This window comes from Pseudoalteromonas sp. K222D (assembly GCF_017653575.1).
GTDB lineage: Bacteria > Pseudomonadota > Gammaproteobacteria > Enterobacterales > Alteromonadaceae > Pseudoalteromonas > Pseudoalteromonas nigrifaciens.
Genome location: NZ_JAGGDL010000009.1, coordinates 1 through 57,671, shown reverse-complemented (window position 1 = coordinate 57,671; position 57,671 = coordinate 1). Strand labels below are relative to the sequence as shown.

Annotated in this window: 60 protein-coding genes and 1 riboswitch (1 of these 61 running past the window's edge); of the genes, 17 read left to right on the top strand and 43 right to left on the bottom strand. The window is 39.0% G+C overall.

The genetic code is table 11. From position 1 onward, the window contains the following. The 3 genes from J5X91_RS06895 to J5X91_RS06885 all read right to left on the bottom strand — a co-directional run. Positions 1 to 429: the beginning of a DUF1566 domain-containing protein gene (locus J5X91_RS06895; protein ID WP_197108659.1), read on the bottom strand. The gene continues 1,233 nt to the left of window position 1, outside the view; only the first 429 of its 1,662 coding nucleotides appear in the window; the start codon lies at positions 427 to 429; its stop codon lies off the left edge, out of view. A 67-nt stretch (positions 430 to 496) separates the two neighbouring features. Continuing rightward, on the bottom strand, positions 497 to 829 hold the full coding sequence (locus J5X91_RS06890; RefSeq protein ID WP_208834309.1) for a hypothetical protein: 333 nt from the start codon (positions 827 to 829) through the stop codon (positions 497 to 499). Positions 830 to 850: 21 nt separating this feature from the next. Next, positions 851 to 1,558, bottom strand: coding sequence for a DUF2982 domain-containing protein (locus tag J5X91_RS06885; protein WP_193038612.1), 708 nt, complete (start codon positions 1,556 to 1,558; stop codon positions 851 to 853). Positions 1,559 to 1,802: 244 nt separating this feature from the next. On the opposite strand from J5X91_RS06885, the gene J5X91_RS06880 reads away from it, so the two are divergent. The 3 genes from J5X91_RS06880 to msrA all read left to right on the top strand — a co-directional run bounded on the left by J5X91_RS06880 (position 1,803) and on the right by msrA (position 6,581). Continuing rightward, positions 1,803 to 2,855, top strand: a complete 1,053-nt coding sequence (locus tag J5X91_RS06880) for an efflux RND transporter periplasmic adaptor subunit (RefSeq protein ID WP_208834308.1) — start codon at positions 1,803 to 1,805, stop codon at positions 2,853 to 2,855. 3 nt (positions 2,856 to 2,858) lie between these two features. After that, the gene (locus J5X91_RS06875; RefSeq protein WP_182684343.1) at positions 2,859 to 5,957 is read left to right on the top strand and encodes an efflux RND transporter permease subunit; all 3,099 of its coding nucleotides are present in this window, start codon (positions 2,859 to 2,861) and stop codon (positions 5,955 to 5,957) included. Positions 5,958 to 6,044: 87 nt separating this feature from the next. Continuing rightward, on the top strand, positions 6,045 to 6,581 hold the full coding sequence (gene msrA, locus J5X91_RS06870) for a peptide-methionine (S)-S-oxide reductase MsrA (protein WP_208834307.1): 537 nt from the start codon (positions 6,045 to 6,047) through the stop codon (positions 6,579 to 6,581). Between the two features lie 69 nt (positions 6,582 to 6,650). Here the strand turns inward: msrA and J5X91_RS06865 are convergent, their stop codons facing one another. Further along, the gene (locus J5X91_RS06865) at positions 6,651 to 8,489 is read right to left on the bottom strand and encodes a TonB-dependent receptor (protein ID WP_208834306.1); all 1,839 of its coding nucleotides are present in this window, start codon (positions 8,487 to 8,489) and stop codon (positions 6,651 to 6,653) included. A gap of 36 nt (positions 8,490 to 8,525) precedes the next feature. Continuing rightward, positions 8,526 to 8,691: riboswitch (cobalamin riboswitch) on the bottom strand. Between the two features lie 250 nt (positions 8,692 to 8,941). Then, positions 8,942 to 9,424, bottom strand: a complete 483-nt coding sequence (locus J5X91_RS06860; protein ID WP_208834305.1) for a YajQ family cyclic di-GMP-binding protein — start codon at positions 9,422 to 9,424, stop codon at positions 8,942 to 8,944. Positions 9,425 to 9,587: 163 nt separating this feature from the next. On the opposite strand from J5X91_RS06860, the gene J5X91_RS06855 reads away from it, so the two are divergent. Then, a complete protein-coding gene (locus J5X91_RS06855; RefSeq protein ID WP_011328935.1) occupies positions 9,588 to 9,938 on the top strand; it encodes a VanZ family protein in 351 nt (116 codons plus the stop codon). Next, the gene (locus J5X91_RS06850) at positions 9,931 to 10,833 is read left to right on the top strand and encodes a 2-dehydropantoate 2-reductase (protein WP_086993957.1); all 903 of its coding nucleotides are present in this window, start codon (positions 9,931 to 9,933) and stop codon (positions 10,831 to 10,833) included. The genes J5X91_RS06855 and J5X91_RS06850 overlap by 8 nt, the downstream gene beginning before the upstream one ends. Before the next feature lie 25 nt (positions 10,834 to 10,858). On the opposite strand, the gene thiI is transcribed toward J5X91_RS06850, so the two are convergent. Further along, a complete protein-coding gene (gene thiI, locus J5X91_RS06845; protein WP_089368656.1) occupies positions 10,859 to 12,316 on the bottom strand; it encodes a tRNA uracil 4-sulfurtransferase ThiI in 1,458 nt (485 codons plus the stop codon). A 72-nt stretch (positions 12,317 to 12,388) separates the two neighbouring features. Continuing rightward, entirely contained in the window at positions 12,389 to 13,057 is a 669-nt protein-coding gene (locus J5X91_RS06840) for a TetR/AcrR family transcriptional regulator (RefSeq protein ID WP_011328938.1), read from the bottom strand. Positions 13,058 to 13,243: 186 nt separating this feature from the next. On the opposite strand from J5X91_RS06840, the gene coaD reads away from it, so the two are divergent. Beyond that, positions 13,244 to 13,738 (top strand): pantetheine-phosphate adenylyltransferase, encoded by a 495-nt coding sequence (gene coaD, locus J5X91_RS06835; RefSeq protein WP_011328939.1) that lies wholly within the window; start codon positions 13,244 to 13,246, stop codon positions 13,736 to 13,738. Between the two features lie 13 nt (positions 13,739 to 13,751). Here the strand turns inward: coaD and J5X91_RS06830 are convergent, their stop codons facing one another. From J5X91_RS06830 to argC, 9 genes are all read right to left on the bottom strand, one after another. Beyond that, on the bottom strand, positions 13,752 to 14,276 hold the full coding sequence (locus J5X91_RS06830; protein WP_182677846.1) for a hypothetical protein: 525 nt from the start codon (positions 14,274 to 14,276) through the stop codon (positions 13,752 to 13,754). After that, positions 14,269 to 14,739: a hypothetical protein gene (locus tag J5X91_RS06825; protein WP_226898020.1), complete on the bottom strand. Its 471-nt coding sequence runs from the start codon at positions 14,737 to 14,739 to the stop codon at positions 14,269 to 14,271. The genes J5X91_RS06830 and J5X91_RS06825 overlap by 8 nt, the downstream gene beginning before the upstream one ends. A 66-nt stretch (positions 14,740 to 14,805) precedes the next feature. Further along, positions 14,806 to 15,339, bottom strand: coding sequence for a hypothetical protein (locus J5X91_RS06820; protein WP_208834304.1), 534 nt, complete (start codon positions 15,337 to 15,339; stop codon positions 14,806 to 14,808). 12 nt (positions 15,340 to 15,351) lie between these two features. After that, positions 15,352 to 15,552 carry a hypothetical protein gene (locus tag J5X91_RS06815; RefSeq protein ID WP_208834303.1) on the bottom strand — a complete coding sequence of 67 codons (201 nt, stop codon included), beginning with the start codon at positions 15,550 to 15,552 and terminating at the stop codon, positions 15,352 to 15,354. Between the two features lie 273 nt (positions 15,553 to 15,825). After that, positions 15,826 to 17,691: an argininosuccinate lyase gene (argH, locus tag J5X91_RS06810; RefSeq protein WP_011328944.1), complete on the bottom strand. Its 1,866-nt coding sequence runs from the start codon at positions 17,689 to 17,691 to the stop codon at positions 15,826 to 15,828. 49 nt (positions 17,692 to 17,740) lie between these two features. Beyond that, positions 17,741 to 18,943, bottom strand: a complete 1,203-nt coding sequence (locus J5X91_RS06805; protein ID WP_011328945.1) for an argininosuccinate synthase — start codon at positions 18,941 to 18,943, stop codon at positions 17,741 to 17,743. Further along, the gene (locus J5X91_RS06800) at positions 18,940 to 19,872 is read right to left on the bottom strand and encodes an ornithine carbamoyltransferase (RefSeq protein WP_179807581.1); all 933 of its coding nucleotides are present in this window, start codon (positions 19,870 to 19,872) and stop codon (positions 18,940 to 18,942) included. The genes J5X91_RS06805 and J5X91_RS06800 overlap by 4 nt, the downstream gene beginning before the upstream one ends. Before the next feature lie 7 nt (positions 19,873 to 19,879). After that, positions 19,880 to 20,647, bottom strand: coding sequence for an acetylglutamate kinase (argB, locus tag J5X91_RS06795; protein WP_011328947.1), 768 nt, complete (start codon positions 20,645 to 20,647; stop codon positions 19,880 to 19,882). Then, positions 20,648 to 21,658, bottom strand: a complete 1,011-nt coding sequence (argC, locus tag J5X91_RS06790) for an N-acetyl-gamma-glutamyl-phosphate reductase (RefSeq protein ID WP_208834302.1) — start codon at positions 21,656 to 21,658, stop codon at positions 20,648 to 20,650. Between the two features lie 223 nt (positions 21,659 to 21,881). Here argC and argE point away from each other — a divergent pair, with 223 nt between their 5' ends. After that, a complete protein-coding gene (argE, locus tag J5X91_RS06785; RefSeq protein ID WP_208834301.1) occupies positions 21,882 to 23,036 on the top strand; it encodes an acetylornithine deacetylase in 1,155 nt (384 codons plus the stop codon). A gap of 63 nt (positions 23,037 to 23,099) precedes the next feature. Here the strand turns inward: argE and panP are convergent, their stop codons facing one another. Continuing rightward, positions 23,100 to 24,725, bottom strand: a complete 1,626-nt coding sequence (gene panP, locus J5X91_RS06780) for a pyridoxal-dependent aspartate 1-decarboxylase PanP (protein WP_086993978.1) — start codon at positions 24,723 to 24,725, stop codon at positions 23,100 to 23,102. A 268-nt stretch (positions 24,726 to 24,993) separates the two neighbouring features. Here panP and J5X91_RS06775 point away from each other — a divergent pair, with 268 nt between their 5' ends. Then, positions 24,994 to 26,859: a GGDEF domain-containing protein gene (locus J5X91_RS06775; protein WP_208834300.1), complete on the top strand. Its 1,866-nt coding sequence runs from the start codon at positions 24,994 to 24,996 to the stop codon at positions 26,857 to 26,859. A 9-nt stretch (positions 26,860 to 26,868) separates the two neighbouring features. Here the strand turns inward: J5X91_RS06775 and J5X91_RS06770 are convergent, their stop codons facing one another. From J5X91_RS06770 to folB, 8 genes are all read right to left on the bottom strand, one after another. Beyond that, complete coding sequence (locus tag J5X91_RS06770) at positions 26,869 to 27,543, bottom strand: SAM-dependent methyltransferase (protein WP_208834299.1); 675 nt, start codon at positions 27,541 to 27,543, stop codon at positions 26,869 to 26,871. Continuing rightward, positions 27,543 to 28,310: an ABC transporter permease gene (locus J5X91_RS06765; protein WP_208834298.1), complete on the bottom strand. Its 768-nt coding sequence runs from the start codon at positions 28,308 to 28,310 to the stop codon at positions 27,543 to 27,545. The genes J5X91_RS06770 and J5X91_RS06765 overlap by 1 nt, the downstream gene beginning before the upstream one ends. Next, positions 28,311 to 29,240, bottom strand: a complete 930-nt coding sequence (locus tag J5X91_RS06760) for an ABC transporter ATP-binding protein (RefSeq protein WP_208834297.1) — start codon at positions 29,238 to 29,240, stop codon at positions 28,311 to 28,313. Further along, positions 29,237 to 29,860: a flavin prenyltransferase UbiX gene (locus J5X91_RS06755; RefSeq protein ID WP_208834296.1), complete on the bottom strand. Its 624-nt coding sequence runs from the start codon at positions 29,858 to 29,860 to the stop codon at positions 29,237 to 29,239. Before J5X91_RS06755 ends, J5X91_RS06760 begins: the two co-directional genes overlap by 4 nt. Position 29,861: 1 nt before the next feature. Continuing rightward, the gene (mpl, locus tag J5X91_RS06750; protein ID WP_208834295.1) at positions 29,862 to 31,217 is read right to left on the bottom strand and encodes a UDP-N-acetylmuramate:L-alanyl-gamma-D-glutamyl-meso-diaminopimelate ligase; all 1,356 of its coding nucleotides are present in this window, start codon (positions 31,215 to 31,217) and stop codon (positions 29,862 to 29,864) included. 228 nt (positions 31,218 to 31,445) lie between these two features. Continuing rightward, on the bottom strand, positions 31,446 to 32,246 hold the full coding sequence (locus J5X91_RS06745; RefSeq protein ID WP_182677864.1) for an undecaprenyl-diphosphate phosphatase: 801 nt from the start codon (positions 32,244 to 32,246) through the stop codon (positions 31,446 to 31,448). After that, on the bottom strand, positions 32,243 to 32,731 hold the full coding sequence (gene folK / locus J5X91_RS06740) for a 2-amino-4-hydroxy-6-hydroxymethyldihydropteridine diphosphokinase (RefSeq protein WP_182677866.1): 489 nt from the start codon (positions 32,729 to 32,731) through the stop codon (positions 32,243 to 32,245). Before folK ends, J5X91_RS06745 begins: the two co-directional genes overlap by 4 nt. Beyond that, complete coding sequence (folB, locus tag J5X91_RS06735; RefSeq protein ID WP_011328959.1) at positions 32,732 to 33,091, bottom strand: dihydroneopterin aldolase; 360 nt, start codon at positions 33,089 to 33,091, stop codon at positions 32,732 to 32,734. A gap of 208 nt (positions 33,092 to 33,299) precedes the next feature. Here folB and plsY point away from each other — a divergent pair, with 208 nt between their 5' ends. Continuing rightward, positions 33,300 to 33,911 (top strand): glycerol-3-phosphate 1-O-acyltransferase PlsY, encoded by a 612-nt coding sequence (gene plsY, locus J5X91_RS06730; protein ID WP_058373966.1) that lies wholly within the window; start codon positions 33,300 to 33,302, stop codon positions 33,909 to 33,911. A gap of 6 nt (positions 33,912 to 33,917) precedes the next feature. Here plsY and tsaD read toward each other — a convergent pair whose 3' ends face one another. The 3 genes from tsaD to J5X91_RS06715 are packed head-to-tail and all read right to left on the bottom strand — an operon-like array spanning position 33,918 to position 35,921. After that, entirely contained in the window at positions 33,918 to 34,931 is a 1,014-nt protein-coding gene (gene tsaD, locus J5X91_RS06725; RefSeq protein WP_011328961.1) for a tRNA (adenosine(37)-N6)-threonylcarbamoyltransferase complex transferase subunit TsaD, read from the bottom strand. A gap of 53 nt (positions 34,932 to 34,984) precedes the next feature. Beyond that, complete coding sequence (locus J5X91_RS06720; protein WP_011328962.1) at positions 34,985 to 35,575, bottom strand: YjaG family protein; 591 nt, start codon at positions 35,573 to 35,575, stop codon at positions 34,985 to 34,987. Then, a complete protein-coding gene (locus J5X91_RS06715) occupies positions 35,559 to 35,921 on the bottom strand; it encodes a DUF2007 domain-containing protein (protein WP_208834294.1) in 363 nt (120 codons plus the stop codon). Before J5X91_RS06715 ends, J5X91_RS06720 begins: the two co-directional genes overlap by 17 nt. Before the next feature lie 80 nt (positions 35,922 to 36,001). On the opposite strand from J5X91_RS06715, the gene J5X91_RS06710 reads away from it, so the two are divergent. From J5X91_RS06710 to J5X91_RS06700, 3 genes are all read left to right on the top strand, one after another. Next, positions 36,002 to 36,424 (top strand): DUF2721 domain-containing protein, encoded by a 423-nt coding sequence (locus tag J5X91_RS06710; protein WP_208834293.1) that lies wholly within the window; start codon positions 36,002 to 36,004, stop codon positions 36,422 to 36,424. A gap of 304 nt (positions 36,425 to 36,728) precedes the next feature. Continuing rightward, on the top strand, positions 36,729 to 37,613 hold the full coding sequence (locus J5X91_RS06705; protein WP_208834292.1) for a LysR family transcriptional regulator: 885 nt from the start codon (positions 36,729 to 36,731) through the stop codon (positions 37,611 to 37,613). Positions 37,614 to 37,705: 92 nt separating this feature from the next. Further along, positions 37,706 to 38,326, top strand: a complete 621-nt coding sequence (locus J5X91_RS06700) for a 2OG-Fe(II) oxygenase (protein WP_041454529.1) — start codon at positions 37,706 to 37,708, stop codon at positions 38,324 to 38,326. 18 nt (positions 38,327 to 38,344) lie between these two features. Here the strand turns inward: J5X91_RS06700 and ubiA are convergent, their stop codons facing one another. Both ubiA and J5X91_RS06690 read right to left on the bottom strand, forming a co-directional pair. After that, positions 38,345 to 39,223 carry a 4-hydroxybenzoate octaprenyltransferase gene (ubiA, locus tag J5X91_RS06695; RefSeq protein ID WP_086994012.1) on the bottom strand — a complete coding sequence of 293 codons (879 nt, stop codon included), beginning with the start codon at positions 39,221 to 39,223 and terminating at the stop codon, positions 38,345 to 38,347. Next, on the bottom strand, positions 39,220 to 39,765 hold the full coding sequence (locus J5X91_RS06690) for a chorismate lyase (RefSeq protein ID WP_011328968.1): 546 nt from the start codon (positions 39,763 to 39,765) through the stop codon (positions 39,220 to 39,222). Before J5X91_RS06690 ends, ubiA begins: the two co-directional genes overlap by 4 nt. 155 nt (positions 39,766 to 39,920) lie before the next feature. Between J5X91_RS06690 and J5X91_RS06685 the strand changes: the two genes are divergently transcribed. Beyond that, positions 39,921 to 40,319, top strand: coding sequence for a flagellar basal body-associated protein FliL (locus J5X91_RS06685; RefSeq protein ID WP_208834291.1), 399 nt, complete (start codon positions 39,921 to 39,923; stop codon positions 40,317 to 40,319). On the opposite strand, the gene glpG is transcribed toward J5X91_RS06685, so the two are convergent. The 6 genes from glpG to J5X91_RS06655 all read right to left on the bottom strand — a co-directional run bounded on the left by glpG (position 40,316) and on the right by J5X91_RS06655 (position 45,604). Beyond that, a complete protein-coding gene (gene glpG, locus J5X91_RS06680) occupies positions 40,316 to 41,140 on the bottom strand; it encodes a rhomboid family intramembrane serine protease GlpG (RefSeq protein ID WP_208834290.1) in 825 nt (274 codons plus the stop codon). The genes J5X91_RS06685 and glpG overlap by 4 nt on opposite strands. Beyond that, entirely contained in the window at positions 41,137 to 41,454 is a 318-nt protein-coding gene (gene glpE, locus J5X91_RS06675; RefSeq protein WP_011328971.1) for a thiosulfate sulfurtransferase GlpE, read from the bottom strand. The genes glpG and glpE overlap by 4 nt, the downstream gene beginning before the upstream one ends. A gap of 88 nt (positions 41,455 to 41,542) precedes the next feature. Next, the gene (tdh, locus tag J5X91_RS06670; RefSeq protein ID WP_011328972.1) at positions 41,543 to 42,568 is read right to left on the bottom strand and encodes an L-threonine 3-dehydrogenase; all 1,026 of its coding nucleotides are present in this window, start codon (positions 42,566 to 42,568) and stop codon (positions 41,543 to 41,545) included. A 50-nt stretch (positions 42,569 to 42,618) separates the two neighbouring features. Next, a complete protein-coding gene (locus J5X91_RS06665) occupies positions 42,619 to 43,812 on the bottom strand; it encodes a glycine C-acetyltransferase (RefSeq protein ID WP_208834289.1) in 1,194 nt (397 codons plus the stop codon). A 176-nt stretch (positions 43,813 to 43,988) separates the two neighbouring features. Beyond that, the gene (gene gmhB, locus J5X91_RS06660) at positions 43,989 to 44,546 is read right to left on the bottom strand and encodes a D-glycero-beta-D-manno-heptose 1,7-bisphosphate 7-phosphatase (protein ID WP_011328974.1); all 558 of its coding nucleotides are present in this window, start codon (positions 44,544 to 44,546) and stop codon (positions 43,989 to 43,991) included. After that, the gene (locus J5X91_RS06655) at positions 44,546 to 45,604 is read right to left on the bottom strand and encodes a glycosyltransferase family 9 protein (protein WP_208834288.1); all 1,059 of its coding nucleotides are present in this window, start codon (positions 45,602 to 45,604) and stop codon (positions 44,546 to 44,548) included. The genes gmhB and J5X91_RS06655 overlap by 1 nt, the downstream gene beginning before the upstream one ends. A gap of 123 nt (positions 45,605 to 45,727) precedes the next feature. On the opposite strand from J5X91_RS06655, the gene J5X91_RS06650 reads away from it, so the two are divergent. Then, the gene (locus J5X91_RS06650) at positions 45,728 to 46,447 is read left to right on the top strand and encodes a 3-deoxy-D-manno-octulosonic acid kinase (protein WP_208834287.1); all 720 of its coding nucleotides are present in this window, start codon (positions 45,728 to 45,730) and stop codon (positions 46,445 to 46,447) included. A gap of 13 nt (positions 46,448 to 46,460) precedes the next feature. Here the strand turns inward: J5X91_RS06650 and J5X91_RS06645 are convergent, their stop codons facing one another. Together J5X91_RS06645 and J5X91_RS06640 are read right to left on the bottom strand one after the other, a co-directional pair. Continuing rightward, on the bottom strand, positions 46,461 to 47,546 hold the full coding sequence (locus J5X91_RS06645; protein ID WP_208834286.1) for a glycosyltransferase: 1,086 nt from the start codon (positions 47,544 to 47,546) through the stop codon (positions 46,461 to 46,463). Next, positions 47,546 to 48,616 (bottom strand): glycosyltransferase family 1 protein, encoded by a 1,071-nt coding sequence (locus tag J5X91_RS06640; protein ID WP_208834285.1) that lies wholly within the window; start codon positions 48,614 to 48,616, stop codon positions 47,546 to 47,548. Before J5X91_RS06640 ends, J5X91_RS06645 begins: the two co-directional genes overlap by 1 nt. 210 nt (positions 48,617 to 48,826) lie before the next feature. Here J5X91_RS06640 and J5X91_RS06635 point away from each other — a divergent pair, with 210 nt between their 5' ends. After that, on the top strand, positions 48,827 to 50,332 hold the full coding sequence (locus J5X91_RS06635; RefSeq protein WP_080516829.1) for a capsule assembly Wzi family protein: 1,506 nt from the start codon (positions 48,827 to 48,829) through the stop codon (positions 50,330 to 50,332). Between the two features lie 103 nt (positions 50,333 to 50,435). On the opposite strand, the gene hldE is transcribed toward J5X91_RS06635, so the two are convergent. Together hldE and J5X91_RS06625 are read right to left on the bottom strand one after the other, a co-directional pair. Beyond that, complete coding sequence (gene hldE / locus J5X91_RS06630; protein WP_208834284.1) at positions 50,436 to 51,875, bottom strand: bifunctional D-glycero-beta-D-manno-heptose-7-phosphate kinase/D-glycero-beta-D-manno-heptose 1-phosphate adenylyltransferase HldE; 1,440 nt, start codon at positions 51,873 to 51,875, stop codon at positions 50,436 to 50,438. After that, positions 51,875 to 52,465: an SIS domain-containing protein gene (locus tag J5X91_RS06625; RefSeq protein ID WP_011328981.1), complete on the bottom strand. Its 591-nt coding sequence runs from the start codon at positions 52,463 to 52,465 to the stop codon at positions 51,875 to 51,877. The genes hldE and J5X91_RS06625 overlap by 1 nt, the downstream gene beginning before the upstream one ends. Before the next feature lie 238 nt (positions 52,466 to 52,703). Between J5X91_RS06625 and waaA the strand changes: the two genes are divergently transcribed. Then, positions 52,704 to 53,987 (top strand): lipid IV(A) 3-deoxy-D-manno-octulosonic acid transferase, encoded by a 1,284-nt coding sequence (gene waaA, locus J5X91_RS06620; RefSeq protein WP_208834283.1) that lies wholly within the window; start codon positions 52,704 to 52,706, stop codon positions 53,985 to 53,987. Next, positions 53,984 to 54,532, top strand: a complete 549-nt coding sequence (locus J5X91_RS06615) for a DUF1415 domain-containing protein (RefSeq protein WP_208834282.1) — start codon at positions 53,984 to 53,986, stop codon at positions 54,530 to 54,532. The genes waaA and J5X91_RS06615 overlap by 4 nt, the downstream gene beginning before the upstream one ends. Positions 54,533 to 54,565: 33 nt before the next feature. Here the strand turns inward: J5X91_RS06615 and J5X91_RS06610 are convergent, their stop codons facing one another. Genes J5X91_RS06610 through J5X91_RS06600 form a run of 3 tightly spaced genes read right to left on the bottom strand, consistent with a single transcriptional unit; the run spans position 54,566 to position 57,575 of the window. After that, positions 54,566 to 54,895: a YdbL family protein gene (locus tag J5X91_RS06610; RefSeq protein WP_011328984.1), complete on the bottom strand. Its 330-nt coding sequence runs from the start codon at positions 54,893 to 54,895 to the stop codon at positions 54,566 to 54,568. Between the two features lie 11 nt (positions 54,896 to 54,906). Then, positions 54,907 to 55,104, bottom strand: coding sequence for a YnbE family lipoprotein (locus tag J5X91_RS06605; RefSeq protein WP_011328985.1), 198 nt, complete (start codon positions 55,102 to 55,104; stop codon positions 54,907 to 54,909). 2 nt (positions 55,105 to 55,106) lie between these two features. Next, a complete protein-coding gene (locus tag J5X91_RS06600) occupies positions 55,107 to 57,575 on the bottom strand; it encodes a YdbH domain-containing protein (RefSeq protein WP_208834281.1) in 2,469 nt (822 codons plus the stop codon). Positions 57,576 to 57,671: the final 96 nt, after the last annotated feature.

Here is a 57,671-nt window from a genome sequence, read left to right as displayed (position 1 = left end):
TACGGTATCGTTATAAACCGATGGCAATACTTGCGGTGCTGTTTGAGTAATTACAGCTTGGGGTAATTGATTGTTTGAAGTAATAAAAATACTAATATCGTCATGTACTAAACCACCACCGGTTGTTTGATAGCTTACTCTGAGCACCAGTTCACTGTCTGCCTTTACATCTGGCGCGGTAATAGTTTGCACTGCACCATCGAGCGGAAATCCATCAACAATGGGGCCGCTTACGCGCTGCCAAGTAAACGTACCCTCGGTAGGTGAGCCTTTTGCAGTAATAGTAAAATCGGTTTTTTCAATAATTTGCAAATCGTTACCTGCAAATACTGAAGCTTGAGTGTTATCACCATCATCAGAGCTCCCCCCACCTCCGCATGCAACCAATAGCCCACACGACAATAACGGGATTAACGCAATTGCTCTCATACTAAGCACCTTTTTATATCAAAAAATAATTAATAATTATTTAAAGCAATAAAAGTGCCACTAAGTACTATAAATAACTATCTTGATGAATACGTACAAATAACTTAGTACCTATTTTACTGTAATCAACCTTGTATTCCCGCCCATCAAGGGCTTGAATAAATAACAATCGTTTTTCTTCGCCAAACACATCGGCGCTACCAACATAAACAACTTCTAAGTAACGCTCTTTTGCGTCACGGCGGTTTTTTGGCAGCTCTTCTTTAAATGGCTCTAAGCCATTTTGGGTCACTTTAATTCGAGGGTGGATCTCAGAATTAACAATGACTAAATCAAGTTTTTTGTCTTTATGTATTATGGTATTACGACCACTTTTTAAAAAAGCTCTTTCTTCGCTCATTATTATTCCTACTGCCGCGTTTTAATTACTTACTTGCGACGCTATAAATTTAAGGGGTTCGCGCTGCCATGCATTTAAGTTAGCACTAAATTCCCAAATATTTCTATCTAATACACTCGCTGGTAATAATAGCTCATAGCCTGTTAGTAACTGCAAATGCTTAGCCCTGTTGGCAAACATTGCTATTAACCCATTATAGCTAATTCCATTTTTAGATCTATATTGTGTATCCTCTACCAGCCATTCTGATGGGCAATCGCCATTTTTGCAATTCTTTTGAATTAGTTGCATAAATAAATGACGCTGCTCTATCAATAATTTCCCTGCGATTCTTGGGGCTAAACCCGTTAAAAACTCATCCATATCGTTTACCTTAATTCCCACCACGTTAAGCTCTAAGTACTCAAGCCCTACTGCTATTTTGGGTATTCCGCTTGATTTAAAATTACTATGAGCTAAATGCCAAACACCATATTTGTGCTGATAAGTTAACTGCTCAGTGGTTAACACTAAGCTATAAAATGGCTCTTGGGTTTTAAAAAAACCAATTGTTATTGCTGCAATACACAAACTAACTAAAAAAATTTCTAGAATGCTAATTTCACCAGGGCGTAATAAATTAAACAGCATAATGAATAACAAACCAATCGCACCAACAATTAATACTTCTATGCCATGCTTAGCTCCCTGCGCACGATACTTAATTTGCATAGCGTTAAACTCATCCATATTGATAATAAACACTGTAAAAAATGAACATAATAATGCCCCACAATGCTATTTTTCTGAGCATTAAACATTTTTTGCACGACGTATTTAACTTCATAAAATACCTTTTAAAGCTCAAGCATGAGTTTATTTAATTAATTATTATAACTTTTACGCTTAATTCACAAATTAATGGGACATAATACCGCCTTTTCTCGGTGTTATTTCGTACAATAGTTATAATTTATTTTTTGGTATTAAAGCAATGTACTCAAGACAATCAGGTAGAGCTCTTTTTCCATTTATTATTACGCTACTCGTAATATTTAGCGTTTATTTATATTTACCCGCTAGCCAAGGTGAACAAACAGATTTTTCACAAATGGCCACGCAAGTGTCTGCTCACACTGTTACCTCGCAAGAAAATGCAGTAATGATTGAAGCTATTGGTAGCGCTCGCGCTAACCAAGCTGTATATATTACCAGCGCACAAAGTGATTACGTGACTAATATTTTCTTTGAAGATGGCGACCTAGTTAGCAAAGGCCAAAAGCTAGTACAACTGCAAAGCCAACAAGAACAAATTGCTGTAAAAGAGCTAAATATTAATTTACGCGAAGAAAAACGCCAACTCGATAGACTTACCGAACTTTCACGTTCTCAGTCAACAGCAAAATCGTTACTTGAAGAGCAATTATCACGAGTTGATGCCACCCAAGCACAATTAGAAAGTGCTAAAACCAAGCTAGCTGAAATGACCATTACCGCGCCATTTTCTGGCATGTTGGGCAAGCGTGAAATATCGATTGGTGCCTATGTAAATAACAGTTCAATTATTACCACGCTCGATGACATAAGTATCATTAAGGTAGACTTTAAAGTACCTGAAAAATATTTAGCGCAATTAGCTACCGGCATGAAAGTGCTCACTCAAAATGATGCTTATCCAGATCAAACCTTTATCGGTAAAGTAACGCATATTAGTTCGCGTATTGACTCGGTAACGCGTAGCGTAGAAGTAACCGCCAGCTTTGCAAATAATTCAGGTTTGCTTCGCCCTGGTATGCTACTTAAAACAGCGTTAGAGCTAAGTAGTAACCAAGCATTAATGGTTCCAGAAAAAGCAATTATTCCGCTACAAGACAAACATTACGTATTTCAAATTTTGGACGGTGTTGCTAATCGTGTTGAAGTGCATATTGCGGGCAGAAATAACGGCTGGGTTGCTGTTGATGAAGGCTTAACCGATGGTGAGCAAATTATAACTGAGGGGCTAATAAAAATTCGCTCTGGCAGTAAAGTTAGCGTGAAGGGATAACCCGTGAAAATTACCGATATTAGCGTTAAACGCCCTGTTTTTGCGATTGTAATAAATCTACTTTTACTCACCTTTGGGCTCGTTGCTTTTAGCATGCTGCCACTGCGTGAGTACCCTGACATTGAAACGCCTATTGTTAATATTAGTACCGAATATACTGGTGCTTCTGCAGAGATTATAGAAACCAAAATAACCCAAGTCATCGAAAATCGTATATCGGGTATTGAAGGCATTAAAAGTATTAACTCATCGAGCCGTAATGGTCGCTCAAATATTACGATTGAGTTTGATATTAAGCGCGATATAGATGCTGCATCTAACGATGTGCGTGAACGTGTTGCCCGCGCCGCAGATAGCCTACCTGAACAAGTTCGCCCGCCTGAGGTGTCTAAGTCTAACAGCGATGAAAGCCCTATTGTATGGTTTGTGCTAAACAGCGAAACCATGAACTCAATGCAATTATCTGATTACGCACAGCGTTTTATTGTTGATCGCCTAGCCGTAGTTGATGGTGTGTCTAACGTACGCATTGGTGGTGAGCGAAAATACGCCATGAAAATTTGGCTAAACCGCCAAGCAATGGCTGCTCGCGGTATTACTGCGAGCGATATAGAACAAACACTACGCACCGAAAACGTAGAGTTACCCGCTGGCGAAATTGAATCGGTTGACCGTGACTTTACTGTACGTACAGCCCGCAGTTATAAAGATCAGCGCGACTTTCAAAACCTAGTAATAAAACGCGGTGATGACGGTTATCTAGTACGCTTAAGTGAAGTGGCTGATGTACAACTAGAAGCCGCCGATGACGAGAGTTTATTTCGGGGTAATGGCCGCAATATGATTGGTTTAGGCATTGTAAAGCAAGCTAAAGCCAACACCTTAACTGTGGTTGATAACGCCCGCGCCGAACTTGAAAAAATAAAACGTAACCTACCCGAAGGAACCACTATAGAGGATAGTTACGACTCATCTATTTTTATAAAAGAATCGATTAATGAGGTATACAGCACCCTTGCTATTTCTATGGGCTTAGTTGTATTAATTATTTTTATATTTTTAGGTAATATTCGTGCCACCTTAATCCCTGCAGTTACTGTGCCGGTGGCGTTAGTGGGTAGTTTTATGTTTTTACTCGCTATGGGTTATTCCATTAACTTACTTACTTTACTTGCACTGGTACTAGCAATCGGCTTAGTGGTTGATGATGCCATTGTTATGTTAGAAAACATTCATCGCCGCATAGAGCTTGGCGAGCCTCCTTTATTGGCCGCTTATAGAGGCGCGCGCGAAGTGGGCTTTGCAATTATTGCCACCACTTTAGTGCTTATTTCGGTATTTGTACCCTTAGTATTTATGGATGGCCGTATTGGTGCTTTATTTACTGAATTTGCTATGGCGGTAAGTGCCGCAGTGTTTTTCTCAAGTATTACAGCACTTACTCTTTCACCTGCGTTATGCTCTAAAGTATTAAAAGCCTCTGAAAAAGAAAGTAAATTTAGCCAGTCGATGAACCGCTTTTTTGCTAAGGTAGAGCTTAGTTATCGTAACTCACTTGCCTCTAACATGACCCGCAAATGGGGCTTAATGATCAGCTTATTATTAGCTGGCTTTGTAAGTTATTCATTATTTACTCAAATACCCTCTGAGCTAACACCTAAAGAAGACCGTGGTACCTTTTTTGTTATGATGAGTGGCCCTGAAGGCGCCAGTTATGAGAACAATGCCGCTAACATGAGTAAAATTGAAGATCGCTTAATGCCTTACTCTGAATCTGGTGAGCTAAGCCGCGTACTTGTGCGCGTACCAGGCTGGGGCGGCAGTGGCGGTGTAGCAATTGTAGGTATGGCCGATTGGGACAAACGCCAACGTTCTACCTGGGAAATAATGGACGAAATAAGCACTAAACTGCAGGAAGTTACCGACGTGCGAGCCTTTGCTATTATGCGCCGAGGCATTGGCGGCGGTGGTTCATCACGCCCAATCGAGTTTGTACTACAAGGTAACGATTACGCACAACTAGCCGATTGGCGCGACCGTATTATAGAGCGCGCTGAGAAAAATCCAGGACTGGTTAGAATCGATCATGATTACAAAGAAACATTCCCACAGTTTTTAGTCAGCATAGATAAAAACAAAGCGGCCGATTTAGGTATTTCTGTATCTGATGTAGGGCGTACACTCGAAACCATGCTAGGTCAGCGTCGTGTTACTACTTTTATAGATCGCGGCGAAGAGTACGACGTTATTTTAAAAGGCACTAAAGAAGACTTTGCCAACCCTACTGATATATCAAACATTTATCTTAAATCACGCAGTGGCGAGCTAGTCCCGCTTGATAGTTTAATTAGCTTAAAAGAAGAAGCTACCGCATCGCGCTTAAACCGCTACAACCGTATGCGTGCAATTACCTTAAGCGCCAACTTAGCCGATGGTTATACACTTGAGCAAGCACTTAACTTTTTAAACAAAGTGGCCATGGAAGAAAACGACATAGATGGCGCGATTGACTACAAAGGCGAATCGCAGTTGTTTTATGAAGGTGCTTCGGCCATGACCTACGTGTTTATTTTAGCACTTACGGTTACCTTTTTAGTACTAGCGGCACAGTTTGAAAGCTTTATGCACCCTTTTGTAATAATGCTTACCGTACCCCTTGGCTTAATGGGTGCTATGTTTGGCTTGTGGGCCACAGGACTTACGCTCAATATTTACAGCCAAATAGGTATTGTGATGCTCATAGGGTTAAGTGCTAAAAACGGCATATTAATTGTTGAGTTTACTAACCAACTACGCGACAAAGGCGTAGAGTTTAGCGAAGCTATTTTACAAGCCGCTACGCAGCGCCTACGCCCTATTATTATGACCTCATTAACCACTGTAATGAGTGCGGTACCTCTGGTTTTAGCCTCGGGCCCGGGTGCTGAAAGCCGTATGGTAATTGGTGTTGTAGTGTTTACCGGTGTTGTTGTATCAACCCTACTGACTCTGTTTGTAGTACCTGCTGCTTACTATGCACTTGCGCGCAATACACAGTCACCTGAGTTTTTGCAGCAAAAACTTGATAAACAAGCCGCTAAAAAGCCATTCGAAGAGATCTAACCTCCTAATAGCGTCGTAACCTTGTTGTTACGACGCTTTAGACTTATGCTCTGCATAATCTAAACTTACAGCTATTTTGGAGTATTTATGAGTTCAACAACGCAAGTCGCTACCTTTGGTGGCGGCTGTTTTTGGTGTATAGACGCCGCATTTAGACGAGTGAACGGCGTATTAAATGTAAGCTCGGGTTACACTGGTGGCAACACAGACACTCCTACCTATAAATCAGTATGCTCAGGCACTAGCGGCCATGCAGAAGTAGTGCAAATTGAATTTGACGACACAATTATTAGTTTTGAAGTATTACTAGCAATGTTTTTCACTTTGCACGATGCCACCCAGCTCAACCGCCAAGGTAACGATATAGGCACACAATACCGCAGTGTTGTGTATTATCACAACCAAACACAGCTAACACTTACTAACGCGGTGATCGCTCAATTACAAAACCAGGTAAGCGAGCCTATAGTGACTGAGGTTAGCCCTGCCACCACGTATTATCCAGCAGAGCATTACCACCAAGACTATTACAACGAAAACCCAAACCAAGGCTATTGCAGTATTTTAATTGCCCCTAAATTGCATAAATTCGAAACCGAATTTAAAGAGTTTCTAGCTGAGTAAATCTATTTTTAACGCACTTAAAAGCTCGCTAATTTAGCGAGCTTTTAAGTTTAAGCTACGTAGCGCATATTAAAACTGGTATGCAGCACCAATAAATAAGCGTCGATCAGCGGTGTTATAGTAATAAAATTCATCATTTATATAATCACCATCTAAATCAATACCATAGGCATCAACTTCATCGTACTGCTTATCAAACAGGTTTTCGACCCGTAAAGAAAAGCTTAACTGCTCAGTTGCTTGATAGTTACCGACTAAGTTCCATAATGTATATGAAGATAAATCTGTTAATTTACCTTTCCTATCGCCACGATACTGCAAATCGATACCCGCATCAAAATCTCCCCACCCTTTATTTAAAGACCAGTTAAAGGTATTTTTTGATACATAAGCTAACTCTTGGCCCGTTTCTAAATCTTCTGCAGATAAGTAAGTGAAGTTAAATGCATGCTCAAAACCCATTAGTTGTTGCGAAAAGCTAAACTCAATGCCTTCATGGCGCGCTTCATTTATATTTGTTGGCTGCCAAGGGCCTGCAGGTGTTGGTGCCCACGCTATTTTATTGTCAAAATCATTACGAAAAATAGACACTTCTAAAGCAATATCTTGATAACTTAACAACAAACCTAATTCTTTATTCTCAGACGTTTCTGGTTTTAGGTCTGGGTTACCTGAACCTGGAAAATAAATATCATTAAAGGTAGGCGATTTAAAGCCCGTGCTTTGACTTGCTCTAAACGTAGCAAACTTATTTAAATGATAACCTACCGCTGCTGTATACGTGGTTTTATCACCAAATTGTTGGTCATGATCTTGGCGAACTGCGATATTAGCTAAAACCGTATTATCATCGTAATACGCACCTAAAAAGCCAGCAAAAACCTCACGGCTATCTTTATCATAATTACCTGCGTTGGTTTCGATTTTATCTTTGTACCAGTTCAAGCCACCATTAATATTAAGCTCATCTGAGACAATATACTGCCCAGTATAATCAATTTGATTTCGCTTAGTTTCGTACATACTAACCACACCTTCACTGGTGTTATCTTGGCTATCGCTAGAAAATGCGAATGCTATATGGTGTATTTGATTTTCGTAGCTTTTATTCCACCCTAATGATACTTGGTAGTTTTCAAAATCATTACTTTCATCACTGCTGTCTGCTGCACTGTACTGATTATCATAACGAGCATAACCTTCATTATACTGAGTTTGTACGGTTAGCTTGCCTAAATAGTCATCGTTATAAGCGATATTGAAGCCAATATTTTTGTTCTCATAAGCGTCTTCATCTGGTGCATGGTTTTGCAGTACATCAAAACCATCGGTTTTTTCAATTCCAGCGTTAAATGATGCACTTAAATCATTTATATTTGCTCCACCCGCCATTTGGTAGCTTTGATAAGCATTGCTGCCAAAAGTAGCATCTAAGCGAATATTATCGGCTTTACGAGTAATAATATTAATCACCCCAGCTAAGGCATCTGAGCCATAAACAGCAGCGCGAGAACCTTTAACAACTTCAATACGCTCAATAGTATTAAGGGCAATATTACTAATACCTTTATAGCCAAGAGTAGCCGAGCCGACTCTAACACCATCAATTAAAATAAGGGTATGGCGTGAACCTGAACCGCGTAGCGAAACACCTGAATTTTGGCCAAAGCCACCATTTGAGTTAATTTGAAAACCAGCTTGAGAAGCCAACAAACTAGGTAAGTCTCGCACATTACTTTTTTCAATATCAGCACGGTCAATTACGCTAACACTGGCCAGCACATTACTAATAGGTTGTTCGAATTTATTAGCTGTAACGGTTATTTTTTCGATTGGTTGCACTGTTGCAGATACTGAAAATGAAAGTGCAGCCGAAATTGCCACACCTAGAGCGGTTTTATTTAACATGATGTCCCCTACCTTTGCCCACCGCAAAGATGTTAATAAGTAAGATTACTTCAAGGCCGGTCTCCGGACTCAGTCAACACTATAATAGCTGCTAATACTTTACCGTTGCGGGGGCAGTGTTGGGGTTGTTATCGTCTTGAAAACGCACCAACTTCCCGATTATCTTGCTGTTAATTTCAATACTTTGAAACGTATACAAAGGTATTAAGCAAGCACCTTGAAAATAGGTCGCTATTGTGAGTATTTTGTTTACAAATGTCAATAGACGTCTATATAGCCAAAGTTTGATTTTTAACGATATAAACCCTCAACAATCACTTTAAAAGAGTTAGATTACATATCAAGCTACTAATAGCAAAAAAGCCAAACTTCATTGCTGTAGCTTGGCTTTTTTAACACAAATTTTTTAAAAATTAGTCTCCTAATCTCTATAATATCTGTAATCTGTTTTATTAATCGCGGAAGTTTTTAAACTGAAATGGCTGGCCTAAATCGGCGCTACGTACTGCTTGCATAGCTTCTTGAAGATCATCTCGCTTTTTACCTGTTACGCGTACTTCTTCACCTTGAATGGCGGCTTGTACTTTAACTTTTGAATCTTTAATGGCTTTAACTATTTTTTTAGCCATCTCTTTTTCAATACCTTGCTTTAAACCAACGTTACGAAAAACATTTTTACCCGCTCGGCTAATATCTTGCAATTCAAGGCTTGATACATCCATACCACGCTTAGAAATTTTACTCGCTAAAATATCAAATAATTGTATAACCTGAGAGTCAGCTTCGGCTTTAAGCTTAATTACTTTATCATTTAGCTCAATCGATGCATCAACTCCTCTAAAGTCAAAGCGAGTTTCTAGTTCACGGTTTGCATTATCAACTGCGTTTTTAGCTTCGTTCATTTCTACTTCAGATACAATATCAAATGAAGGCATTGATTTCTCCTAACTATTTTATCTTAATTTTATACTTAATTTATTAAAGCGATTATAACGCTAAAACTATAAATCTTTACACTTTTATGCATCTTGTTCAGGTGCGATACTAAATTAGTTTGATATACTACGGTTTCTTTTTTAAGCGATTTTAGGATTTGTTGTGACAAGGCGTGTTTATCAAGCAATTTTTTTAATTAGTATTGTGGTGTTTACCTTTTTATTTGCGAAAGAAATAAAAGGGGTTGGCAACCTGTTTCCTCATGTTGATAAAGTAGCCCACTTTGGGATATTTTTCATCCTTGCCATAATAATGGATAAAGCGTTTAAACTCCCTTTATACGCACAAATACTTTTATTAGCCGGTTACGGTGCTGCAATAGAAATAATGCAAGACGCACTTCCATATAGGCAAGCATCAATCGCAGATTTTATTGCAGATTTTGCCGGCGCAGCAAGCTACTTTATAATCAAAGCAATTTTAACCCCACGTAAAAAGAACTCTCATGGCTAAAATTCTTATTATTGGCGACGGCGCAATAGGCTTATTATTAGCCCACTTTTTAAGTGCGCAGCATAGTGTAAGCGTGTTAACCCGAAAAAGTACGAGTAACACTCGCTTTTACAGTAGTGACAACAGTGCTTCACAAAAAATAAATGCCTCTTTTATTTCATTAAATGAGCTTAATAGTTTACCTAAATTTGATGTGTTTTTATTTACGGTAAAAGCCTTTCAAGTGCAAAGCGCATTTGCACAAGTAAAACAGTTTTTGCCTCAGCATTGCTCTGTTGTGCTTTCGCATAACGGTATGGGTAATGTAGAGCAGTTAAAATGTGAGCTCAATGAACACCAAGCGCTTTATTTTTTAACAACGAGTATGGCTGGGTTTAAATCAAACCAATATATAGTACAGCACACTGGTAATGGGCAAAGTATAATTGGCGGATGTAACAACTTAGGTGTTAAAAATAGCAAAATTATGGCGGATCAATTAACCGCGATCCCCCTTTTAAATGCGTCTATGAATATTGAGCAGCTACGTTTTAATAAGTTATTAGTTAACATAGCAATAAATCCGCTAAGTGCGCTACATAACATTAAAAATGGTCAGTTGCGCGAGCCTCAATATTGCTCAATTATAATTAACCTGCTAACCGAAGCATGTAATATTGCTAAGGCAAAAAACCTTGATGTAACGTTAATCAATGCACTGAGCAGTGCGTATGATGTGATGGCACGTACCGCAGAGAACTTCTCATCTATGCAACAAGATGTTGCTCACAATAGAGCAACTGAAATAATGGCAATTTGTGGGTACATTAGCGAGCAAGGCAAGCTTTATAATATAAAAACCCCTTTTAACGATGAACTTTTAGCTAAAATTGCAGCAAAAAAAAGCGCGGTATAAACCACGCTTTTTAAATAGTTAACTTCTACGGGCGATATACCTTTACCGTAGTAAAGCCTTGTTCGTGTAGAATAAGCGCTTGTAACTGGCTCATTACACCTCTATCGCAATACAAGTAATAGTCTTGATCTTTTGGTAAATCACCAAACTTAGTTGCTAAGCGAAAAAACGGCAAATGCACCACTTCTATAGAATCAATTTCCAGTGGTGCTGCTTCTTCTTCCTCTGGAGAGCGAATATCAACCACCACTGCACCAGCTGGTAAATCGGCAACCGACTCAGCTTCTTTTAGTTCCTGCTTAGCTTCTACATCAATATCGCGCACATCCATTACTCGTGCGTTTTCTATTACGGTATTAAGAATATCAAAGTCGAACTTCTCTTCTTCTGCTTTTATTACTTCTATTTTAGCTTTAACAGTTGGCTTTTTAGAAATAACACCACAGTATTCCGGCATCGTTTCGGCCATTTCGGCCGTACCAATTTGACGTGCAATATTAATAATTTCTTGTTTATCGTGTTGAATTAACGGGCGTAAAATAAGGGTTTCGGTTACGCGGTCAATGACACTTAAATTTGCTAATGTTTGGCTAGAAACCTGACCAATACTTTCACCGGTTACCAAGGCTTGAATATTTAATTTTTCGGCCACTTTACTGCCTGCGCGCATCATCATGCGTTTAAGCACCACACCCATTTGGCTGTTTTCAATATTCTCTAATATTTCTGCTACTACTGGTTCAAAATCAACGGTAATAAATTTAACTTTATGAGTTGAGCTGTATTTATTCCATAAGTAGTAGCTCGCTTGTTTAACACCAATTTCGTGCGCCGCACCCCCTAAATTGAAAAACAAAAAGTGCGTACGAGCGCCTTTGCGGATCATTTGATAACTGGCTACACCCGAATCAAAACCGCCAGACATAAGCGATAGTACATCTTCTTGTGTTGGCAGCGGGAAGCCTGCCATGCCAAGGTGAGTATGCGATACTATGTAAGCTTTCTCGTCTTTTATTTCAAGGCGTATCGTTACTTCTGGGTGGCTTAGCTTTACGCTTGCACCGGCAACATGCTGATTTAGTCCACCGCCCACATAACGCTCTAACTCCGTTGAAGTAAAGTCATGCTTACCAATACGTTTAGCGCGTACACAAAACGTTTTACCTTCAATGGTGTGACCAACTAATTCAATGGTTTTTTTATAAATATCGTCAAGCGTTTCAAAGCTCGTTTCGGTTACTTCTATAAACTGCACAATACCCGGAATTCGCGCTAGGCTATCAATAAAAGTGGCACGTGTTTGCTCACCTTCAAGTAGGGTAACTACTGAGATATTGTCCCAGTTGTTTCTAACTTGTACTTTTTCGTCAATACGGCGCAGTACAATCTTAATGTTATTTTCTAACACTTTGGTAAAGCGTTTACGAACCGAGCGGCTTTTGATGGCAATTTCAGGATGTAGTTTGACGATAAATTTAAGCATAGTTCACTCTTAGACTGCGGGAATTCGCGCTCCCAGGCATTGGGCGCGCGATTATAGCAAAAAAATTAACGCCTAGGAACTAAGAGCAGCCGGAATACTTGGGGCTGAGTGAGCAAGTTGCGTGTATTTTTCGCGTAACTGGTTCATTTTATCGCTACTTTTATCTGTGCTGTAGGCTCTAAATAAAGTTAATACTTTTAAAATACCATGATAAATATCTTGCTCGGCAAGTGCGCCACTGAGCCTGCGGGCTTTAATATAAGGGGTCCAAAAACTAACTGTTAATTTAAGCGTATGTGCAAGTTCGAGCGCATCTTGCTCATTAATCGCAATCATTTCACTATCACGTAAACCAAGTATTATTTTACGCACCTGCTCTAACAGCTCTAGTTGAAAATTAATATAAGCCTGCTTAAGCTGCGTATCTCGCGCCAAAATATCGCCTAAATTGTCGTAAAAAAAGTGGTAGCGCCACATCAGTTCAAATAGCGAATCTAGATATACCGTTAACTGACTAAATGCATCATCATTTTTGTTTATAGGTTTAAAGTGAGTGCTCAAGTGCTCACTATACAGCGCAAAAATATGGCGAATAATGTCTTCTTTATTTTTAAAATGGTAGTAAAGATTACCCGGGCTCATGTTTAAATGCGAGGCTATATGATTAGTTGATATCGCTCGCTCACCATGCTCATTAAACAATGAAATACTGGTGTGTATTATTTTATCCTTGGTATTCATATACTAACACTCTATTTTATTCAACAAGTTACAATTCGTACAATAAGTTGTCTAGTATAAACAAAAACAGCATAATTAAACACTCTGTGTAATAGCTTAGTCGTGACAATTAAAGCCACTTACTAGGCTGATTTGTATAAAAAACACTGTTACACTAATGCTAAAAATAATACATAGCGATACTTTATGAAAATCACTGCAATTTATCCAGGTACTTTTGATCCGCTAACTAACGGACACACAGATCTAATTCAACGTGCCTCAAAAATGTTTGATACTGTTATCGTTGCTATTGCTCATAACCCCAGTAAACAGCCTTGCTTTAGCCTTGATGAGCGTGTAGCTCTAGCTAATACTCTTTTAACTCATATAGATAATGTAAAAGTGATAGGATTTTCAGGTTTACTTGCTGATTTGGCACGCGATCACAATGCTAATGTATTAATTAGAGGCATAAGAGCGGTTTCTGATTTTGATTATGAATTTCAGCTAGCGAATATGAATCGACGCCTAAACCCAGATTTAGAAAGTGTATTTTTAACCCCGTCAGAGCGAAATTCGTTTATTTCGTCAACCTTAGTAAAAGAAGTGGCACGCCATAATGGTGATGTAAGCGAATTTGTAGACCCTATTGTAATGGCTGCACTTAATAAAAAGCTAGGTTGCAGCTACAGCAAATAAGCTAACGAGCGCATTACTTAAGTGCGCTATTCAAACTATTAACTCGCATTTTTGTTTTATTATATATCCAGGCTAACCCTAATAAATCTTTATTAATAATCAGCACCAAAGCCATTAGTAAGTCAATCGAGATAGTACCTATAACGTATACAGCCCAAAACCACCAATAATCAATATTACCAATAATAACAGTGTCATAATGCATACCTAAAAATAGCATCGCATTAATGCTCATTCCTGTGATTAAATATATAAGTGCCGTAGGGATCGTATACTTTGTTTTAATACCCCAAATTATTACTATTAATATGGTAACAATATCAAACATAAAATAATCTAAATAGGTAACTGTTTTTAAGCTTAGTACTGCACTAGAAAAGTAAGAAACCATCATAATAAGCGATAGCTGTACTCTACTTTTATCAGGTTTATTAATACTCGACGATAAATTAAATAAAAAGGCGATTAGAAATAGCCAAGTTACAAAGGCGCTTATGTTTTCACCTAAATCAACAATAAACCTTAAAAAATCAATCATTCGAGTTTATACCCACACAGCTATTATCATCTTTGCCTATAAACCTCAGAATACATGATTTTAGCTTTATCAGTCCCAAAAAGTCTTTATTTATAAAAAGCACTGTAATCATGAGTAAATCGATAACGTTAACGCCAATTGAATAAACACTCCAAAGCCACCATTCGTCAATGTTATTTAATACATACAAGTCGTAATAAATAGCGATTGTTAGGCAGGCATTAACAAATAATCCAAGAATAATATAATTACTGGCTGTAGAAGTTAATACATAAGAAGTGAATATAGCGGCTATTAATAGTGTAATTGTTAGTAAGTCGTAGAGAATCCAATCTAAGTAGATATTATTTAATATAAGCAGTAAATCACTAAAAATGTAGGAGCACATCATTATAGCGGCTATATAAATTAAAGACTTATCGGCCTTATTAATACCTGACACTAGCGAATATAAAAAGGCCATTAAAAAGCCCCATTGTATAAATGCGCTTACGTAATCAGCTAAAAGTAAGTCAAGTAGATACATTAATTATTGATTGTATTTTAATTTAGGTTTTTTAAAAAGAGATAGTACTTTGCTTTTTAGCTTATGTAAGCCGAGGAAATCTCGATCAACAATCAGAGCTATTACCATGATTAGGTCTATTAAATTTACAGAATATATATATACATCCCAAAAAAGCCAATACTCTTGATTGTTCAATACATACATATCTACATACATACATATAAAAAGTAATGAATTAATTGTTAAGCCTATAATTAAATAGAAAAAGGATGGGGTTGTTTTTTTTATTATAAAGTAGATAGCAGTAAGGGCTAAGATAGTTGCTATATCATAAATAGCCCAATCTAAGAAAACTCTAACTTTAATTGATAACCATGTAAAAAAATAATCTGATACTGTATACGAAACCATCATGATAAATGAACTGAGTAATAAAGTTGTATTTCTTTTAACATCTAGCGAATAAACGAAAATGTTAAAAAAAAACGCCATCAAAAAGCCCCACATTATAAAAGCCGATAACGAAAAAAAACCAAAAAACTCAGTTAAAAACATTTATTGCCTTATTTATTTAGGTTTAACTGGTGGGATCATACCACCACCACGTTGAAGCTCTACGCCACCAGCGGCTGCTAACCCCTCTTGAGAGAAGCTTACTGTATCAGATTGCAGGGTTTTAGGGCTAGCAGTTTGTTCCATTGCTGGCTTTAATTGTTGCGTTTTATTGTATGCTTGCATTTGTAGTTGGCTGTTAGCTGAAACTTGCATGTGATTATTCCTTGTAAGTGTTTTTGTATTGTTGGCGAAATCTTGTATTACACCTTTTAAAGAGGGTAATTAAATTTACCTTATATTTAGCAGCAACGTTTTTATCTAAGCTGTTACTGCATTTTACACTTATAACAAAAGCAACCACTGTGCCAACTTTTAATTAATACCTTGAAATAATCATAAAACTTTATATTTATAACTTAAATTAGTGTTTTTCACCCATAAAAAAACGCACGAGGGTAACCCGTACGTTTTTTACATCTAGGGAGTTTAAGCCACGAATTTACACGGGATCTCCGCTTTATTACTTAGCTTTAAAATATATTCCATTGCGACTTCATCGCAGTTTTCTTTACGTAAACAAAGCTCACAATCTTTCATTACTTTTTCTGGCAAGCTTTCTTTGGTACAAAAGCTAAAACGCTGTTTTTCAAAAAAATCTGGGACTCGGGTTAGCACTATTACTCTATTTAACGCCAATTTTTTGGCTTTCGCTAATAAATGTTCAACTAACTGCCGCCCTTGTCCTGACACTGCGCTTTGTGGGTCTATACCCAAAGAACGTATTTCCGCCAAACCTGTGTCGTAAATGTACAGTGAGGCACACCCCGATACTTTGCCGTTAATTTCGGTTACAGCAAATTCGTTAATCGAGTGCACCATATCACTTTTAGCCCGTGGTAGGTTTTCGCCTACCGTAGCCCAATGCTGAACTAGCTTAGCAATCGATTCAACATCGTCTAAATTGGCATCACGAACCGTTATTTGCTGTTTTTTTTTCGCAGCTTTAATAGCGCTGGTTACTTGCTCAATTGATGTTCCGCCAAGTGCTTGACGCGCTTTAATGCAGGCGTCAATTTCTAGTACCGGATAAACATCATCTGCAAATACGTCACTTACCGATTTATATTGCTCAAGCGATAAGTCTTCAAGCGTTTTACCTTCACTAATGGCCAATTGTACCAGTACACCCACAATATGGTGCCCTTCTCTAAAAGGTACGCCCTTAGCTACCAAGTAGTCTGCAAGCTCAGTTGCATTTGCATGGCCACCTTTTGCCGCTGCAAGTGTACGTTCGCCTTTTACTTTAATACCTTTAATACACGCTTGTGCCATATGAATACAGGCAAGCCACGTTGGCATAGCGTCAAATATGCCTTCTTTGTCTTCTTGCATATCTTTATTATAAGCAAGTGGCAGTGCTTTTAGGGTCATCATCATGGCGCTAAATGCACCAAAAACGCGTCCGGTTTTACCACGAATTAGTTCCAGTGCATCAGGGTTCTTTTTTTGTGGCATCAGCGATGAGCCCGATGTCACATTATCCGCAAGCTCTATAAATCCGGCTTCGCCTGAGTTATAAAAAATAAGATCTTCTGACATACGCGATAAGTGAATCATCGAAATAGACGCACAACTTAATAGCTCTACTACAAAATCACGATCAGATACGCCATCAAGGCTATTTTTAGTCGCTCCTGTAAAGCCTAAACCCTGTGCTAATGCTTGACGATCAATTGGATAAGCCGTACCCGCTAATGCGCCACTGCCCAGTGGGCAAAAGTTCATCCGCGCTTTAGCATCTTGCAGGCGGCTTTCATCACGCTCTAGCATTTCTACGTAAGCCATACACCAGTGACTAAACAATACCGGTTGTGCACGTTGTAAATGCGTATAACCTGGTAAAATAGTCCCAAGCTCACGCTCTGCTAATGCAACAAACTCACCCTTTAACTGGGCAATGGCTTTTAAAATATGATCAGCAGTATCGCGACACCACAATCTAAAATCGGTGGCTACTTGGTCATTACGGCTGCGCCCTGTATGTAATTTTTTAGCTAAATCACCTACTTTTTCGATTAACGCAGCTTCAACATGAGAATGAATATCTTCTGCGCCTGAAGTTGCTACCGCTTGTGGATCTGCTTTTACTTCTTCAAGCAATTGGTACAATGCTGCAACTAACTCTTGGTGCTCGTCACTTGATAACACATTAACTTGCTCAAGTGCACCAGCCCATGCAACAGAGCCTATTATATCTTGCTCTGCTAATTGATAATCGAAAGGAAGAGAGTCGTTAAATTGCTTAAACGCCTCGTCTGGACCCGTAGAAAAACGCCCGCCCCATAATGCCATGAAATCTCTCCAAACCCGATATTGCCCCTTTTAACAAGGGGCGTAAAAATTACTTTTTAGCTAATGCTTTTATTCTGCTTGAAAGCGAGAATAAACGAATAAAGCCTTCTGCGTGTGATTGGTCGTACACATCATCTTCACCAAAGGTAGCAAACGCTTCGCTGTATAAACTGTGTGGCGACTGCTTTTGCACTGCTGTAACTTGGCCTTTATATAGCTTAAGCACAACTTCACCTGTTGCATCTTTAGAAAGTGCTTCAGCACCAGCTAAAATAGAGTCTTTAAGTGGTGTAAACCAACGACCGTCATACACTAAATGTGCAAATTCGCCGCCTAGTACTTCTTTCCACTTACGGCTTGCTTTATCAAGCACCAGTTCGTCAATAGCTTGCAGTGCCGCCATCATTACGGTGCCACCTGGGGTTTCGTAACAACCGCGCGATTTCATACCCACTAAACGGTTTTCTACAATATCAACACGACCAACACCATGAGGCGATGCAATATCGTTTAATTTAACTAAACAATCATAAGGTTTAAGCTGCTCACCATTTACTGCAACAACTTCACCTTCAACTACATTTAGTGTTACTAGTTCAGCTTTATCTGGCGCTTGCTCTGGAGAGTTTGTCCAGGTCCACACTTTTTCACTTGGTTGGCACCATGGATCTTCAAGTTCGCCGCCTTCGTGCGAAATATGCCATGCGTTTGCATCACGGCTATAAATTTTTGTAGCCGATGCCGAGCATGGAATATCGCGCTCAGCTAAGTAATCTAGCAATGACTCACGGCTTGATAAATCCCATTCACGCCATGGCGCAATTACTTGTAAATCAGGCGCAAGCGCTGCAAAACACGATTCAAAACGTACTTGGTCGTTACCTTTACCTGTACAACCATGAGAAAGTGCATCGGCACCCACTTTACGCGCAATTTCTACCTGTGCTTTAGCAATAATTGGGCGCGCCATAGACGTACCTAATAAATAAGTACCTTCGTAAATTGAGCCTGTTTTAAGCGTAGGGTAAATGTAATCACTTACCATTTCGTCTTTTAAGTCAACTACATAACACTCAGAAGCACCCGATGCGATAGCTTTAGCTTCTACGCCTTCAAGTTCCTCTGCACCTTGGCCAACATCGGCCACAAAGGCAATAACTTCACAGCCGTAATTCTCTTTTAACCATGGCACAATGGCCGACGTATCAAGTCCACCTGAATAGGCTAAAACGACTTTTTTAAATGAACTCATAGGTGTTCCTTAACAAAATTTGGATTTAATAATGTAACTAGCAGAGCGTTTTGCGCATGCATACGATTCTCGGCTTGTTGTATAATTTTTGACGCTGGACCGTCCATTACCTCAGAGGTAATTTCGAACTCACGGTGTGCCGGTTGGCAATGTAACACTGTTGTTGCACCGGTTTGCTCTAATAATGCTTTATTTAATTGATAAGGCATGTATTTTTCTTTTACTAACTCAAGTGGTGTGGTGTCGCCCATTGATACCCAAGTGTCGGCGTATACTGCGTTTGCACCAACAGCAGCTTCTACTCTGTCGCTCACCATTACTGATGCACCATTCATTGCTGCTATTTGTTCCGCTTTTTTCAGAATTTGTGAATCTGGAGAACATCCTTTAGGCGTAACGGCAACAAAGTCTGTACCTAATGTTGCAGCAAGCAACATTAATGAATGCGTTACGTTGTTGCCCTCACCTAAATAAGCTAACTTTAATTGACTCACATCGCCATGCACTTCTTGTAGTGTTAAAAAATCAGCAAGTGCTTGGCAAGGATGATATAAATCACACAAGCTATTAACTACTGGCACCGATGAATACTGCGCTAATGTGGTTAATGTACTGTGCTGATTTACGCGCGCTACAATACCATCTGCCCAGGTAGAAATATTAAGAGCAAAATCTTTTACTGACTCACGTGCACCCATCGCGCCATTTTGTTGATCTAAATACACGGCATGGCCGCCTAAGCGATTTATACCAATATCAAACGATAAACGTGTACGTAAGCTTTGTTTTTCAAATAAAGTAACCACTGACTTACCAGCTAATACTTGGCTGTATTTTTTAGGGTTTGCTTTAATATCTTGCGCTAGCTTTAATAAGTTAAGTGCGCCTTGTTGGTCTAATTCTAAACCCGTTAAAAAATTCTCAAACATAATAAACCTATGGTGTAATTTTAGTTCCGACATGCTTGCCTTGCAGCAAAGCTGTTAAGTTTTCTGGCTTTTGCCAGCTGGAAATATACACACCGCGTCGTAAGTGTTGGGCAGCGTGAAGACTGGTCTTAACTTTGACCTCCATCCCGCCCACAATTACTCCTTCATTTATTAAAGTATCAATGTGTTTTGTATCTAGTTGATGTAAAGGCTGCTTATTTGCATCAAGCACTGCTTCAACATCGGTCATAAATATTAGTTCTGCGTTTAAGTTGTTGGCAATTGCAGCGGCGGCTTCGTCAGCATTAACGTTGTACCAAAGCCCTTGCAAGTCAAAACCAATTGAGCTGACAATTGGCATACGGCCAATTTTTAGTAAATCGTTAATAATCGAATCATCGTTACTGGTGCATTTACCCACTAAACATAATGCTTTTAGCTTTTGCGTAGCAGTAACACCGGCTTCGTACAAACTTAAACCAACTGGTTTATGGCCAGCATTAATTGCCGCACTCATTAATTGTTTATTAGCACAACCTGCAAGCGCGCCAACTATGTAAGGCATTTGCTCTTTAGGGCTAATACGTAAACCTTGATGCTTTGCGCTAGCAAAACCAGCGTCTTTAAGCCAAGTGTCTACAAGCGCGCCTCCGCCATGCACAATGACAAACTGCGCGTTGTGCTGCTCATTAAGTACTGAAAATAATGCTTTAGCCGCGTTTTCGGTATTAAGTACAGCGCCACCAAGTTTAATTACCCAGGTTTTTTTACTCATTTAAAACGATCCTTTTAAGCCTGTGGTATGCGCCAATCCCATTGATAAATTAATACACTGCAAAGCTTGCCCTGCAGCACCTTTTAATAAATTATCAATGGCAGCTATAACAATTAACTGTGTGCCTTGTTGCTGCCAGCCAATATCTACATATGGCTGTTTAGCTACGCCTTTAATTGAGGGGATTTTATCGCCCAGCAAACGAATTAACGGCTCATCGGCAAGTACTTGGTACGCTTGTGTTACTTGCTCAATGGTGACATTAGGTTTTAATTGCACATAAATAGTTTCTAAAATACCACGTGGGAAGTTACCTAAATGCGGTGTAAATAAAACATCGTGACCAAGGTGTTGCTCTATTTCAGGGCCATGACGATGATTAAATAAACCATAAGGGGCAAGCGATACTTCGCAAAAATGAGTACCAATGCTAGCTTTACGCCCTGCGCCGGTTACACCCGATACCGCATTAATTATAATTGTTTGCTCAGTTAATAAGTCGGCCTGCTGCAAAGGCTTAAGCGCATTAAGCGCAGCCGTAGGGTAACAACCAGCTACAGCTACTAATTGCGCCGCGGCAATAGCATCGCTATTCCACTCAGCCAAACCATAAGCAGCTTGATCTAATAACTCTGGATGTTGATGCTCAAAGCCATAATAAGTAACGTAGTCGTCATTGCTCGCAAGGCGATACCCACCAGATAAATCAAATACCTTTTTACCCATGGCTAAAAAACGCGGCGCTAAATCTACGCTTACTTTATGATCGGTACATAAGCACACGTAATCGGCACTGTTTTCAATATCGCTAAAAGCAGATTCACTAAGAGGTAGTAAAGGCTGATCGAGTAGCCCTAAGTGTTCGGGGTATAAATCACTCAGCAGTTTATTTTTATCTAAGCTACCTTGAGATACATAACAGCCAGTTAAAATTAGTTTAGGGTGCTTAGCAACTAAACTTGCTAGTTCTGCGCCGCTATAACCGCTTGCGCCAATAATCACTACATTCATTGTTTACTCGTTATTTAAAATTATTACTACTTATCCATGTTGTTCGCTTAAACTAGCTCTGAGGCTAATTAAGACTTTAATTTATTAATGAATGTTGATTATCGTCGTATTATTTTCATGGCGCTACTTTTAAAATATTTATGCTTAAAAAGTGAATTGATATTCATCATAAATACTTTTATATTGTTATGCAATTAAATTGATTACTTATTTTGGATTTTTTATGTCTTTGCCTTCATTTATTTCTATGTACCAACAATTAATTGCAGCACCTTCTATTAGTGCCATTGAAGATAGCCTGTGTATGAGTAATAAAAATGTTATTGAATTACTGGCACAATGGTGTGAAAGCTTAGGTTTTAGCTGTGAAATAATTGAATTAGAAGGCGGCAAAGGTCGCTATAATTTATTAGCTAAACGCGGTAAAGGCGATGGTGGATTAATGCTCGCTGGCCATACCGATACAGTGCCATTTGACGATAGCCGCTGGAATCATAATCCATTTAAATTGACCGAGCACAACAACAAACTATATGGCTTAGGTAGTATTGATATGAAAGGCTTTTTTGCTTTTGTACTGCAAGCTATTAGTGAACTTGATGAAAAACAGCAAACTCAGCCTATTTTGATCTTAGCCACCGCCGATGAAGAAACAACAATGGCCGGTGCTCAGCAAATTTGTAAACATCCAAATTTAAAACCGGATCGCTGTATAATTGGCGAACCCACTGATATGACTCCGGTATTTACACATAAAGGGCATATGAGTACCGCAATTAGAGTAGTCGGACGCTCAGGCCATAGCTCAGATCCCGAACGTGGTGTTAACGCCATCGAAGTAATGTACAAAGTGATTACAAAACTACTGATCTTAAAAGAACAGTTAAAGCATAAATATTCAATAGAACACTTTGAAATACCCTATCCAACCTTAAATTTTGGTAATATTCATGGTGGCGACAACGCCAACCGAATTTGTGGTTGCTGCGAAATGCATATAGATATGCGCCCATTACCGGGCTTAAGCGTGCAAGAACTGCAAATGTTAGTACTTGATGCAACTCACGAAATAAACCAGCAATACCCAAATGCCGTAAGCGTAATTGATTTACACGAACCAATCCCGGCATTTACTGGTAGCACCAATAGCGCTTTGGTTAAACTAGCCGAAAAAATAGCGGGGCAAAAAGCGGTGGCGGTAAACTACTGTACTGAAGCGCCATTTATTCAACAGCTTGGTTGTGAAACCATAGTAATGGGCCCCGGCTCTATAAACCAAGCGCACCAACCTGATGAGTTTTTAGCAATGGAAAAAATTAAGCCTTCACAGCAAATTATCACTAATATAATTAAAGCGAGTTGCTTTAGCTTTTCTTAATTGCCATTGTAAAACTAAAAAAGACGCTATTAAGCGTCTTTTTTATTTAAGCTAATATTTTAATTACATATACTTGCTTAAGTACTTTTTAAATACCGGATCTGTTTTAGCCAACTCTTTTTGTTCTGCTAAAATTTCTTTTAAAATAACGCCTGATGTAAGTGGGTTAGCAAGTACTACCCTAAATACCACTGTGGGCTGATTATCGTATTGAGTAGGCGTTAAACGCGTACGTGATACAAATGATCGTCCTGATTCACGTTGCCGTTTTTGCATACTTGCAGTAAAGCGATTAAGTGAGGCAAAAATATCAATCCGTGTTTGCGGATCAGCATCTGCAATTGCCTGCTTTATTTGTTTAGGCACATAACGATACGTTAATAAGCACAGCTCTGGCTCTGAAATCAGCTCAAAATCTTCATCTGCTTTAATTAAATTAGCAAAGTAATGGGCTTTTTTAATACTACGATCGATTAGCATTTCGTAGCCTTTACGGCCAATTACACGTAAGCAAGCATGTACTAACATTGCCATACCCGGGCGACTTCCCTCAAGTGTATGGCTACCTAAATCTTTTGAGCCTTTACGTAAAATATACTCTGCATGATGTTCAATTGCATCGGTAGCGGTTGGATCTTTAAACAACACCAGCCCAGCTCCCATAGGAACATACATTTGTTTGTGTGCATCAATGGTAATTGAGTCTGCGCGCTCAACACCTTTGAGTAAATGGCGATGGGTATTAGATAACAAAGTTGCCCCGCCCCATGCAGCGTCAACATGAAAGTGGCAATTAATGTCTTGTGCTAAATCTGCCATCGCTTCAAGGGGATCGATATTACCAGTTTCTGTGGTACCCGCTACTCCAATAATGGCCATTACTTTAATACCTTGCGCTTCAAGCTCTAAGGCTTTTTCGCGCATGGCATTAACATCAACTTTATTGTTTTCGCATGTTTTAATACCCACTAAGTTTTCACGACCAATTCCTAATAAATCAGCCGCTTTACCTAACGAATAATGGCCTCGCTCAGAAATTAAAATAGCTAAGCCTTTATAGCCGTAATGCAGCATACCAGCAATTAAGCCTTGTGCGCCTATCCCCCTAAAATCGCCATCAGGTTTTAATAAGCGATTTCGCGCAATCCATAACGCCGTAATATTGGCTACAGTACCGCCTGAGCAAAATGCACCTAATGATGTTTTTGCACTGTGCATCCATTTAGCATAAAACTCGTGTTGTTGGCCGTACGCTAAATGGTGCATCATTCCAAGCACTTGGCGCTCAAGTGGGGTAAAAGCTTTAGAGGTTTCTATTTTTACTAGGTTTTGATTTAGCCCTACCATTAGCTTTGACAGTGGTAGTAAAAAATGAGGTAAAGCTGAAGTCATATGGCCAATAAAGCTAGGCGCTGCGGTATGCACAGAGTGTGCAACCAGCTGCTCCATTATATCTTGCGCATAAGCAGATACAAACGTTGGATCCTCTGGGATCATCGCCGACTGAAAGTCTTTTTCAATTTCGTGTAATGGTTTTTCAATTGCCGCAATGTTTTCGTTTAAAAAACCTGCTAAATTACTCGATATTTCAAGCTCTATTTTGCTTAAAGTTGAGTCTGGCGCTTCAGGTACAGTAAATATACGCTTAAGGCTTTCTTTAGAGGCGACGGCAAAACGCTTTTGATCCATCTTAATACCTAGTGTGTGGCTAAAACGCCTGTTACTCTATTAAACACACTAAATTAAGGTGCTATTTTAGTAACAGGGTTTTTAATAATTGCGCTAACTTTACTGCAATATTAAGAAAATGTCTCGCTTAAAGCCATAAAAACGCTAAATGACATGACAAATAATACTAATTTTGGCTGTTTTTTATCTTTTTAATTCAAAATCAATTAAGTCATTGGGCATTTGTTTTTTTTGCGTATAATTAATTTAACAATAAAAAGGGAATTATATGCTACAAGGAAAACTAAGAATAAATGGATTAATAAGCGCTTTTATGCTGTTTTTAATCAGTTTAATTATCTGTGTTTATTATACTTATAGCACCATTCGCAGTGATGTAATTAACACTCTCGATAATCGTCTTATTAATGCAGCCACCAGCGTTAAATATATTTTGGGCGATGACTATCACAGTAAAATAAATAAAACCCAAACTATTAGCTTTGCAACTTACGAAAGTAAAAGTAAGCAGCTTTCTGAGCTTGCACAAGCACTCGATATTGCTTACGTGTATTCTATGGTGTTAATTAATGGCAAGGTTCATTTTAGCGCCTCTAGCTACACCCAAGAGGATCAAAATAGTGGCAAGGTAACCCAGTTTTTAGATTTATACCCAGAGGCAACTAAAACTAATATTGGTGCCTTTTTATCTACTGAGCCTGTTTTTGAAATATCGAGTGATCAATGGGGCGACTTTAAAACTATTTTTATCCCGCATATTGATAAAAATGGCATTACATATTTAACTGCTGCCGATATAAGCCTTAAAACTATTAATAATAAGTTAGCGAAAAGCGCCTCAACATCGGCTGTTTTAGGCGGCTTTTTTTTAGTTATTATTATATTGTTGCTGATTATGTATAACTACGCGACTAAACGCGCTGCCATGAGAGACTCTGGTAGTGGTTTTGCTAATCATATTGCGCTTGAAAAATATTTTTTAAATACCCCTGTTCACCATATGCAAATGGCCATAATTTGGGTGAACGAAATTGAAAATATAAACCGCTTTTACGGTACTAAAGTGGGTGACAAAGTAATGAAAAAATTACTAATACACTTTAAAAAGCACAGCAATGTAAATTATCGTATTTATCGTGTAGCAACCAATAAACTGGTGTTACTAACCCCCAAAGAAACCCCATACGAAGAGCTAAGTAATTTAATCCAATCATATAATTTTAATACGCCATTTTTAACCAATCCCTTTATTTACATTACGTTATGTTCAGGTATTGCCCGAGGAAACAAGTCGTTACTGCTAAAAAATGCCCATATTGCGGCTTTACAGGCAAAACAAGGTAACCTTAGTGTTGTTAATTACTCTGAGGCTATAAATGACTCAAAGTCGCTGTATTTATATAATTTAGAAATAGCAAAAGAAGTACGTGAAGCGTTTGAGCAAAAGCGCGTTGTGCCCTATTTTCAGGCTGTTATTGATATAGAGTCTAAACAAACACTACACTACGAGTGCACGCCACGAATAGTGACTTCACAGGGCGAAATTTTAAAACCCGATGCATTTTCAAATACCGTAATACGCTTGCGTATGGATGGCTTATTAACCCGTACATTATTTTCACAGTGTCTTAGCCGCTTTCGTAAAACACAAATTAGCTGGAGTTTAAATATTACTATTGAAGATATATTAGACCCTAGCATAAATGAATACATTGCTTACGAGTTACAGCGCTATCCGTACCCTGCAAATATCACTTTAGTTTTATTTGAACCACAAGTTATCGCCAATTATTCAAGCGTAAGGGCATTTATAACTATGGTTAAAAGTAAGGGGATCAAGGTGATGATTAACAGTTTTGGCAATGACTTTGCAAATACACTCAATATTTTAAAATTGGAAATTGACGTAATAAAGTTAGATGGCATGCTAATAAAGCAAATAGTTAATGATGAGAACACGGCGCTATTTGTTGATTACACAGCCAATTTTGCAAAGCAGCAAAATATTCAACTAATTGCTTCTATGGTAGAAAACAAAGCTATTGCTACGGCACTCAAAAAAGTAAATGTGACGCTAATGCAGGGTAGTTACATTGCCCACCCAGCGCCACATGTTAATCCATTATTTGAGTAGTAAAGTTAATCAACCCTGAGTTAAATTAATAACTAAGCGGTGGCTTTGTTGGCCACTGGCCCAGTATTTCCGCTCAAATGGGGTGATTGCTTCATCTGCCCCATAAGCAGAAACCTGACAAGCATTACCGGTTAGTTCAAGTGCTCTGGCAAACTCTTTAACGTAAATATCCCAGTTACTGCGAACCTCTAATTTACCGCCTAACTTTACAATAAACGGAAAAATAGCCGCGCCGTGCCAACGCCTACGAATATGTTTAGATTTAGGCCACGGATTGGGGTAAAGCAAATAATGGTGACTAGGTTGCCAGTTTGCAGCCACGGCTAAACGCCAAAAGTCGTTTAAATCTGCTTGCACCAAAATATATTGCCCACTGTCGGTTTGTTTATACTCTACATCGTGCTTATCTAACCGGTGCGACGATTTATCAATACCAATTACCAGCGCATCGAGATGGCGCTTAGCTAAATTAGCGGTACTTTCTCCTACACCACAACACGAATCTAAAATAAGTGGGCCATTAAACGCCTGTACTTTAGCATTCACCTCATCAAACGCTGTTTGTGTATGCGCTGCTATTGGCTTTTTAAACTCTGCGTTTAAATGCTTGCTAACTATGTCATCCAGCTTTTCGTGAATACCCGCTTGATTAGATACAATACTACGCGAATTTGCATCAGTCATTAGTGTCTTAGCCCCACACCTTTTTTAATTAATGTCAGCGCTAAGGTAAATAACGCGATAATAAATACTAAAATAACACCAAGTGCCAAGCTTAAATCAACATCCGACACGCCTAAAAACCCATACCTAAACGCGTTAACCATATAAATAATAGGATTTACTTGTGATACGTTTTGCCAAAACTCTGGCAGTAAGGTAATTGAATAAAACACCCCACCTAAATAAGTTAGCGGCGTTAAAATAAAGGTAGGAATAATACTAATATCGTCAAAGCTATTTGCATATATAGCATTTATTAAGCCACCGAGTGCAAATACTGCAGAGGTTAAAATAACGGTAGCCATAATGATAAAAATATTATGAATTTGAATATCAACAAATAATAACGATACGCAGGTAACAATAAAGCCCACCATTATTCCGCGCGTCATACCACCGCCCATATAGCCAAGCACAATAATATAGTTTGGCACTGGGGCTACAAGTAGCTCTTCAATACTTTTTTGAAATTTAGTCGAGTAAAAACTTGAGGCTACATTAGAATAAGAGTTAGTAATAACCGACATCATTATCAGCCCAGGTACTATAAACTCCATATAACTAAAGCCGCCCATATCACCAATACGTGAGCCTATTAAGTTACCAAAAATAACAAAATATAAACTCATGGTAATTGCTGGAGGTACTAAGGTTTGCACCCAAATACGTAAAAAACGAATACACTCTTTAATCCAAATACTTTTTAAGGCTACGTCATATTTAAACATTTACTTGCCTCGACCTTGTTCTAATAATCCAACAAATAACTCTTCTAATCTATTTGCTTTGTTACGCATACTCAATACGGTATTACCTTGCTCAGTTAGCGCACTAAATACAGCGTTTAAGCCTTGCGATTTAGCCACTTCAACTTCAATAGTATGCTCGTCGTCCATAGTAAATTTATAACCCTCAAGCGTAACTGGCTTAGCCGGTGTTTTTAAATCTAAAATAAAGGTTTCTTTATCAAGCTTAGATAACAGTGCTTTAATTGTGGTGTTTTCAACAATCAAGCCATTGTCTATTATGGCTATGTTTTTACACAATAACTCTGCTTCTTCTAAGTAATGAGTGGTTAAAATAATGGTGACGCCCTGCTCATTAATTTGGCGTAAAAAATCCCACATTGAACGACGCAGCTCTATATCAACACCAGCCGTTGGCTCATCTAAAATCAGTAATTTAGGCTCATGCATAAGTGCGCGAGCAATCATTAAACGGCGTTTCATGCCACCTGAAAGCGTACGCGCTTGTTTATCTTTTTTATCCAGCAGCCCCAATTGGGTTAAATACTTTTCGGCGCGTTTATGTGCTTCGCCGCGTGGTACACCATAATAACCCGCTTGAGTTACTAATATTTGAGTTAGGGTTTCAAATTGGCTAAAGTTAAACTCTTGCGGCACTAAGCCTAAATGCGTTTTAGCGGCCTCTAAGTCGGTGTCTATGTCGCAACCAAACACCTCAACCTTACCTTTTGTTTTATTTACCAGTGATGAAATAACACCAATTGTGGTCGACTTACCCGCTCCATTAGGGCCAAGTAAGGCAAAAAAATCACCCTCTCGCACTTGTAAATCAATACCCTTTACAGCTTCAACCCCATTAGTATAAACCTTGGTAAGGCCTGCTATATTTAAAGCAATTTGTTGCTTACTCATGACTTGCCCTCACCATAACCCCAACGCTTTGTTAGGTTATGTTCAATGTTTAAATGATCTAAAATTCGCGCCACCATAAAATCAACTAAGTCGGCAATACTTTGCGGCTGATGATAAAAACCCGGCGACGCAGGCATAATAGTGACCCCTAAGCGTGAAAGCTTAAGCATGTTTTCCAGATGAATTTGATTAAATGGTGTTTCGCGTGGCACTAAAATAAGATGGCCACGCTCTTTAATTACCACATCAGCGGCGCGCTCTAGTAAGTTGTCAGATGCACCTACAGCAATAGCCGAAACCGTGCCCGCGCTACAAGGGCACACTATCATTTTTTTAGGGGCAGCTGATCCTGAGGCTACCGGGCTAAACCAGTTGTCTTTACCATATACTTTTAGCTGTTCTGGCTTGGCGTTATATAGCGCACTTAATAGCTCACTGGCTTTGGTTTCATTACCTGAGAGCTTAATACCAGATTCAATATCAAATACCACTCGCGCTGCACTTGAAATAAGCACATACACCTGAAATTGCTGCTCTATTAATACCTCTAATAATCTCAAGCCATAAGGCGCACCCGACGCGCCACTAAATGCTAAGGTAATTGTGTCTTTAAATTGCAAATTATTCTCCGCTGTATTTATTAGCCAGTGCATCGACTAGTTGCTGATGCAGGCCATTAAAACTACCATTGCTCATTATTAAAATATGTTGATTAGCTGCTATATTATCAAGTACGGTATCAATAATTACCTGGGTACTGGTAAAACACTGCATACCGGCTGTAGCCGCTTGTTCGCTCAGCGACCAGCTTAGGTTTTCTGGCTCAAAAAGCAGTACCTCATCAGCATCACTCAACGAGGCAAGCAATGTATGTTGATGCACGCCCATTTTCATGGTGTTTGATCGCGGTTCTAAAATAGCAATTATTTTATCACTGCCTACTTTAGCGCGCAGCCCTGCTAATGTGGTTTGAATAGCCGTTGGATGATGTGCAAAATCGTCATACACTTTTATATTATTAATATCGGCTTTGAGCTCCATGCGTCGTTTAGGGCTAATAAACTCGCCAAGTGCCGCTATACTATGCTCAACGGCAATGCCCACATGGCGCGCAGCTGCGATTGCCATAATAGCATTTTTAACGTTGTGCTCACCCATTGCCTGCCAATTAACGGTGCCTTGTTTTTCATTATTTAAAAACACTTTAAACTCACTGCCATCGGCTTTTATTAGTTCATAATTCCAATCAATACCCAAGGTTTCACTTTCGCTCCATAGTCCTTGAGTTATTACATCACTAAGTGCTTGATCATCCTTTGGCCAAATAACTTTGCCACTTTGTGGTACTGTACGTATTAAATGATGAAATTGTTTTTTAATCGCGTTTAAATCTTCAAAAATATCGGCATGATCAAACTCAAGATTATTTAAAATAAGTGTTCGCGGTAAATAATGCACAAACTTACTGCGCTTATCAAAAAATGCAGTGTCGTATTCGTCTGCTTCAATAACAAAAAAGGGGGTTTCGCCTACTTTGGCCGACACGCCAAAATTTTGTACTATGCCGCCAATTAAAAAGCCCGGTTTTAAACCCGCATACTCTAAAATCCATGCAAGCATACTCGCTGTGGTGGTTTTACCATGTGTACCAGCAACAGCAAGTACCCATGAATTTTGTAATAAGTTATGTTTTAGCCATTCAGGCCCAGATGTATAAGGCAGACCTTTATCAAGTACATATTCAACGCATGGATTGCCTCGGCTCATGGCATTGCCAATAACCACCATGTCTGGCGCTGGCTCTAATTGGGTTACCTCGTAGCCCTGGGTTAGCTCAATTCCGAGCTCTTCAAGCTGCGTGCTCATAGGTGGATAAACGTTTTGATCAGACCCCGTTACTTTATGGCCAAGCGATTTAGCAATCGCAGCTATCCCACCCATAAAGGTGCCACAAATACCTAAAATATGAATATGCATCTACTTTCCTTTAATCGTGTGCTTACTTTGCACAGCAGCAAAGTTTAATGGCGCTATAATGCCAAAATTCGCGCTTCGTTACCATTGTGCGTGCGCATTTCACTGTTGCCAAAAACGCCTAAGTAACTTAATAATTAAGCCACTGAAGTTAAAAGTATCACTGACAAAAAAGCCTTCCACACTAGGAAGGCTTTTAAACGCTTAAATTAAACGAGTCAAAAATATTAATTACAGCGTTAAAAATACAATTAACCCGACCCCTAGCAATAATCGGTAAATAACAAATGGCAACATTCCCATGCGTTCTATTACTTTTAAAAACATATAAATACAGGCATAAGCCGATAAGAATGACAACACAACACCTAATAACAAGGTGTTCCAGTCAACTACATGCTCCCCTAGTGCAAGCTCAACGGTATAGTAAAGGCCCATCATAGAAATGATAGGTATTGCCAGTAAAAACGAAAAGCGTGCAGCACTTTGTTTATTCATGCCAAGCATTAAACCCGCAGTCATAGTAATACCTGAACGTGACGTGCCTGGGATCATCGCAACGGCCTGTGCTAGGCCTATAATAAGCGCGGTTTTCCAATTTAGCTGATAAATCGTTTTAGTTTGCTTACCTTTTGCATCCGCATACCAAAGCAATAAACCAAATATAATGGTGGTAACCGCGATCACCCATGCGCTACGCAAATAAAGCTCTATCATATCTTTTAAAAGCAAACCTAAAATAGCGGCTGGAATTGTGCCTAAAATTATCCACCAGCCTAATTTACTGTCATCGGTGCTACCTTGCGCACCAAACGACTTAAACCATGCACTAAGTATGCTGCTTACTTCTTTACGAAAATAAATCACTACTGCAATTAAAGTACCTACATGTACTGCAACATCAAATGCTAACCCTTGATCTTCCCAGCCTAATATTTGCGATGGTAAAATTAAGTGCGCAGAGCTAGAAATAGGCAAAAATTCAGTAAATCCCTGAATAAGAGCTAAAACAATAATTTCAATAATACTCATGGGTTAGAAAACTCCACTTTCCATAGTTTTTGTTGAGGGTTGTTGTACTCGCGCCAAAGCTCGGCAATGGTTTGCTGTGCAACAGGGTGATAAAAATGTGGAGCTACTTCAGCTAGAGGCTGTAATACAAAGGCGTTTTTTGTAATTTCGTCACGTGGTAACTGTGCGGGAGAGTCGCAAATTACATCATCATAAAATAGTAAATCTAAATCGAGGGTCCGCGGGCTAAACTTTTTATCGTTTGCAGTACGACCATTATTGCGCTCAATTTGCTTTAGTAAGCTACATACATTTGCTAATGGCATATCGGTTGTAGCACCAACCACCGAGTTATAAAAGTTATTACCAGCAAATCCAACCGCTTCACTTTCAAATACTGAAGAATGCACTAAGTCGTTAAAGTGCGGCTTAAGCGCTATGAGCGCGCAGCGCATATAATGCGCTTTATTAATATTTGACCCTAAACTAATATAAATTTGCGCCATTTAAATACTTGCCTTAGTACGCGTAATTTCAACACCCACAGTTTGCGCCTGAGCAACGGCTGCAGGTTTACTTACTCGAATAGTAACTTGTGGGGTATTAAACTCAGTCAAAATTATATGCGCTAATTGCTCAACTAAGGTTTCGAGCAGCTCTACCGGCTTTGCCGTACTGTGCTCAATAATCCGCTCACTTACTTTTGCATAATCGAGTGCTAAATTAATATCATCGTTTGCAGCTGCAGGTTTAATATCACTTAACATTTCAACGTCAAAGTAAAGGCTTTGTTTACTTTCTTTTTCAAAGTCGTACACTCCAATAATAGTGTCGACGTGTAATTGCGATATAAATACCTTGTCCATTAATGCTCCTAATGACAGTAACAAGCCACTGAGTTAACTGCATAATGTATCAATTAAATTAATACTGTATATACTTTAAGCAGTGTTTAAATACATATAAATTACTTCTACAATAACAAGGTAGCTATACTAGTTAGTAATTAAAGCAGTTTATAAATTTTGACGTCAATAATAGCCGAAAAAGTACAATTAAAAAATAAGGAAGCACGTGTTAGCCACTTTAATGTTTATTTTAGCCTATTTACTTGGGTCGATTTCGTCGGCCATACTCGTCTCGCGGTTATTTAAACTCCCCGATCCGCGTAGTAATGGCTCTAATAATCCAGGGGCAACTAATGTTTATCGGCTGGGGGGCGCACTACCCGCTTGTTTAGTACTGGTATTTGATATTTTAAAAGGCACTATTCCCGTTTGGGGGGCTTACTTTTTAGATCTTGAGCCGCTTGCGCTTGGTTTAGTCGCTGTGGCTGCCTGTTTAGGGCACATGTTCCCGTTATTTTTTGGTTTTAAAGGAGGTAAAGCGGTAGCCACTGCTTTTGGGTCTTTATTACCTATAGGGCTATCTCTGGCGGGTTTGTTAATTTGTACTTGGTTTATTATGGTAGCAATAACGCGCTATTCTTCTCTTGCTGCCTTAGTTGCGGTTTCGCTTGCACCTTTATACACTTGGTTAATAAAGCCACTTTATACGCTACCCGTTACCTTTATTACGGTACTAATTATTTTTAGGCATCGCTCTAATATCGCACGGTTATTTAGTGGTGACGAGCCAAAAGTGGGCGCTAAAAAAGCACCCACTGATGAAAAAAGCGATATTTAACTGCTATTAAATGGCTTCTAGACTGTCGATTGGCCAGCGTGGTTTAGTTTTCATATCAAGGGTAGCAAATTGCCCTGCTTTTAATCTTTGCATCCCTGCGTACGCAATCATAGCGCCATTGTCGGTACAAAATTCGGTACGCGGATAATACACTTGGCCTTTCATACCTTGCATCACACGCTCTAACTGCAAACGTAGCTGCGTATTAGCACTTACACCACCAGCAATTACTAACCGTTTAATACCGGTTTGCTTAAGTGCACGTTTGCATTTTATTACCAAGGTATCGATAACCGCGGTTTGAAATGCATGCGCTATATCGGCTTTAGTTTGCTCGTCATCATTGTTTTCACGAATAGTGATAGATGCTGCTGTTTTTAAACCACTAAAACTAAAATCTAAGCCGGGCTTGTCTGTCATCGGACGTGGAAATATAAATCGCTTAGCTACTCCCTGCTCTGCCATTTTAGCTAAACGTGGGCCACCGGGATAATCTAGTCCTAGTAATTTTGCTGTTTTATCAAATGCTTCGCCTGCTGCATCATCAACCGACTCACCCAGCACTTCATATTGACCTATACCAGCTACTTTAACCATCATGGTGTGTCCACCCGATACTAGCAAAGCAATAAACGGAAACTCAGGAACATTTTCCTCAAGCATGGGCGCTAATAAATGCCCTTCCATATGATGCACTGCTACTGCGGGAATATCCCAACCATAAGCAAGAGAGCGACCAATTGAGGTGCCAACTAGAAGTGCGCCAACTAAACCTGGGCCTGCTGTATACGCAACGCCATCTAAATCTTCAGGGCCGCAACCCGCTTGTGCAAATGCAGCGTCGATAAGGGGCAGTGTTTTACGTACATGATCCCGTGATGCCAGCTCTGGCACTACACCGCCATAATCTGCGTGTACTTTTACTTGGCTATATAATTGATGCGCCAATAAACCTTTTTCGTCATCGTATATAGCAATACCGGTTTCATCGCATGACGATTCAATGCCCAAAATTCGCACTGTTTTTCTCCTGCCACCTATTTAGGTGCTTTTTAAACTAAATTATTTACGTTTTATAATGTTAAACCAATATTGGTTTGCCCATCTGCAAGCACATGTTTTTTAAGTTCTTTAACATTATCAGAGGTCACACGGCCCATGGCTTCTACAAAGTCAATTAGCTCGCCTAATACATCCATTTCGTATTGCATTAGAGGGTGTTCGCGTATTGCTTTGTTATCGGCAACTTCACCTTCAACCGTCATTTGATATTCAATAAAGCGGGCAACCGTTGCTTGCGATATTTTACTTATATTTATGAGCTCTTGCTCATCTTGCGCCATTAAACCATGCATAAGGCTTAATAATGCGGTCGCGGCATCAATTGCCGGATACGTACCAAACATATCAAAGTCAGCTAGCTCAGGCACATTGGGTTCTATTTTTTCGATTTGCTTTTCAAGATCAATCTTACTTTTTGGTAGCAGTATTTTTTCCCAGCACACATTCAAAGCACTGCGTAAAACAGTTTCGTCACCAAACCCTGTTGCTTCACTAAATAGGCCATAGTTAGGTAGCATACGCTCAATTAAGGCACTGGCTAACACTGCTTTTTGTAAGTAGTTTAGCTCTCTAATACGCTGAAAGTTATTTGCTTTTGTCATTTTTTAACGTCTCGCATGACCAACAAAATTCAAATGTTGATCCATTATGCTCATTACAATTAGGACACACCCAATCTGGAGCTGATTGTTTTACTTGCTGGTAGTTTACCAATATTTGTCGCGCATGGCGCTCTTTTATCGCATAAACCTGCACACTGGCTTGAGCCTGATCAAACGGTATTTCTCCCAAAGCTCCTTGCAGCATTTCACCTTTAATTTGACACTCTATGCCATCATTTAAAATTAAGCCTTTAATTATATTCGCTTCTAAACTATTTTCAGCGCGATATATTGTGATCCATGCGAAAGGGTCAACGGTTAAGTTATCACTATTAGTATTTTGCAATTTTCACCTCATTTATTTGTGTTTACAATGCTTTTTATTAATGTGTTAATTCATAAACTAGCCAGCTTGCAGGAATAAATATGACACTTACAACTCCAGGATTACTTTTTCCGGCTATTTCATTGTTACTACTTGCCTATACAAACCGATTTTTAGTGTTAGCGCAATTAATTAGAGGGTTAAACGCCCGTGAAGGTGAATCAATTCGCCCTGTTGTTGTTGCGCAAATAACTAATTTAAGAAAACGTATAAAACTTATAAGAACCATGCAGGTATATGGGGTTGTATCTTTTTTACTATGCACACTTTCCATGTTTGCGTTATTTATAGAGCTTAATACTACTGGGATTATTTTATTTGGCGTTAGCCTTACTTGCTTAAGTTTATCGTTATTAACTTCGTTATTTGAAATTCATATTTCTTGCGATGCCATTGAAATAGAACTGCAAAGCATTGAAAATAAACCGCTAAGCAACCGGGTTAGCCGCAACTTTATTGAATAAAAGCTTATTGTTTCAAGTAATAATTTTACGCAGTGGCTTTTTTGCTCTTTGAGGCAAGGCTACTTTATATATTAATTGCATAATAAAAGCTTAAAACACATAACAAACTATTAGTTATTAACCTAAAGGATAATACTATTTAACAATTTCACTCTTTAATTAATACTAAAAGAGGGATATGCTAATTGAGATTTATTATAAATTTACAATCGCATTTAAATATTACTTATTAATTTTAATAGATTAATAAGTAATATTATTATGTTCGCGTATATGCGACTTACTTATAAAAAGGGACTATAAAGTGAGATTTGAACAACTGGAACAATTCATAGCACTTGGCATGTTACGCCACTTCAGACAAGCCGCAGAACAAACTAAAATAAGCACGTCGGCGCTTACACGTAGCATTCAAACTCTTGAAGAAGAAATAGGCTATGAGTTAGTTAAACGCTCTACTCGCTCGGTACACCTTACTGATGCGGGCGAACTTTTTCTTGATTATGCTAAAAATACGCTTAGTGAGTTGGCATTAACTAAGCAGCGTATTTTTCAATCTATTAATGGCACTATTGAAAAAAAGCTAATTATTGGCTACACCAACAAAGCAAGCAGTGTTGTACCTATTTCATGTGGGCAATTTTTAAATCAATATCCGCATATTAAAATTGAAATGCAACTTCAAGATAAACACGAACTTTCGCGTAAACTGCAACAGGGCGAAATAGATATTAGTGTTTATTCGCAAGCTATAAACAGTATTGGTAGTGATATTCACTTACCTGATCAGCTAATTTTATTTGTTTCTAAAAACCATCCGCTTGCGCATAAAACCGACATTAGCAAACAAGAGCTAGATCACTACCCTATGTTTGGCTGTTTTTCACAATCTAAACCCGTACAGCTTATGCTTAATGAAGCCATTGATGGATTAAACAAATCATCTAGCATTAAAGTTGGCAGCATAGAGCAAGTAATGGCAGGTCTTGAAAAGTCAGATCATTTTGCAATAGCAGGCATTGAGCACACCAATGCTATTGCTGAAAATAGTAATCTTATTCAGTTAAAAACCAATAAAGACCTAAGCCGTGAGCAACTTATAGTACAAACGAGTCAAAAAATTGAAGTGGGTGAGCATATAGAGCACCTGTTATCACTGATAAAAAAAATGGCTATGACGGTAAATTAATAAATAAAATAAGTGCCTTTAAACATATAAATGATGGCTATTAAGTTGCTTTGCACTAGACTAGCTGCTCTTTATTTTAATAATTAGTATCAATGGGCAACTTTATTACCTCAGAAATATATTTAGATCATATTGAAGCTTATGGTTACGCTATTGTTGAAAACGCCATTGATGAAGGCTTAATGTCTGATTTAATGGCCGATTGTTACCGGATAAACCCGCACTTTAGCTTAGCTGGAATTGGCCGCTTAAATAATCAGCAAATTGATAGCACTATTCGCAAAGACAAAACATACTGGTTTGATGGCAGTTCGCAAGCCCAAAAAAATTATCAAACTGCGATGGAAGGCATTAGAACAACACTTAACCGGTGTTTTTTTATGGGGTTATTTGATTATGAATGCCACTACGCAAAATATACTTTAGGTGATTTTTATAAAAAGCATGTTGATGCTTTTAAAGGTCGTTCTAACCGTGTTTTTACCACCGTTTTATACTTAAACACGCCACAGCAAGGCGGCGAGTTAGTTATTTATAAACCTAAAAGTAAAGACATTGAAATTACTATTAGGCCAACAGCTGGCACCTTAGTATTATTTGAAAGCGAACGCTTTGTTCATGAAGTGCTACCTGCGGTTGATGAACGCTACTCGATTGCTGGTTGGTTCAGAAAAAACACGTCAATCAGTGGCATTATTGATCCACCCCGCTAACAATACTCTACCCTGTTATTAAAATGCGACAGGGTAGGAAAACAATAAGCCGATAAAAAAGGCTAATCCTACATAATGATTGTTTAAAAACGCCTTAAAACAATCGGTGCGTGCGCGTTGTTGAATAAGCACTTGTTGGTAAACTAACAATACAATAGCAACACTAAGACCAAGCCAATAACTCAGCCCAATATTATTAAGTGCTCCTATAGCGAGCATTAACGCTATAAAGGCTAAATTAAGTAACCCTATAATGTGACGATCGTATTTACCAAATAAAATAGCGGTAGATTTAACCCCTATTTTTAAGTCATCATCTCTGTCGACCATGGCATACATAGTGTCGTAGGCTACCGTCCAGCAAATATTAGCAATAAATAACAGCCAAGCCTGTATAGGAAGTGCATTAATTGACGCCATAAAAGCCATAGGAATAGCCCAACCAAATGCTGCGCCTAACACCACTTGCGGTAATTGTGTATAACGCTTCATAAACGGGTAACAAAACGCTAAAGCAAGTGCACCAAAAGAGAGTAATATTGTATTTACACTAAGCATTAACACCAGTAAAAATGCGACTGTTATTAATAATATAAACAAACTAATCGCTTCACCACTACTAACCTGTCCTGAAACTAATGGCCGCTGCATTGTACGTTTAACCGAACCATCTATTTTTCTGTCGGCAAAATCATTAATAACGCATCCGGCGCTGCGCATTATCACAACACCCAGCGTAAATACTATAAAGTTAGTTAAACTTGGCATTCCTGCATTTGCTAACCACAGCGCCCAATATGTTGGCCAAAGTAATAGTAAAGTACCTATTGGTTTATCTATACGCATGAGCGCAATATAATAAGGAATATGGCTTGGGGTTAAACGCGCTAATTTCATGAGTACAAATACGCTCCTGGTAAAAACACTTCACACACTAAAAATTTATAGTCTTTAAGCGAAAATAGACTGCGACGGCCAAGTAAACTTTGCGATGGTAACTTTAATTGTGCAACAAGCTGTTGTAATGAATGCTGGGTATTAAAGCGCGCAATTTCTATATCTGTGCGGGTTAATTGTGGATCTTGAAAAATCACATCGCCTAATGGTCGCTCCCCCATATTATGTAATTTATTATTTGCAGCGTTAACACTTGCTGGCAACCAGCTTTGTGCATATACAACCGGTTTATTGTCGCAAAGTAAAAGTACCTCACGGTTAAGCGCAGTAGTTTGCGTACAGCCTAATAATTGTTGTTGCTCTGCACTAAGCTCAAACTCTTGCTCACTAAGTACTTTTACACTAAAACACTGTGAGCGACTTTTTAATTTGGCTGTTAATGAATGCGGTTCAAATAACCACTCTTGCTCTGCACTCGATAAATCACTAAACAGTGAGGCACATTGCCAATCGGCAGATAATGAAACAGGGAAAGTAATCACAATTGCTCTACTTAATAAAAATCAGTTGAATAATAACATTGCCAAAGCATTTGAAAAAGTACGATTTACTGCCACTAATAGTTGCTCTGCGCTGTATATTAGGCACTATAAGGTATAGACTATTTACAACACGTTTATAAAAAACAGCATTTAACATGAAAAAAACAGTATTCGCCGGCCTTTTTGTACTTATCGCAAGTTTAGTAAGCTTAACCGCACGAGCAGACTCGACTGTGGGTTACTTTGGTTTTGAGCCAGACATTATTACCAACTACATTGGCACATCGAGTAAAAAAATGGGCTATGTGCGCATTACTATCGATTTAATGCTTAATAATGCATCAGACATTGCAACCGTAGAGCACCATACGCCATTGCTGCGCGACGCCTTAGTTGAAATTTTATCTAAAGAACCTGAAGATAAAATAAAATCGCTCAGTGGGCGTGAAGAAATAAGAATAAAAAGTGCAGCAAAACTTAAAAGCTTATTAAAAGAAGAAACGGGACAAGAGATCATCCGTGAAGTCTTGTTCACCAAGTATTTATATCATTAATTGTGGCTTTTAGTTTTTAATATAGACGTGGTAACGGCGTAAGCCATACCGCTAATTAACCCGCCTAAATGCGCCCAATTAGCCATCCCTATAAACAACACATCCGCAAAACCGAGTACCAACCAAATTAGCATAAAACCAATAATTGCAGTACTTACTAATGCAGGTTGTTTAGGGTTTAAGGCGCTGTGGATCCAGCAAAAGCCAAGTAGCGCGTATACCACGCCACTTAGGCCACCAAAGTTAGGGCCAACCATTAAATATTGTGCCCAATTGCTGATTAAGGCGCTTACCACAAACAGCCCGATTAAGCTGAGCTTGCCACATTGTTTTTCGATATTATCGCCAAGCGACACCCACCAAACTAAGTTAAATACAATATGCATGGCGCTAAAGTGCACTATAGCAGAGGTAATCCACGTTAATGGCTCGGCAGGATTAAACTGCAACGTGGTATATATTATTTCAAATCCACCCAATAAAAATGCAATATAAATAACAATACTTAAAATGCTAACCGTTTGATTAAGCCAGCTAAGCGCTTTAAATCGCGCCACTAAATTCAGCGATTGCCCTTGATACTTAAGCGGTGATTGCGTGCTTCCAACTTCCCAAGATGCTTGCTGGTAGCGGGCATGATTAGGATTTTGCGTAAACTCAGCCCAAAGCGGTTGCACTTGATGAAAGTGCTCAGGTAATACGCTAATAATTACTGTGCTACCATCTGTTGAGCGCAACTCGCCTTGCAAGCCTTGGCTTTTTAAATAGTCTATAAAGCCTTGTGCAGCACGCGGATTATTTAAACTGCCAAGCTCTATCATCGTTCAACTTTCTCGCTGTAGGCCGCTTCCCATGCTGTAAAACCGCCATCCATACTGTACACATCTTCAAAACCTTGCTCCACTAAGTAGCTTGCTGCGCCTTGCGAGCTCATACCGTGATAACAAACAATAATTATTGGCTGATCAAACTCTTTTTCCATCATAAAGTGTGCAATGTTAGCGTTCGAAAGCGCTTCAGAACCTGGAATATGCCCCGCTTGATATGAATTTGGATCGCGGATGTCTGCAATTACTACGTCTTCTTTATCTAATAATTCAAGAGTTTGTGCTATTGATATATGTTTAAATGCCATTGAAATCTCTTTTAAAATAATTAAATCAATAAAAAAGGCGACTCAAGCCGCCCTTTTAATACCATTTATAAAACCGTATTAAACTAAATTAATCCCAGTTTAGTATCACTTTGCCTGATTGTCCTGAAATCATCATATCAAAACCAGCTTGAAAGTCGTCTATTGAATATTGATGAGTGATAATTGGGTTTAAGTCTAAACCTGATTGAATAAGACTTGCCATTTTATACCAGGTTTCGAACATTTCACGGCCATAAATACCTTTGATCACTAAGCCTTTAAAAATAACTTGGTTCCAGTCTACCGCCATATCTGATGGTGGAATACCTAGCATGGCAACTTTACCGCCATGGTTCATATTATTTAGCATAGAATTAAAAGCACTTGGTACACCCGACATTTCAAGACCAATATCGAAGCCTTCAGTCATACCGAGTTCTTTTATTACATCTTCAAGCTTTTCGTTGGCTACGTTAACAGCGCGTGTTGCACCCATTTTGCGTGCTAGCTCTAAGCGGTATTCGTTTACATCGCTAATAACTACGTGACGTGCGCCTACGTGCTTTGCCACTGCTGCTGCCATAATACCAATGGGGCCTGCACCAGTAATTAATACATCTTCGCCGACTAAATCAAACGACAGCGCGGTATGTACGGCATTACCAAAAGGGTCAAAAATTGATGCTAATTCGTCTGAAATATTATCAGGAATTTTAAACGCATTAAACGCTGGTATAACTAAGTATTCAGCAAATGCACCTTCGCGATTTACGCCTACACCTGTGGTGTTACGACATAAATGTACGCGCCCTGCACGACAGTTACGACAATGGCCACACGTGATATGGCCTTCGCCAGATACTCGGTCGCCAACCTTAAAACCACGTACTTCTTGGCCCATATCGACCACTTCGCCAACATACTCATGGCCAACAACCATAGGTGTAGGAATAGTTTTTTGCGCCCACTCGTCCCACTTATAAATATGAACGTCGGTGCCACAAATTGCAGTTTTACGAATTTTAATTAGCAGGTCGTTATGGCCAACTTCTGGTTTTGGCGCATCTGTCATCCAAATACCCGGTTCTGCTTTTAATTTAGATAATGCTTTCATAATTCACACTCAACTAAAAAACCGCGGCTATAGCGCGGTTTACAATAAAATTAAATAACGCCCATTTCTTTACCAATACGGGTAAAGGCAGCAATGGCGGTATCAAGTTGTTCAATGCTATGTGCAGCTGAGATTTGGGTACGAATACGTGCCTGACCTTTAGGTACAACAGGGAATGAAAAACCGGTTACATAAATACCTTCAACTAATAACTTATCAGCCATTAATGATGCAACTTTAGCATCGCCTAGCATAACTGGAATAATGGCATGATCTTTACCACCACAGGTAAAGCCAGCTGCTTCCATTTGCTCGCGGAAGTATTTAGCGTTTGACCAAAGCTTAGCGCGAAGCTCGCCACCACTTTCTAGCATTTCAAGCACTTTAATCGATGCAGTCACAATTGCCGGAGCTAATGAATTTGAAAATAAGTAAGGACGCGAACGTTGACGCAACCACTCAACAATTTCTTTTTTACCTGATGTATAACCACCTGATGCACCGCCCAATGCTTTACCTAAGGTACCGGTAATAATATCTACGCGATCAAGCACGTTACAATACTCTGGTGTGCCTTTACCATTTTCGCCAACAAAGCCCACAGCATGCGAGTCGTCAACCATTACTAATGCATCGTATTTATCAGCTAAATCACACACAGTGGCTAAATCACAAATAACGCCATCCATAGAGAACACGCCATCTGTAGCAATCAGCTTAGTTTTAGCACCTGCTTCGGTCGCGGCAATAAGCTGCTTTTCAAGGTCAGCCATATCGTTATTAGCATAACGAAAACGCATAGCTTTACATAAACGTACGCCATCGATAATTGAAGCATGATTAAGTGAATCCGAAATAATCGCGTCTTCTGCGCCTAAAATAGTCTCAAACAGACCTGTATTAGCATCAAAGCACGATGAGTATAAAATAGTATCTTCAGTTTCTAAAAACTCACTGATTTTTTTCTCTAACGTTTTGTGAATATCTTGCGTACCACAAATAAAGCGTACTGAGGCCACACCAAAACCATGTGCGTCTAAGCCATCTTGCGCTGCTTTTATTAGCTCAGGGCTATTTGCTAAGCCTAGGTAATTATTAGCACAAAAGTTAATTACTTTGCCTGATGCAACTTCAATTTGAGCTTGCTGCTGCGATAAAATAATACGCTCGCTTTTATACAAACCTTCAGTTTTTACGTCTTCAATTTGCTGTTGTAGCTGGCTAAAAAAAGCAGATGCTCTCATCTTTAGTCTCCATTTGATTTAACAGGTTAAACAGCAAAACAAAGCTACTGTTTATTATGTGGGGTATTGTAAAAGTTTAACGAATAAAATGCACTGTTTGCAGTTCATCGCAAATTATAAATTTGGCAGCAATTCCTGCCAGTTTACAGTGCCTGAATTGGGGGGCGTATTTAAATTTATAAAAGTGCTGGTAAATCATTAATTGAATTGAAAATAAAATCTGCAGTTTGTTTGGCGCTGTCATCAAACTGCTGGCCAGAGTGCACCAATACGCGCGTGGCAATGCCAGCTTGTTCTGCAGCTTGCATATCACTTTTTTTATCGCCTACCATAATACTTTGCTGCGGATCGATATTATGCTCACTAATACCTTGTAGTAGCATACCAGGGGCTGGTTTTCTGCAAGCGCACTGTTTTAAATACTCAGGCAATGCATTTTTAGGATGATGAGGGCAAAAATAAACGTCGCTTATCAATATCTGATGTGCGCTAAACTGTGCTTTCATCCAGCTGGTCAGTGCTATAAAGTCAGCCTCGGTGTAATAACCACGGCCAATACCTGACTGATTAGTTACAATAATAATTTTATAACCGGCATCATAAAATGCCTTGCACGTGCTAAATACTCCTTCGATAAATTCAAACCGCTCACTTTGATACACATAGCCATGATCAACGTTTACTACGCCATCTCTATCTAAAAATAGCGCTTTATTTTTTTGTGATTGATTCATTATAACGACTCTTTTTGCACAACATGATCAAACATAGCTTTTACCGCATCAATAGTAATTTGGCTCATTAAATCGTCACCTTTAATACGTGTGCCCCAAGGCAGCTGCTGCGCTGTTTTACCCGTTTGTTTAAGTAAGTTTTGATGATATACCTCAACCACATAGTTTTGGTATAAATACGGCCCTGTGCGCGCTGGGTTTGAATGGGCATACAGCCCAATAACAGGAGTGCCTACCGTTACTGCCATATGGGCAGGGCCAGTATCTGGGGCTAGTACTACACTGGCGCGTTTTAACACGCACAACAATTCTTTAAGCTTAGTTTTACCAACTAGGTTTAAAATGCTGTGTTGGCTGTGTTTAATAATATTATTGGCAAGGTTTATTTCCAGCTCGGTAGGGCCGCCGGTCAAGGCCACTTTAAATCCCTGCTGATGGGCATAATCAGCAAGCGCTGCATAACGTTCGGGAAGCCAATTACGCTGCGCTTTACTTGCTGCTGGAGAGATAACAAACAGCTTATTAGATAAATATTCTGCAGTGAGTAATTCATCGGCTGTGTTTTGATTTTGCTGTGTATAAGGCATTTCCCAACTTGGCTGATAATCATTTACGCCAATGGCTTTAGCAAAGCCTTTAAACCCTTCTAACACGTGCGCATGTGGCTGCGCTGCAATGCGTTTATTTATAAATAGGCTATGCAGCTCTTTTGAGCGCGCCCAATCAAAGCCTATTTTAACTTTTGCAGGGATACAACGTGCAACAAACCCGGCCCTTAATGCCACCTGCATATTAAGCAGTACATCAAAGTTTTGTCCTTTAAAAGTTTGCTTTAAATTTTTCAGTGCTACGCGGCCTTGTTTTTTATCAAACACCACCAGCTCAACACCGGGTAAGTTAGCCAATAACATAGCTTCTACTTTGCCAATAACCCAAGTGATTTTTGCATTAGGATGCGCTTTTTGAATCTCTTGTACTGTACTCACAGCATGGCATACATCGCCAATAGCAGAGAGTCTTAAAATACAAATAGAGGAGTAGTTAGGCACTGAAGTCACGCGTTTCCTTGGGCATTAAATAGTAAAACCCGATCTTAAATTATAATCGCGCTATTGCAAGTACTTATCCTCGGCTTTAAAACGCGCTAACATAGGCGCATATTTAAGTAATACCCGTGAGCTATGTTCAAACAACACGTCCAAGGTAAGCATACTCTGCTGAGCCACCCTAGTTATGAAAATCAGGTTAATTTAAACTGGTTTAATGCCGACTACTGGCAGCAACAAAATAAAATAGTGGGTGCTAAAAAAGGCCGCGCAATAGCGTGGTTTTTTAAAAATAATGAACTAACCGCTGTGCTAAGACATTATTGGCGCGGTGGCTTGGTCGGTAAATTACTCAGTGACCAATACTTGTATTTAGGCTTTGAGCAAACGCGAGTATATAAAGAGTTTGCTTTAATGGCGCAGTTAATTGAGCTTGGCTTAAATGTACCAACTCCCATTGCTGCAAAAGTGACTCGAAGCGGGTTAATTTACCGCGGTGATATTATTACCGAGGCGGTAACAGGTGCCAAAAGTGTACTGGATATACTTGTTGAGCGTGCTTTAACTGAATCTGAATTAACAAGTATAGCAACAACCATTGCGCTATTTCACCGTAAAGGCGTATACCACGCAGATTTAAACATTAATAATATTTTATTTAATGACACTGACCAGATATATATTATTGACTTTGATCGCGGCGAAATTAAAACGCCCGCCTTACAATGGCAACAAAGTAATATGGAGCGCCTAAAGCGCTCATTTTTAAAAGAACAAGGCCGTAACCCTGTATTTAACTGGCAAGCCAGCGATTGGCAAGCCTTGTATGCTTGTTACACAAAGCTTAAACGTTAATTTACTTTAGCTGCTAGTTAGCTAAAGCTAAGTACTTGGCAGCCACTTGCTCTGCGTTTACTTGTTGTAAAATAGCTGCATTTGTAACGTTTGGCTTATCTGCCAGCACTTGTTCAATTACACGTGCTAACTGCTCACTTTGCTGTATTGGCACTAAATACTTACTTAGCGCACCTGTTAGTATTTCGCTGGGGCCAAAAGTACAGTTAGTGCTCACCACTGGTGTACCGACTGCAAGTGCTTCTATTAATACCGTTGGCAAGCCTTCAAAATCTGAGCTTAATACTAGCGCTTTGGCATGTTTTATCCAATTATACGGATTTTGCTCAAACCCTGGCACAATCAGTTGCTCTGCAATTCCATATTGCTGTGCAAGTTTTAATGCCTTTGTCGGTTTGTTACATAACAGTACTAGTTTGTACTTTTTATCTAACTTAGCAAACGCTGCGAATAAAATATCGTGACGTTTTTGCTTGGCTAATCGCCCAACATGAATAAGGTAAGGCACATTAGGAATGTTAGTGTTTAGCTCACTGGCTTGCTGATTTATTTTTTTTAAATCGAATGGGTTATAAATTGTAGTGATCGCACTTGGAGTAATTAAGTTACCTTGGGTAATTTCATTTTCAACCCCTTTGGATACACAAATGAGTGATTTACCATTTAAATTTTGTTTACTTTTTTTAAGGTATAAATAAGAAAGAGGCCCTAATTTTTTTTGCCTTGCTAGCTCAGCATTTACTGAGTTATGCATAACAAAATGGACATTTTCTACATTACTACGCGCAAGCAGGTTATTACTACGATCTAAATTTGACAGTACTAAGTCAATGTACCCGACTTCACTTCTCTTTTTTTCAAACCACGACTCTAGTTTAGCGACACTTGCTTTTCGTAGCCAAAAACGGTCAACCTTCGACGCTCTATCCGTAAATAAGCTCTCAACTTGTAAGTTACTTGGGATATCGTATTCAACGCTATTAGCGAGTGATAAAATAGTCACATTGTGTTTAAGTGTCGCTATTTGCTCAGCCAAAGTAAGCATTACTTTTTCAGCACCACCGCCAACCAGTGAATCAATTACTATCACTATATTCATTATTTACTTCCAAATAATAATGCTTTTACACCTTGGTTAATTACACCAAAACTATGCACGTTTGCAAATAACGCGTAGTTACTGAGTATATTTTGATAATTAGGTTCAGTGATAATCTCATTTACTTTATTGGTTATGTCTAAAATATCGAGTTCGGCTTTTGTTACCACACCAGTAGTAACGCAGCGTGCAATACGGTTACTTTGATCTTTTGATATAGCGCAAGCGACTGTAGGAGTTTGTACCGCAATAGCTTGTAATAATGTATCGCCCGCACTTAATAGCGCTACTTTAGCTTGGCTTAACAATGCCAAAAACTCACTACCCTGCTGACTTGGTATGCAAATTAATTCATCAGTTTGCGGTAACGGCTTGGTGTAATTGGGCCCAAAAACAACAACCCCCTTTAGCGAGGTACGTTGAGTGATGGCCAGTGCAGCTTGAAAATAAATATCAGCACAATTTTGACCGTTTAAAGTATGTCCGCCTGAGCCTGCATTCACTATAAAATATTCATTTTTTGTTAAATCATAGTCGTTTAATACTTGCTGCTTTTGTTGCTCAGAGGCAAACGCAGTATAGGGACCTACATTATGCGGAGGTGCTAAAGCAAAGGTATTTAATTTAAGCTTTTCTAGCCATGTAAGTGGCTCGATGCAGTAATCTGGCTGTATTACCCAGTGCACGTCAATTAAACCAATACGATTAAGCTTTAATCCTTTGGCTCGTTTTTTCTCATGTTGCGAAATGAAAACAACTTTTGCGCCCACTTTTTTTGCCGCTTTCATATGCTCAGCACGACCAGCACAATCAAACACCACCACATCAGGTTTATATTGCTCAATAAATTGACAAACTGCTTTGGTTTCTTTGGTTGCCGACCTCTCTAAAAGTGTGGTTTCAAAAGGGCAACATCTAGCGTAAGCCGTATGTTTGTTTAAAATAAAGTGGATATTTATATCCCCTGGGCATTCATTTTCTAGCGTTTGTGCTAGCAAAAGTGAACGCATATATTCACCAATGCCCTCTGGTGATGATACAGGAATAAATAAAAGTCGTTTTTTGCTCATTACAATCTCAATTTCCGATTTGGCACTCAGTATATCAATCACATAGTTTTAGCGATAGATAGCGACCCTTTTTATCTTATTTTTAGCCTTACTGCGCCCATTTAGTTACTGCAATAAAGTGCTTTGATTGCTAAACTTAAGGTAATTTAAATCACAAGGATCTGAACTTTGCGAAACAAAATTTTTATATTATCTTTACTTTTTTGCGCAATGAGCGCGCCGGTTAACGCAGAGCCATGGGTAAAACCAGATGATTATGGGTTAAGAGCTGATATTCAACTTTTAGCCGATGCTGGCGTTATTTTAGCCCCGGTAACCACTTACCCTCTAATGTGGAAGAGCTTTATAAGTGAAGTAGATAACACTCCCCTAGGCCAGTTATCGCCAAACTTGCAAGATGCTTTATTACGGGTAAAACATCGTTACAAGTCTGAAAATACGGGCTCTCATAGTGTACAACTGTCTGCTTTTGCAAGTTCAGATACTATTGTTGCCACCAGTTTTGGCGCAACTAATACCCAAGAGTCAGAAGCATCAGCTGCCTACGCCTATTTAGGCGACAGTTTTGCCGCTAAAGTAGCGGTTAATTATCGCAATGATGGCAAGAAGTGTTTTGTTACAGGGAAAACTGCAGACGATATAGTGCTAGATGAGCAAGCACTTACTGACTGTAATGACACCTCCTTTGATGGCAGTTATATAGCTTACCGTTTAGGTAACTGGATTTTTAGAGCCGGTGCCATAGAGCAGTTTTGGGGCCCGGGGGTTGATAATAGTTTAATTATGTCGGGCAACGCTAAACCATTGCCTGCAATGAGCGTGACTCGTGAGCAAAGTACTGCCTTTGAAACCCCTTGGCTAAGCTGGTTAGGCCAATGGGGATTTACCGCACAAATGGCTCAGTTAGAATCTACTCGTGTAATTCCTGATGCTTTACTGTGGAGTACTCGCGTTAATTTCAGACCATTACAGCAATTAGAAATTGCACTGAGCTGGTCAGCGCAATGGGCTGGTGATGGCCAACCTAGTTCAGCGAGTGACTTTATTGATATAGTGACAGGTGAAGCAGCTTGTATAGATGGCACTACTACTTGTGATGATGAATTAAAATCTAAGATTGGTAATCAACTTGCGGGTATAGATATTCGCTGGTCTGACACTTTATTTAGCCAACCGTACGCAATTTATGCAAGTACTATTGGTGAAGATGCCAGCTCAAAGTTTAAACCTGTCGACAGAGCCTATTTATTTGGTGTACAAACTACTCATCGTATTTATGATCAAAACGTATTAGTAAATGTAGAGTACATAGATACGGGCGTAACATGCTCTGCTGAATCAAGCAGTGAAAACTGCTATTACGAGCATTCAGATTACAAATCGGGTTACCGCTACCATGGCCGTACCATAGGTTCAACGTTTGATAATGATGCGCAATCACTAGTACTAACCGTGCTAGGCCAGCTTTCAAATGGAAATGATTGGCAAGTTAAATTACGCGATGTTGATTACAACAATGATAACCGCGATCGCTACCCTAATAACCCTGATTTAGGCAATACCATTACTAAAACAGCTTATAACAGTAAACAGCTTGAAATACGTTACAGGCAACTTGCTATGGGTGGGCGCTTAACGCTAGGCGCTTTTGCATCAAATAACGATGCAGCAGAAAACGACACATCTGCATTTGCTAAATATGAATATAACTTTTAAATTCGGGATTTTTGGCTATCCTAAACTAGGATAATAAGTGCAAATAAAAAGGGATGAAAACACTGTTTTCATCCCTTTTTTAATTCATTAATAACCGTCGTAATTACTGCTTAATCTTACTAATCACTTTTGAAGTTGAGCAACCATCTAAAAACTCAAGCACCTCAACTTTTCCGCCGTGAAGCAGTACATGCTCAGCACCGGCTATTTGCTCAACCGTGTAGTCGCCACCTTTAACTAAAATATCTGGGCTAATTTTCTCAATTAATTTAGCCGGTGTGTCATTTTCATCCGCACTACCAAATGGAATAACCCAATCAACAGAGGAAAGTGCACTTAATACCATAGCTCTTTCATCTAGCGGATTAATTGGCCTATCGGCGCCTTTTAATCGTGATATAGACGCATCGTTATTTAGCCCCACCACTAATCTATCGCCACGCGCTTTTGCTTGTGCTAAATAGCGTACGTGCCCAGCATGCAAAATATCAAAGCAGCCATTGGTAAATACAATTGTTTCGCCATTTTGTTTTGCAAACTCTATATGCTGCAGCACATCGTCAAACGGAGTTTGATAATGCTCACCAGTGGCATGTAAATATTGACCCAGCTTACGACTAAGTTCTTCTGGCGACACTGTGGCCGCACCTAATTTACTCACCGCAATGCCCGCTGCTAAGTTAGCAATTTCTACCGCATTTTTAGGTGTCATTCCCGCCCCTAGCATCACGGCGAGAGTTGCTATAACTGTATCGCCTGCGCCGGTTACATCACTGACTTCAAGCTCTTGCGCGGCAAAATCATATTTTTCAGTCGCACTAATTAACGACATTCCTTGCTCTGAACGCGTTAGCAACATTGCTTTTATGCCTGCGTCACTTATGAGCTTACGCGCACTTGTTGCCAAGCCCTCTTCTGAGTCTGTTTGCCCACCCGCTAATTTAAACTCATTTAAATTTGGTGTAATGTAGTCTGCACCTCTATATAAATGTAAATCAGACGACTTAGGATCAACGAGTACCGTTTTCCCTGCTTTTTTAGCTAGGCTTATCATGTTTTCAATCAGGCTCAATGAACCTTTATTGTAATCAGAAAACACTATAAAATCGTACTCATCAAGTACTAGCTCTAAACGGTTTAATAACAGCTGGCTGTGTTGCTCTGTAAACGTCTCTTCTAGATCTAGCCGTACAACTTGTTGATGACGGCTAATCACTCGCATTTTAGAAATTGTCGGTAAGTCGCATACACTTACTAACTGTGAATTTATTTTTTCACCTTCTAAAATGCCTTCTAGTATCTGTCCACCTTCATCTTCGCCTATTAAGCCAAGTAGGCCTACTTTACCATCTAATCGAGCTATATTTTTAGCCACGTTTGCTGCGCCACCGGCTTTGTCTTCTAATTTACTTACTTTTACTACCGGTACCGGAGCTTCTGGGGAAATACGCCCTGAATCACCATACCAATAACGGTCAAGCATTACATCGCCAACCACCAAAATACGTGCGGCTGATAAGTTTTTTAATAGCGATAAATCCATTACTGCTGCTCCGCAACTACCATATCAATAGCTTCACATAACCAATGGCCAATAAACATGTGTGCTTCTTGAATTCGCGCTGTTTCATCGTTTTTAATAATAATAGGTAATTTGGCAATATTTTTAACTTCACCGCCATCACGCCCCGTTAATGCTACGGTAAAGGCCCCTATTTTATTCGCTGCTGCTAACGCTAGATTAATATTGGCGCTTGTACCTGATGTGGTTAACCCTATAACTAAATCTTCTGGTTTACATAAGGCTTGTACTTGGCGTTCAAACACAGTGTCAAAATGATAGTCGTTACTGTGCGCAGTTAAAATTGACGTATCGGTTGTAAGTGCCATAGATGCAAGTGGACCACGCTCTAATTTATAACGCACTACAAATTCTGCCGCTAAATGCTGTGCATCGGCCGCACTACCACCGTTTCCAAGCCAAACAACCTTACCGCCTGCTTGTAATGCACTATGACACACTTCTAACAATTGCATAGACTCTTGATGATAAGCCTCCATCGTTTCAAATAATGCTAAATGACGATTTAAACTCTCAAGGTAACTCGTTGCTACTGAATCGATAATTGACATGGTAAATTCCTCTAGGAATTGAAATGGCAGGAAAAATTAATTTCATTATTCCATAAATCTATACCCAAATCACCTCAATATACATATTACTGAAACAGGTATTTTGAGCTAACTTGAATAGCGTTATTATTATTTTATCGGGTAGCAGCTGAACACAAACCATATTTTATCTTTTCTGTGTTTAGAATTGATCATTTTCACGTTAAACTAAGACGACTTACCCTTATAAAAGCTTAGTATGGCACGCATTTTTTATTCACTCGCATTAATGATTATTAGCCCACTAATCGTATTTTATTTATATGTATTACGCGGTAAAAAAAACCCAGGTTATAGAGCGCACTTTAAACAGCGCTTTGGTTTTGTGGACAAGTCTTTATTTGCCAATAACAATAAGCCGCTGCTAGTGCATTGTGCATCTGTAGGTGAGGTACTCGCCGCTACCCCCCTGATCAAAGCAGTACAAAAAGCGCACCCTAAATTAAATATACTTATAACGTGCAACACCCCTACTGGTCGTGAGCAAATCATTACGCAGTTTAAAAACACGGTAGCCTGCTGCTACTTACCTATGGACTTTCCATTTGCAACCGCCCGATTTTTAAAACGAGTAAAGCCACAAGCCCTGTGTATTTTAGAAACTGAACTGTGGCCCAACCTTATGGCAAGTAGTCGCAATAGAAATATTCCGGTACTTGTTTTAAACGCTCGCTTGTCTGAAAAATCGCAACAGGGTTATCAAAAAGTAGCTAAGCTAACGCATATTATTATGCGCTCTATCACTGTATTGGCCAGTCATAATAAAACTGACGCCAAACGCTTTATAGAGCTTGGCCTTGAGCCACATAAAAGTAAAGTTACAGGTTCAATAAAATTTGATATTACACCTACCCAAGAGCAACTAACTAAGGTAACTGCACTCAAACCGCTTTATAATTTTGAGCAGCGCTTTATATGGGTTGCAGGCTCCACTCACCCTATCGAGCATGAGCAGGTAATTAGCGCTCATAAAAATCTATTAGAAAAACAACCCAATGCGTTACTCATAATAGCGCCGCGCCATCCTGAACAGTTCGATAAGGTTGCAGATTTACTAACGCAAAGTACACTGAGTTTTAGTCGTCGCAGCAATAATAATTATAATAACGAAAACGTCTTGTTAGCGGATACGCTTGGCGAGCTGCAATACTTATATGGCGCTGCTAATGTGAGTTTTATTGGCGGTAGTTTAATTCGTCGCGGTGGCCATAATCCACTTGAATCAGCTGCATTTTCAGTGGGCGTTATCAGCGGGGTGCATACCTATAACTTTGATCATATTTACCCTGAGCTTATAAAGCTCAAAGGCGCTATTGTGGTTGATAATGCTGATGAGCTAACACAACAACTTATAGCATTAAATCAAAACAGCAAAGCATGCCAAACTTTAGGTAAAAAAGCAGCGCAATGCGTGGCCAATAACCAAGGTGCTATACAAAAAACACTTAACATTATTAATCAATATTTAGAGCCAAAACCGTGACCAACATAGCCATAAGCCAAACCCGCGAATGGGTTTCAAATGTTATTGTAAAATATAACTTTTGTCCCTTTGCCCGCAAAGAAGTAGAAAATAACTGTATTCATTATTTTGTAAGCCCTGCTAGCAGCATAGACGATGCCGTAATGGACATGCTTGAGCAATGTATTGAGCTTGACCGAGAGGCTGCACGCGAAACCACACTTATTATGTTTGATAACGGCTTTAGCGACTTTGAAGACTTTTTAGACTTGGTTGACTTAGCCAACGCGCTGTTAGCAGCCCAAGGTTTTGAAGGTAAGTATCAAATTGCTAATTTTCATCCCGATTATGTATTTGCCGATAGCGATGCAAGCGATGCGGCAAACTATACTAATCGCTCCCCTTTTCCTACTTTGCATTTAATTCGCGAAGCAAGTATGAGTGCAGCACTTGAGAGTTATAACGAACCCGAATCTATACCTGAGCATAATATAAATTTAGCAAGGCGCAAGGGTATCGATTTTTGGCAACAGTTACTCGAAGGGTGTAAAAAACCGAGCGCTTAAAGCGCTCGGTTATATATAACAGTAAATAACTCGTTATTTTTTAACCCAATTACCATTTACTTCAACAAAATGACCTCTTTGGGTTTTTTCGATTGTTTTTGCCGCCGCTAACGCTTCTACTTGCGACAGTGACAAGTTATTTTTTTGCGCTAATTTTAAATACTGTGCTTTACGCTTAGCATTAATGGTATCAACGACCACTTTAGCCTCTGCATTTTGTACCACTAAGCCCAAATAGCCTGAGCTATCTTCGCCTACTAAACCTTGGCTTTTAGCATCATCTAAACTAATAGCCCATGCCGAAAAAGACATACATACAGCACTAACTAATGTAATTATGCTTAATTTGTTGTTAACTTTCATATCCTAGCTCCTTAAAATAACTCACTGTCGTCACTAAATAAATTATCGAGTTCTTTATCTACTTTTACACGAATTTCGTGATCAACCTTCACATTTAAATTAATTGTAATAGGCTCTTTAGCAGCTACCTCTACTCGGTGCGTACACGCACCAAGGGCACTTATTGCTGCAAATACAATAAGTACTTTTATGCTTAACGACTGTTTCATCATTAGTTTCCTTTTTGTGAGTATTGTTGCTCAACTTTTTGTGTAATTTCATCACTTAAGCGCAATGCGCGTAATAAAGTAAATATATTTTCTTCATGATTATAATTAAAGTTAACTTGCTGCTCTGCTTGCTTATTATAACCTTGCAAATTTACGCCAAGCTTTAGCCAACCATCACTTTTAAGTGCCACACTGCTATTAAGCTTTTGTATATCAAGATTTCTAAGTAATCCCAATACAGGCTGTAACTCTTGTTGCTGCTGCATAACTGAATCAAATGCTGCGTTATTAGTAATCATTAACTTACCCGTTCCTTGATTACTTAAACTGCCATTTACTACCTCAATACCCGTGTTATTAAAGTGCACTGGCAAAGTGCCGGCAAAACGCCCTGAAAGCGTAATCCCCGACTGTTCATCAAGTGTAATAAGTTTACTGGCATCAATGTTTTTAAATTTAACATTAGCAACTTGCTGCAGGTCATTAAGTGAGTATTTATCAAGGCTAAACTCACCATCAAATAACGCTCCTGCAATGTCAAACATACGCGCATTATTGTTTTTAACCTGCCAGTTCCCTTTAATGTTTTTAATAACAACACCAGCCCTTAGTTCATTTAAGTTAAAGGTAGTGGGTTTTACATTAAGCTGCCCTGAATTATATTCGCCAACAAATTGGCTACTTAAATCGCTGGCAAGGTAATCGTTATAAAGCGCACTTACGTTGTTTAACTCCATTGCAAACGAGGCATGTTGTAAATTTACATCCCCGCTGATTCGGCCATTAAACGTTCCCTGTGTAAGCTGCGCTAATGGCTCAAACTGATGAATAAAGGTATTTAATAACACTATACTTTGTGTAGGTACTACTATTTCAAATGGATGTTCCACTGCCGATATATGATGGTTTACCGCTAATTCAATATCGTTTACAAATACGTGATGTGATGCTTTTAGAGCGCGACTTTGCAACCCTATAGAAGCAACTTTTATATTATTGAGTTTTATAACAGGGCTATTAAATTTATTTATTACTGTATTAGCACTAAGGTCTGCAAATAATTCACCATGAGTTAAATTTGCTTTAGCAGTTATGGTATTGCTTATATCTGTTAATTTAAATTCGTTATATTTTAACGTTTTAAATAGGGTTTTTAGTGTTATTTGTGCGTTTAAAGCATCATCTAGCTGTGCCGTTAAGCGACCTTCGTATTGCTCTACACTCAGTTGTGCAAAATCAACCTTTGCGGCTGTTAATCTACTTGTAGCATTACCACTTGGTTTTCCATCGACTATATTTATTAAATTAAATTGCCCTGAGGCGTTAACTTTATTAGCGCTAATTTTATTACTACTAGTACTGGCAATAAAATCGGGAAGTGAATTAAGCGCAACAGTATAATTACCTTTAAGTGTGTTATTTTTAAATTCTGCATTAAGCTCAATGTTTTTAATATCTGGCGTACTTATACTAACCGCTAACATGCTTTTAAAATCCGCCCAAAGGTTGGTAAAATTAAGCTCTGACTCCATTAGAGTTATTTCAAATTGATTATCTCCTTCGCTAATTATATTTAGCATTGGCAAAGTAAGGTGGTTATTAGTAATACTAATCACTTTAGGAAGTTTAATCTGCCAATTTAAAGGGGTTTGCTCAGCTATAAAATCAGCATAATCACTCGGCGGAATGAGTGAGCTACACGTAGGCGTTAAATTTAATTTATTGTTTAACAAACTCGAATCTAGCTCAACTAATTTACTATTTAAATTAAAACCAATAATTAACCTACCATTAGCCAATGCTTCAAGCCGGCACTGCTCCATAGCATATTCAAACTGTGCGTTTACATCGCCATTTAACTGCAGTTCAATACCATCAAAGCTAAATACTTGCTGAGTACTAAAGCTAATACCTGCAACAGCTGTATTTTCGGTATTTATAAGCTGCTTTAACAGAGAGTAATCAACAGAAAACTGCCCTATTAGTTTATTATTAGCTAAAATTGCTTTAGCGTTTATATCGCCTGTTATATTAAATTGATTTAAAATCGGCTCTGCTAAATTTATTTTTAGTGGCTTGTTAAAGTCATTACTCTTTATTACCAGCTGTTTTATAGCAATTAATGGACGTTCTTCTGGCAGCGCGAGAGCAAGTTTTTTTGCCGCTTGACTACTTTGATTGCTTTTGGGAAGTGGATTTATACTTAATACTGCATGCTCAACAATCACTTGCTTTGTATTTACAGTAATATCGATTAGCTCTAATTGTTGATTTTGATAAGTTAAGCATACTTTGTCGGCATGAACATTTAATTGAGCTGTAACCGAAAAATCTAAGCAACTGAGTGTAATACCCGCTTTTTCTAATTGCGGTGTTATAGCCCACTGGACTAATGGCAAACGAAATATATAACCAAGCAAAATTATGCTTAGTAATAAACTGCTAATAATTAAACTCACACGCTTAAACATATTATCCTTAATATTAGTGCTAGGTTCTAGGTTCTAGGTTCTAGGTTCTAGGTTCTAGGTTCTAGGTTCTAGGTTCTAGGTTCTAGGTTCTAGGTT

Bases quoted from the DNA above. Each gene is read 5' to 3' on its own strand.
- J5X91_RS06880 (WP_208834308.1), top strand. From the start codon at position 1,803: ATGTACTCAAGACAATCAGGTAGAGCTCTTTTTCCATTTATTATTACG.
- glpG (WP_208834290.1), bottom strand. From the start codon at position 41,140: ATGATAGAGCTTGGCAGTTTAAATAATCCGCGTGCTGCACAAGGCTTT.
- argB (WP_011328947.1), bottom strand. From the start codon at position 20,647: ATGAGTAAAAAAACCTGGGTAATTAAACTTGGTGGCGCTGTACTTAAT.
- argE (WP_208834301.1), top strand. From the start codon at position 21,882: ATGTCTTTGCCTTCATTTATTTCTATGTACCAACAATTAATTGCAGCA.
- J5X91_RS06765 (WP_208834298.1), bottom strand. From the start codon at position 28,310: ATGTTTAAATATGACGTAGCCTTAAAAAGTATTTGGATTAAAGAGTGT.
- J5X91_RS06840 (WP_011328938.1), bottom strand. From the start codon at position 13,057: ATGAATACCAAGGATAAAATAATACACACCAGTATTTCATTGTTTAAT.
- J5X91_RS06775 (WP_208834300.1), top strand. From the start codon at position 24,994: ATGCTACAAGGAAAACTAAGAATAAATGGATTAATAAGCGCTTTTATG.
- folB (WP_011328959.1), bottom strand. From the start codon at position 33,091: ATGGACAAGGTATTTATATCGCAATTACACGTCGACACTATTATTGGA.
- J5X91_RS06760 (WP_208834297.1), bottom strand. From the start codon at position 29,240: ATGAGTAAGCAACAAATTGCTTTAAATATAGCAGGCCTTACCAAGGTT.
- J5X91_RS06890 (WP_208834309.1), bottom strand. From the start codon at position 829: ATGAGCGAAGAAAGAGCTTTTTTAAAAAGTGGTCGTAATACCATAATA.
- J5X91_RS06800 (WP_179807581.1), bottom strand. From the start codon at position 19,872: ATGTTTGAGAATTTTTTAACGGGTTTAGAATTAGACCAACAAGGCGCA.
- coaD (WP_011328939.1), top strand. From the start codon at position 13,244: ATGAAAATCACTGCAATTTATCCAGGTACTTTTGATCCGCTAACTAAC.
- J5X91_RS06805 (WP_011328945.1), bottom strand. From the start codon at position 18,943: ATGAGTTCATTTAAAAAAGTCGTTTTAGCCTATTCAGGTGGACTTGAT.
- argC (WP_208834302.1), bottom strand. From the start codon at position 21,658: ATGAATGTAGTGATTATTGGCGCAAGCGGTTATAGCGGCGCAGAACTA.
- J5X91_RS06720 (WP_011328962.1), bottom strand. From the start codon at position 35,575: ATGACAAAAGCAAATAACTTTCAGCGTATTAGAGAGCTAAACTACTTA.
- J5X91_RS06610 (WP_011328984.1), bottom strand. From the start codon at position 54,895: ATGAAAGTTAACAACAAATTAAGCATAATTACATTAGTTAGTGCTGTA.
- J5X91_RS06625 (WP_011328981.1), bottom strand. From the start codon at position 52,465: ATGTCAATTATCGATTCAGTAGCAACGAGTTACCTTGAGAGTTTAAAT.
- J5X91_RS06685 (WP_208834291.1), top strand. From the start codon at position 39,921: ATGAAAAAAACAGTATTCGCCGGCCTTTTTGTACTTATCGCAAGTTTA.
- J5X91_RS06665 (WP_208834289.1), bottom strand. From the start codon at position 43,812: ATGAGAGCATCTGCTTTTTTTAGCCAGCTACAACAGCAAATTGAAGAC.
- J5X91_RS06700 (WP_041454529.1), top strand. From the start codon at position 37,706: ATGGGCAACTTTATTACCTCAGAAATATATTTAGATCATATTGAAGCT.
- J5X91_RS06830 (WP_182677846.1), bottom strand. From the start codon at position 14,276: ATGATTGATTTTTTAAGGTTTATTGTTGATTTAGGTGAAAACATAAGC.
- J5X91_RS06865 (WP_208834306.1), bottom strand. From the start codon at position 8,489: ATGTTAAATAAAACCGCTCTAGGTGTGGCAATTTCGGCTGCACTTTCA.
- J5X91_RS06745 (WP_182677864.1), bottom strand. From the start codon at position 32,246: ATGAGTATTATTGAAATTATTGTTTTAGCTCTTATTCAGGGATTTACT.
- J5X91_RS06605 (WP_011328985.1), bottom strand. From the start codon at position 55,104: ATGAAACAGTCGTTAAGCATAAAAGTACTTATTGTATTTGCAGCAATA.
- glpE (WP_011328971.1), bottom strand. From the start codon at position 41,454: ATGGCATTTAAACATATATCAATAGCACAAACTCTTGAATTATTAGAT.
- J5X91_RS06825 (WP_226898020.1), bottom strand. From the start codon at position 14,739: ATGGCCTTTTTATATTCGCTAGTGTCAGGTATTAATAAGGCCGATAAG.
- ubiA (WP_086994012.1), bottom strand. From the start codon at position 39,223: ATGAAATTAGCGCGTTTAACCCCAAGCCATATTCCTTATTATATTGCG.
- J5X91_RS06635 (WP_080516829.1), top strand. From the start codon at position 48,827: ATGAGCGCGCCGGTTAACGCAGAGCCATGGGTAAAACCAGATGATTAT.
- argH (WP_011328944.1), bottom strand. From the start codon at position 17,691: ATGGCATTATGGGGCGGGCGTTTTTCTACGGGTCCAGACGAGGCGTTT.
- tdh (WP_011328972.1), bottom strand. From the start codon at position 42,568: ATGAAAGCATTATCTAAATTAAAAGCAGAACCGGGTATTTGGATGACA.
- J5X91_RS06640 (WP_208834285.1), bottom strand. From the start codon at position 48,616: ATGAGCAAAAAACGACTTTTATTTATTCCTGTATCATCACCAGAGGGC.
- J5X91_RS06820 (WP_208834304.1), bottom strand. From the start codon at position 15,339: ATGTTTTTAACTGAGTTTTTTGGTTTTTTTTCGTTATCGGCTTTTATA.
- mpl (WP_208834295.1), bottom strand. From the start codon at position 31,217: ATGCATATTCATATTTTAGGTATTTGTGGCACCTTTATGGGTGGGATA.
- panP (WP_086993978.1), bottom strand. From the start codon at position 24,725: ATGGATCAAAAGCGTTTTGCCGTCGCCTCTAAAGAAAGCCTTAAGCGT.
- J5X91_RS06815 (WP_208834303.1), bottom strand. From the start codon at position 15,552: ATGCAAGTTTCAGCTAACAGCCAACTACAAATGCAAGCATACAATAAA.
- hldE (WP_208834284.1), bottom strand. From the start codon at position 51,875: ATGGATTTATCGCTATTAAAAAACTTATCAGCCGCACGTATTTTGGTG.
- waaA (WP_208834283.1), top strand. From the start codon at position 52,704: ATGGCACGCATTTTTTATTCACTCGCATTAATGATTATTAGCCCACTA.
- J5X91_RS06885 (WP_193038612.1), bottom strand. From the start codon at position 1,558: ATGGATGAGTTTAACGCTATGCAAATTAAGTATCGTGCGCAGGGAGCT.
- J5X91_RS06850 (WP_086993957.1), top strand. From the start codon at position 9,931: ATGGCTAAAATTCTTATTATTGGCGACGGCGCAATAGGCTTATTATTA.
- J5X91_RS06645 (WP_208834286.1), bottom strand. From the start codon at position 47,546: ATGAATATAGTGATAGTAATTGATTCACTGGTTGGCGGTGGTGCTGAA.
- J5X91_RS06600 (WP_208834281.1), bottom strand. From the start codon at position 57,575: ATGTTTAAGCGTGTGAGTTTAATTATTAGCAGTTTATTACTAAGCATA.
- J5X91_RS06860 (WP_208834305.1), bottom strand. From the start codon at position 9,424: ATGCCTTCATTTGATATTGTATCTGAAGTAGAAATGAACGAAGCTAAA.
- gmhB (WP_011328974.1), bottom strand. From the start codon at position 44,546: ATGAATCAATCACAAAAAAATAAAGCGCTATTTTTAGATAGAGATGGC.
- J5X91_RS06650 (WP_208834287.1), top strand. From the start codon at position 45,728: ATGTTCAAACAACACGTCCAAGGTAAGCATACTCTGCTGAGCCACCCT.
- J5X91_RS06710 (WP_208834293.1), top strand. From the start codon at position 36,002: ATGACACTTACAACTCCAGGATTACTTTTTCCGGCTATTTCATTGTTA.
- thiI (WP_089368656.1), bottom strand. From the start codon at position 12,316: ATGCTTAAATTTATCGTCAAACTACATCCTGAAATTGCCATCAAAAGC.
- folK (WP_182677866.1), bottom strand. From the start codon at position 32,731: ATGGCGCAAATTTATATTAGTTTAGGGTCAAATATTAATAAAGCGCAT.
- msrA (WP_208834307.1), top strand. From the start codon at position 6,045: ATGAGTTCAACAACGCAAGTCGCTACCTTTGGTGGCGGCTGTTTTTGG.
- J5X91_RS06770 (WP_208834299.1), bottom strand. From the start codon at position 27,543: ATGACTGATGCAAATTCGCGTAGTATTGTATCTAATCAAGCGGGTATT.